At 72.1% G+C, this 57,041-nt stretch carries 56 protein-coding genes (2 of these 56 running past the window's edge); 51 read left to right on the forward strand and 5 right to left on the reverse strand.

Annotation, left to right across the window (positions count from 1 at the left end; translation table 11 throughout):
* Positions 1–531: the 3' portion of a hypothetical protein gene (locus tag ACILRH_RS05900; RefSeq protein WP_395691537.1), read on the forward strand. It extends 426 nt beyond the left edge of the window; only the last 531 of its 957 coding nucleotides appear in the window; the start codon falls outside the window, past its left edge; the stop codon is at positions 529–531.
* Here ACILRH_RS05900 and ACILRH_RS05905 read toward each other — a convergent pair.
* Complete coding sequence (locus tag ACILRH_RS05905) at positions 479–997, reverse strand: GNAT family N-acetyltransferase (protein ID WP_395691539.1); 519 nt, start codon at positions 995–997, stop codon at positions 479–481. The genes ACILRH_RS05900 and ACILRH_RS05905 overlap by 53 nt on opposite strands.
* Before the next feature lie 22 nt (positions 998–1,019).
* Between ACILRH_RS05905 and ACILRH_RS05910 the strand changes: the two genes are divergently transcribed.
* Both ACILRH_RS05910 and ACILRH_RS05915 read left to right on the forward strand, forming a co-directional pair.
* Positions 1,020–1,544: an HIT family protein gene (locus ACILRH_RS05910; RefSeq protein WP_395691540.1), complete on the forward strand. Its 525-nt coding sequence runs from the start codon at positions 1,020–1,022 to the stop codon at positions 1,542–1,544.
* Positions 1,541–2,314: an inositol monophosphatase family protein gene (locus tag ACILRH_RS05915; RefSeq protein WP_395691542.1), complete on the forward strand. Its 774-nt coding sequence runs from the start codon at positions 1,541–1,543 to the stop codon at positions 2,312–2,314. Before ACILRH_RS05910 ends, ACILRH_RS05915 begins: the two co-directional genes overlap by 4 nt.
* Before the next feature lie 53 nt (positions 2,315–2,367).
* Here the strand turns inward: ACILRH_RS05915 and xylA are convergent, their stop codons facing one another.
* A complete protein-coding gene (gene xylA, locus ACILRH_RS05920; RefSeq protein WP_395691544.1) occupies positions 2,368–3,534 on the reverse strand; it encodes a xylose isomerase in 1,167 nt (388 codons plus the stop codon).
* A 184-nt stretch (positions 3,535–3,718) separates the two neighbouring features.
* Between xylA and ACILRH_RS05925 the strand changes: the two genes are divergently transcribed.
* The 6 genes from ACILRH_RS05925 (at position 3,719) to pdxS (ending at position 9,703) form a co-directional block, all read left to right on the forward strand.
* Positions 3,719–4,819 (forward strand): sugar ABC transporter substrate-binding protein, encoded by a 1,101-nt coding sequence (locus ACILRH_RS05925; protein ID WP_395691546.1) that lies wholly within the window; start codon positions 3,719–3,721, stop codon positions 4,817–4,819.
* A 94-nt stretch (positions 4,820–4,913) separates the two neighbouring features.
* Complete coding sequence (locus ACILRH_RS05930; RefSeq protein ID WP_395691547.1) at positions 4,914–5,693, forward strand: ATP-binding cassette domain-containing protein; 780 nt, start codon at positions 4,914–4,916, stop codon at positions 5,691–5,693.
* A complete protein-coding gene (locus tag ACILRH_RS05935; protein WP_395691548.1) occupies positions 5,690–6,946 on the forward strand; it encodes a sugar ABC transporter permease in 1,257 nt (418 codons plus the stop codon). The genes ACILRH_RS05930 and ACILRH_RS05935 overlap by 4 nt, the downstream gene beginning before the upstream one ends.
* Before the next feature lie 11 nt (positions 6,947–6,957).
* On the forward strand, positions 6,958–8,145 hold the full coding sequence (locus tag ACILRH_RS05940) for an ROK family protein (protein ID WP_395691550.1): 1,188 nt from the start codon (positions 6,958–6,960) through the stop codon (positions 8,143–8,145).
* Between the two features lie 13 nt (positions 8,146–8,158).
* Complete coding sequence (gene pgsA / locus ACILRH_RS05945) at positions 8,159–8,779, forward strand: phosphatidylinositol phosphate synthase (RefSeq protein ID WP_395691552.1); 621 nt, start codon at positions 8,159–8,161, stop codon at positions 8,777–8,779.
* Positions 8,780–8,782: 3 nt separating this feature from the next.
* Positions 8,783–9,703, forward strand: a complete 921-nt coding sequence (gene pdxS, locus ACILRH_RS05950; protein ID WP_395691554.1) for a pyridoxal 5'-phosphate synthase lyase subunit PdxS — start codon at positions 8,783–8,785, stop codon at positions 9,701–9,703.
* Between the two features lie 3 nt (positions 9,704–9,706).
* Here the strand turns inward: pdxS and ACILRH_RS05955 are convergent, their stop codons facing one another.
* A complete protein-coding gene (locus tag ACILRH_RS05955) occupies positions 9,707–10,849 on the reverse strand; it encodes a serine hydrolase domain-containing protein (protein WP_395691556.1) in 1,143 nt (380 codons plus the stop codon).
* Between the two features lie 40 nt (positions 10,850–10,889).
* On the opposite strand from ACILRH_RS05955, the gene pdxT reads away from it, so the two are divergent.
* From pdxT to ACILRH_RS06005, 10 genes are all read left to right on the forward strand, one after another.
* Positions 10,890–11,486, forward strand: a complete 597-nt coding sequence (gene pdxT / locus ACILRH_RS05960) for a pyridoxal 5'-phosphate synthase glutaminase subunit PdxT (protein WP_395691558.1) — start codon at positions 10,890–10,892, stop codon at positions 11,484–11,486.
* A gap of 34 nt (positions 11,487–11,520) precedes the next feature.
* Positions 11,521–12,300, forward strand: a complete 780-nt coding sequence (locus ACILRH_RS05965; protein WP_395691559.1) for a YebC/PmpR family DNA-binding transcriptional regulator — start codon at positions 11,521–11,523, stop codon at positions 12,298–12,300.
* A gap of 262 nt (positions 12,301–12,562) precedes the next feature.
* Positions 12,563–13,084 carry a crossover junction endodeoxyribonuclease RuvC gene (ruvC, locus tag ACILRH_RS05970; protein ID WP_395691561.1) on the forward strand — a complete coding sequence of 174 codons (522 nt, stop codon included), beginning with the start codon at positions 12,563–12,565 and terminating at the stop codon, positions 13,082–13,084.
* Positions 13,081–13,680, forward strand: a complete 600-nt coding sequence (gene ruvA / locus ACILRH_RS05975; protein ID WP_395691562.1) for a Holliday junction branch migration protein RuvA — start codon at positions 13,081–13,083, stop codon at positions 13,678–13,680. Before ruvC ends, ruvA begins: the two co-directional genes overlap by 4 nt.
* Before the next feature lie 2 nt (positions 13,681–13,682).
* The gene (ruvB, locus tag ACILRH_RS05980) at positions 13,683–14,765 is read left to right on the forward strand and encodes a Holliday junction branch migration DNA helicase RuvB (RefSeq protein ID WP_395691563.1); all 1,083 of its coding nucleotides are present in this window, start codon (positions 13,683–13,685) and stop codon (positions 14,763–14,765) included.
* A gap of 106 nt (positions 14,766–14,871) precedes the next feature.
* Positions 14,872–15,192: a preprotein translocase subunit YajC gene (gene yajC, locus ACILRH_RS05985; RefSeq protein ID WP_395691564.1), complete on the forward strand. Its 321-nt coding sequence runs from the start codon at positions 14,872–14,874 to the stop codon at positions 15,190–15,192.
* A gap of 1 nt (position 15,193) precedes the next feature.
* Complete coding sequence (gene secD / locus ACILRH_RS05990; RefSeq protein WP_395691566.1) at positions 15,194–16,948, forward strand: protein translocase subunit SecD; 1,755 nt, start codon at positions 15,194–15,196, stop codon at positions 16,946–16,948.
* Positions 16,948–18,198, forward strand: a complete 1,251-nt coding sequence (secF, locus tag ACILRH_RS05995) for a protein translocase subunit SecF (RefSeq protein WP_395691568.1) — start codon at positions 16,948–16,950, stop codon at positions 18,196–18,198. The genes secD and secF overlap by 1 nt, the downstream gene beginning before the upstream one ends.
* Positions 18,199–18,220: 22 nt before the next feature.
* Positions 18,221–18,769, forward strand: coding sequence for an adenine phosphoribosyltransferase (locus tag ACILRH_RS06000; protein WP_395691569.1), 549 nt, complete (start codon positions 18,221–18,223; stop codon positions 18,767–18,769).
* A 108-nt stretch (positions 18,770–18,877) separates the two neighbouring features.
* Positions 18,878–21,109 carry a RelA/SpoT family protein gene (locus ACILRH_RS06005; RefSeq protein ID WP_395692078.1) on the forward strand — a complete coding sequence of 744 codons (2,232 nt, stop codon included), beginning with the start codon at positions 18,878–18,880 and terminating at the stop codon, positions 21,107–21,109.
* A gap of 151 nt (positions 21,110–21,260) precedes the next feature.
* Here ACILRH_RS06005 and ACILRH_RS06010 read toward each other — a convergent pair whose 3' ends face one another.
* Positions 21,261–22,487 carry a DUF349 domain-containing protein gene (locus tag ACILRH_RS06010; protein WP_395691570.1) on the reverse strand — a complete coding sequence of 409 codons (1,227 nt, stop codon included), beginning with the start codon at positions 22,485–22,487 and terminating at the stop codon, positions 21,261–21,263.
* 196 nt (positions 22,488–22,683) lie between these two features.
* Between ACILRH_RS06010 and ACILRH_RS06015 the strand changes: the two genes are divergently transcribed.
* From ACILRH_RS06015 to ACILRH_RS06155, 29 genes are all read left to right on the forward strand, one after another.
* Positions 22,684–24,153, forward strand: coding sequence for a trypsin-like peptidase domain-containing protein (locus tag ACILRH_RS06015; protein ID WP_395691571.1), 1,470 nt, complete (start codon positions 22,684–22,686; stop codon positions 24,151–24,153).
* Between the two features lie 82 nt (positions 24,154–24,235).
* Complete coding sequence (locus tag ACILRH_RS06020) at positions 24,236–24,958, forward strand: MBL fold metallo-hydrolase (RefSeq protein WP_395691572.1); 723 nt, start codon at positions 24,236–24,238, stop codon at positions 24,956–24,958.
* A 4-nt stretch (positions 24,959–24,962) separates the two neighbouring features.
* Complete coding sequence (hisS, locus tag ACILRH_RS06025; protein ID WP_395691574.1) at positions 24,963–26,327, forward strand: histidine--tRNA ligase; 1,365 nt, start codon at positions 24,963–24,965, stop codon at positions 26,325–26,327.
* A complete protein-coding gene (gene aspS, locus ACILRH_RS06030) occupies positions 26,324–28,096 on the forward strand; it encodes an aspartate--tRNA ligase (protein ID WP_395691575.1) in 1,773 nt (590 codons plus the stop codon). The genes hisS and aspS overlap by 4 nt, the downstream gene beginning before the upstream one ends.
* 191 nt (positions 28,097–28,287) lie before the next feature.
* Positions 28,288–29,298 carry an ABC transporter permease gene (locus tag ACILRH_RS06035; RefSeq protein WP_395691576.1) on the forward strand — a complete coding sequence of 337 codons (1,011 nt, stop codon included), beginning with the start codon at positions 28,288–28,290 and terminating at the stop codon, positions 29,296–29,298.
* 108 nt (positions 29,299–29,406) lie between these two features.
* On the forward strand, positions 29,407–31,155 hold the full coding sequence (locus ACILRH_RS06040) for an ABC transporter substrate-binding protein (RefSeq protein WP_395691577.1): 1,749 nt from the start codon (positions 29,407–29,409) through the stop codon (positions 31,153–31,155).
* 151 nt (positions 31,156–31,306) lie between these two features.
* Positions 31,307–32,323, forward strand: coding sequence for an ABC transporter permease (locus ACILRH_RS06045; RefSeq protein WP_395691578.1), 1,017 nt, complete (start codon positions 31,307–31,309; stop codon positions 32,321–32,323).
* Positions 32,324–32,332: 9 nt separating this feature from the next.
* Positions 32,333–33,379 carry an ABC transporter ATP-binding protein gene (locus ACILRH_RS06050; RefSeq protein WP_395691579.1) on the forward strand — a complete coding sequence of 349 codons (1,047 nt, stop codon included), beginning with the start codon at positions 32,333–32,335 and terminating at the stop codon, positions 33,377–33,379.
* Positions 33,376–34,686, forward strand: a complete 1,311-nt coding sequence (locus ACILRH_RS06055; RefSeq protein ID WP_395691581.1) for an ABC transporter ATP-binding protein — start codon at positions 33,376–33,378, stop codon at positions 34,684–34,686. The genes ACILRH_RS06050 and ACILRH_RS06055 overlap by 4 nt, the downstream gene beginning before the upstream one ends.
* Positions 34,687–34,709: 23 nt before the next feature.
* Positions 34,710–36,077, forward strand: a complete 1,368-nt coding sequence (locus ACILRH_RS06060; protein WP_395691583.1) for a replication-associated recombination protein A — start codon at positions 34,710–34,712, stop codon at positions 36,075–36,077.
* Positions 36,078–36,217: 140 nt separating this feature from the next.
* On the forward strand, positions 36,218–36,721 hold the full coding sequence (locus tag ACILRH_RS06065; RefSeq protein ID WP_395691585.1) for a hypothetical protein: 504 nt from the start codon (positions 36,218–36,220) through the stop codon (positions 36,719–36,721).
* Positions 36,718–37,047 (forward strand): DUF6167 family protein, encoded by a 330-nt coding sequence (locus ACILRH_RS06070; protein WP_395691587.1) that lies wholly within the window; start codon positions 36,718–36,720, stop codon positions 37,045–37,047. Before ACILRH_RS06065 ends, ACILRH_RS06070 begins: the two co-directional genes overlap by 4 nt.
* Positions 37,047–39,755, forward strand: coding sequence for an alanine--tRNA ligase (alaS, locus tag ACILRH_RS06075; protein WP_395691589.1), 2,709 nt, complete (start codon positions 37,047–37,049; stop codon positions 39,753–39,755). Before ACILRH_RS06070 ends, alaS begins: the two co-directional genes overlap by 1 nt.
* A 5-nt stretch (positions 39,756–39,760) precedes the next feature.
* Complete coding sequence (ruvX, locus tag ACILRH_RS06080; RefSeq protein WP_395691590.1) at positions 39,761–40,219, forward strand: Holliday junction resolvase RuvX; 459 nt, start codon at positions 39,761–39,763, stop codon at positions 40,217–40,219.
* On the forward strand, positions 40,216–41,415 hold the full coding sequence (gene mltG / locus ACILRH_RS06085) for an endolytic transglycosylase MltG (protein WP_395691592.1): 1,200 nt from the start codon (positions 40,216–40,218) through the stop codon (positions 41,413–41,415). The genes ruvX and mltG overlap by 4 nt, the downstream gene beginning before the upstream one ends.
* 12 nt (positions 41,416–41,427) lie before the next feature.
* On the forward strand, positions 41,428–42,243 hold the full coding sequence (locus tag ACILRH_RS06090; protein ID WP_395691593.1) for a shikimate dehydrogenase: 816 nt from the start codon (positions 41,428–41,430) through the stop codon (positions 42,241–42,243).
* On the forward strand, positions 42,240–42,953 hold the full coding sequence (locus tag ACILRH_RS06095; RefSeq protein WP_395691595.1) for a prepilin peptidase: 714 nt from the start codon (positions 42,240–42,242) through the stop codon (positions 42,951–42,953). Before ACILRH_RS06090 ends, ACILRH_RS06095 begins: the two co-directional genes overlap by 4 nt.
* Positions 42,954–42,993: 40 nt before the next feature.
* A complete protein-coding gene (gene aroC / locus ACILRH_RS06100; RefSeq protein ID WP_395691597.1) occupies positions 42,994–44,172 on the forward strand; it encodes a chorismate synthase in 1,179 nt (392 codons plus the stop codon).
* Positions 44,169–44,675 (forward strand): shikimate kinase, encoded by a 507-nt coding sequence (locus tag ACILRH_RS06105; protein ID WP_395691599.1) that lies wholly within the window; start codon positions 44,169–44,171, stop codon positions 44,673–44,675. The genes aroC and ACILRH_RS06105 overlap by 4 nt, the downstream gene beginning before the upstream one ends.
* Entirely contained in the window at positions 44,672–45,784 is a 1,113-nt protein-coding gene (aroB, locus tag ACILRH_RS06110) for a 3-dehydroquinate synthase (protein WP_395691600.1), read from the forward strand. Before ACILRH_RS06105 ends, aroB begins: the two co-directional genes overlap by 4 nt.
* Complete coding sequence (locus ACILRH_RS06115) at positions 45,781–46,227, forward strand: type II 3-dehydroquinate dehydratase (protein WP_395691602.1); 447 nt, start codon at positions 45,781–45,783, stop codon at positions 46,225–46,227. The genes aroB and ACILRH_RS06115 overlap by 4 nt, the downstream gene beginning before the upstream one ends.
* Positions 46,228–46,385: 158 nt before the next feature.
* Entirely contained in the window at positions 46,386–47,162 is a 777-nt protein-coding gene (locus ACILRH_RS06120) for an SIMPL domain-containing protein (RefSeq protein WP_395691604.1), read from the forward strand.
* Positions 47,163–47,303: 141 nt separating this feature from the next.
* On the forward strand, positions 47,304–47,867 hold the full coding sequence (gene efp, locus ACILRH_RS06125) for an elongation factor P (protein ID WP_395691605.1): 564 nt from the start codon (positions 47,304–47,306) through the stop codon (positions 47,865–47,867).
* Positions 47,868–47,874: 7 nt separating this feature from the next.
* Positions 47,875–48,282, forward strand: a complete 408-nt coding sequence (gene nusB, locus ACILRH_RS06130; RefSeq protein ID WP_395691607.1) for a transcription antitermination factor NusB — start codon at positions 47,875–47,877, stop codon at positions 48,280–48,282.
* A gap of 32 nt (positions 48,283–48,314) precedes the next feature.
* Positions 48,315–49,292, forward strand: coding sequence for a threonine/serine dehydratase (locus tag ACILRH_RS06135; RefSeq protein ID WP_395691608.1), 978 nt, complete (start codon positions 48,315–48,317; stop codon positions 49,290–49,292).
* Between the two features lie 48 nt (positions 49,293–49,340).
* Complete coding sequence (locus tag ACILRH_RS06140) at positions 49,341–50,735, forward strand: dihydrolipoyl dehydrogenase family protein (RefSeq protein WP_395691610.1); 1,395 nt, start codon at positions 49,341–49,343, stop codon at positions 50,733–50,735.
* Between the two features lies 1 nt (position 50,736).
* Complete coding sequence (locus ACILRH_RS06145; protein WP_395691612.1) at positions 50,737–51,585, forward strand: DUF1206 domain-containing protein; 849 nt, start codon at positions 50,737–50,739, stop codon at positions 51,583–51,585.
* Between the two features lie 142 nt (positions 51,586–51,727).
* Positions 51,728–53,050, forward strand: a complete 1,323-nt coding sequence (locus ACILRH_RS06150) for a dihydrolipoyl dehydrogenase family protein (protein ID WP_395691614.1) — start codon at positions 51,728–51,730, stop codon at positions 53,048–53,050.
* 72 nt (positions 53,051–53,122) lie between these two features.
* Positions 53,123–54,463 carry a MinD/ParA family protein gene (locus ACILRH_RS06155; RefSeq protein WP_395691616.1) on the forward strand — a complete coding sequence of 447 codons (1,341 nt, stop codon included), beginning with the start codon at positions 53,123–53,125 and terminating at the stop codon, positions 54,461–54,463.
* Positions 54,464–54,621: 158 nt separating this feature from the next.
* Here the strand turns inward: ACILRH_RS06155 and ACILRH_RS06160 are convergent, their stop codons facing one another.
* Entirely contained in the window at positions 54,622–55,026 is a 405-nt protein-coding gene (locus ACILRH_RS06160; protein ID WP_395691617.1) for a PPOX class F420-dependent oxidoreductase, read from the reverse strand.
* 71 nt (positions 55,027–55,097) lie between these two features.
* Between ACILRH_RS06160 and ACILRH_RS06165 the strand changes: the two genes are divergently transcribed.
* The 3 genes from ACILRH_RS06165 to ACILRH_RS06175 form a co-directional block, all read left to right on the forward strand.
* A complete protein-coding gene (locus ACILRH_RS06165) occupies positions 55,098–56,114 on the forward strand; it encodes an NADPH:quinone reductase (protein ID WP_395691619.1) in 1,017 nt (338 codons plus the stop codon).
* Positions 56,115–56,208: 94 nt separating this feature from the next.
* Positions 56,209–56,778, forward strand: coding sequence for a bifunctional pyr operon transcriptional regulator/uracil phosphoribosyltransferase PyrR (gene pyrR / locus ACILRH_RS06170; RefSeq protein WP_395691620.1), 570 nt, complete (start codon positions 56,209–56,211; stop codon positions 56,776–56,778).
* Positions 56,775–57,041, forward strand: partial view of an aspartate carbamoyltransferase catalytic subunit gene (locus tag ACILRH_RS06175; RefSeq protein WP_395691621.1) — the 5' end (the start) only. The gene runs 690 nt beyond the window's last position; only the first 267 of its 957 coding nucleotides appear in the window; its start codon is at positions 56,775–56,777; its stop codon lies off the right edge, out of view. Before pyrR ends, ACILRH_RS06175 begins: the two co-directional genes overlap by 4 nt.

The raw sequence follows: 57,041 nt of genomic DNA on the forward strand, positions 1-57,041 counted from the left end.
CTGCTGGCCGCGGCGTACGCCGTCGTCAGCCTGCCCGACCGGACGGCCGTCGCCGCGGACGGGTCGTCGGGGCCGTACGACGGCAGCACCCGGCTGGGCGCCCTCGCCAACGCCGGCTACCAACAGGCGCTCGCCAACGTGGTCACGATGCGGCGGGCCGGGCTCGCGACGCCCGTCGTCTGGGTGGACGTCGAGCCGGTGCCGGACTTCGACTGGAGCCCCGACGCCGAGGCCAACGGCGCCGTGGTCGAGGGCGCGGTGCGCGGCTACCGGTACGCCGGCTACCGGGTGGGGGTGTACTCCACCCCGGCCCTGTGGGCCGGTGTCCTCGGGGACCTCGCCCTCGGCCTGCCGGAGTGGCGCGCCGCCGGGCAGACCTCTCGCGACGAGGCCCGTCGCCGCTGCGCCGCCGACTGGTCGATCCAGGGCGGTGCCGGGGTGCTCGGTCAGTGGGTCGAGGCCGAGCGCGACCAGGACCTCACCTGTCCGGGGACGTCGGCCCGGATGGGGCACTGGTTCCAGCAGTACTGACCCGCTTCTCGTAGCGACGGCACGGGGAGACGAACCGCTCTCCGAGCGCCGTGACCTCGTAGGGCAGGTCGCCGGCATCGCGCCAGCCGCGTTTCTCGTAGAACCAGCGGGCCCGGGCGTTGCCGGTGACGACCGCGAGCCACGCGACGTCGTGCCCGGCCGCGGCCACCTGTTGCTCGGCGTGCCGGAGCAGCTCGGCGGCCAGCCCGCTGCCGTGGAGGTCCGGGTCGAGGAAGACCTGCTCGACCTCGTCGCCCACGACCATGGTGAAGCCGACCACCCGCCCGTCGACCTCGGCGACGGTGGTGTCGGCGACGCGGGCGGGCGTCCACTCGTGGAACGCCGCGAGGGTCCGGCCCGCGGTGAGCCCGTCGGGGACGTGACCGGGGTGGGACACGTGCCACCCGCGGTGCCAGATCTCGGCGACCGTCGCCATGTCGCCGGGGACGGCTGGTCGCAGGGCCATGCCACCACCCTAGGGTTGAGCCATGACCGACCCCGCGGGACGTGAGCGCGACGGCTTCGAGGGCTTCGACCGCCTGTGGACCCCGCACCGGATGGCGTACGTCGCCCCGGTGGCTCCGCTCGCGGACCAGGGCTGTCCCTTCTGCGCGATGGCGACGGTGCCGGTCGAGCAGAGCCTGGTCGTGCACCGCGGTGACACCTGCTTCGCGGTCCTCAACCTGCACCCCTACAACCCGGGCCACCTGATGGTGCTGCCGCACCGGCACGTCGCCGACCTCGAGGACCTCACCGACGCCGAGGCGGCCGAGCTGATGGCCACGACGCAGCAGGCCGTGCGGGTGCTGCGACGGGTCAGCGGGCCGCACGCCTTCAACGTGGGCCTGAACCTCGGTGGGGTCGCGGGCGGCTCGCTCTCCGAGCACCTGCACCAGCACGTCGTGCCCCGCTGGTCGGGGGACGCCAACTTCATCACCGTCCTCGGCGGCACCAAGACGCTGCCGCAGCTGCTCGCCGACACCCGCGCGCTGCTCGCGGAGGCCTGGGCGTGAGCGCCCGTGCGGGCGACGTCGAGCTGGCGACCCGGCTCGTCCGCGACGCCGGCACGCTCGCGCACCGGATGCGCACCGAGGGCCTGACGGCGCTCACCAAGACGTCGGTCTCGGACGTGGTGACGGCCGCCGACCACGCCGCCGAGCAGCTCGTCCTGGAGACCCTCGCCACCGAGCGTCCCGGCGACGGGGTGCTGGGGGAGGAGGGGGCCGCGCGCCCGAGCCGCTCCGGCCGGACCTGGGTCGTCGACCCCGTCGACGGCACCTACAACTTCGTGGCCGGCCTGGACTGGTGGTGCTCGGCGCTCGCGCTCACCGACGGTGACGACCTGGTCCTCGGCGCCGTCCACCATCCCGCGACCGGTCAGACCTTCGTCGGCGGGCCGGGCGTCCCGACGACGGTCGACGGCGTCGCGCTGCCACCGTTGGCGGACCGGCCGCTCGCGCAGGCCTGCGTCACCACCTACCTCCACCCGCCGTCGTACGGCGGCCCGGTCGGTGCCGCCTTCGACCGGATGGTCGGCGGCGCGGCGACGCTCCGGATGCTCGGCTCCGCGTCGATGGACGGCGCGGCGATCGCGCAGGGCCGCCTGCACGTGCGCTGCCAGCACTCGCTCCCGCCGTGGGACGAGCTCCCCTCGGCCGCGCTGATCCTCGGGGTCGGCGGCGCCGTGCGTCGCGTGGACGCCGCCGGTGTCACCTGGTCCGCCGCCGGTGCCCCGACCGCCGTCGCCGAGATCGAGGCCGCCCTGACGGGGGATAGTCCCTGACGTTCGAGTGGTCGCGCCGGCCGTTCGAGGACTCGAACGTCAGGGACTATCGCTCAGCGCACGCCGTACAGGTGCTCCAGCGCGAGCTGGTCGAGCCGCTCGAACCCCATGCCGCGGCGACCGGCCTCGTCGGGGTCGAAGGACTCCGCCCGCAGGTCGGCGAGAGACTCGCCGGGCGCCACGGTCGGCACCGCGAGCTGGTCGACCCGGGCGTCCCTGAGCGCCTGCTGGACCTCGGGGTCGGCGCGGAACGCCTGGACCTTGTCGCGCAGGATGAGGTAGTTGCGCATGCACGCGCGCGCCGACTCCCAGACTCCGTCGAGGTCCTCGGTGCGCGGCGGCTTGTAGTCGAAGTGCCGGGGCCCGTCGTAGCCGCCGTTCTCGACGATGTCGACGGTCCAGAAGGCTCCGCGCGCGTTGCCGGCGCCGAACCGGAGGTCCTGGTCGTAACGCGGCCCGGTCTGGCCGTTGAGGTCGATGTGGAACAGCTTGCCGTGCCACAGCGCCTGCGCGAGCCCGTGGGCGTAGTTGAGGGAGGCCATCTCCTCGTGGCCGACCTCGGGGTTGAGCCCGACGAGCTCGGAGTGCTCGAGCTCGTTGATGAACGCCAGCGCGTGGCCGACCGTCGGCAGCAGGATGTCGCCGCGCGGCTCGTTCGGCTTGGGCTCGATCGCGAACCGCAGGTCGTAGCCCTGCTCGACGACGTAGGACCCGAGCAGGTCGAAGGCCTCCTTGTAGCGCGACAGCGCCGTCTTCACGTCCTTGGCGGCCCCCGACTCCGCACCCTCCCGTCCGCCCCAGGCGACGAAGACCTGGGCGCCCAGCTCGGCCGCCAGGTCGACCTGGTCGGCCGCCTTGCGGATGGCGAACCGGCGCACGTCGCGGTCGTTGTTGGTGAAGCCGCCGTCGCGGAAGACCGGGTGGGAGAAGAGGTTGGTCGTCACCATCGGCACGACCAGGCCGGTCTCCTCGAGCGCCTTGCGGAGGGAGGCGAGGCGCTGCTCCTTCTCCGCGGCGCTGGCCTCGAAGGGGAACACGTCGTTGTCGTGGAACGTGATGCCGTAGGCACCGAGCTCGCTGAGCCGGTGGATCGCCTCTGCCGGGTCCAGCGGCGGGCGGATCGCGCCGCCGAAGACGTCCACGCCCTGCCACCCGACGGTCCACAGACCGAAGGAGAAGCGGTCGTCGCGGGTGGGGGAGTAGCTCGATGTCTCGGTCATCACACGTGCGCCTTCCGGAAGGAGTTCGTTCTCACATGCAACAAAACACGGGTCCATTGGCCCTTGCTAGGGCCAGGGGTCCTGAGTATGTTGTCGCCCACAACATACCCGGTGACGGTCGTCACAGACAGCGGTCGCTGCCGGTTCAAGCCATGGAGGTCGAGGAATGGTCAGCAAGAGGGGGATGCGACTCGCATCCTTGGTGGCGGCGGGCGCGCTGGCGTTCGGTGCCCTGGCTGCCTGTGGCAGCAGCGACAGCGGCGGCGGCAGCGAAGGCAGTAGCGGCAGCAGCAGCAGCGGCTCGGCGACGGGCAAGGTCGGCGTGATCCTGCCCGACTCGAAGTCGTCGGTCCGGTGGGAGACGCAGGACCGTCCGAACCTCCAGAAGGCGTTCGACGCGGCCGGCCTGGAGTCGATCATCCAGAACGCCGAGGGTTCTCCGGACACCTACGGTCAGCTCTGTGACCAGATGATCAGCGAGGGCGTCAAGGTCCTGATCGCCACCGACCTCGACCCGGACTCGGGCAAGGCCTGCATCGACAAGGCCAAGGCCGCCGGTGTGGCCGTCATCGACTACGACCGCCTCACGCTCGGCGGCGGCGCTGACTACTACGTGTCGTTCGACAACGTGAAGGTCGGCGAGCTGCAGGGCCAGGGCCTCATCGACTGCCTGCAGGGTCGGGGCGTCAAGAGCGGCAACATCGCCTTCATCGACGGTGCTGCGACCGACAACAACGCCACGCTGTTCAAGCAGGGCTACGAGCAGGTCATCAAGGACGACGGCAGCTACGACGTCGTCGCGGACCAGACCGGTAACTGGGACCCGGACACCGCGGGCAAGGTCTTCGACCAGATGTACGCCGCGCACCCGGACCTCGTCGGTCTCGTCACGGCGAACGACGGCATGGCCGGCGGCGTCATCGCCCGGCAGAAGGTCGCCGGCGTCGAGGGCAAGATCCCGGTGACCGGCCAGGACGCCACGGCCGAGGGCCTCGCCAACGTCCTGCAGGGCTACCAGTGCGGCACCGTCTTCAAGGACACCTCGCTCGAGGCGAAGGCGGCCTCCGACCTGGCGATCGCGATCATCAACGGTGACGACACCGCGGCGATCGCGACCGCGACGGTCAACGACTCCGAGCTCGGCAAGGACGTCCCGTCGGTGCTCGCCACCCCGGTGTGGGTCACGGCGGACCAGGTCCAGACCGTGGTCGACGCGGGCCAGGCCAACGCCGCGGACATCTGCAAGGGTATCGAGCAGCTGTGCAAGAAGTACGGAGTGAGCTGACCGCCTAGCGGTTGAGTGACACCACTCTGAATGCGGGGGCCCGTCCTGATGGGCGGGCCCCCGCTTCGCATCCGGACCCCTGGAAGGCAAGCACATGTCGTCTCAAGAGCCGCTGCTGGAGCTGCGCGGCGTCCACAAGGCATTCGGTCCCGTCGAGGTGCTCCGCGGCGTCGACCTGACCGTCCGGCCCGGCCGCGTGACCGCCCTGGTCGGCGACAACGGTGCCGGCAAGAGCACCCTGATCAAGGGGATCGCCGGCATCTACCCGTTCGACGAGGGCGAGTACACGTTCGAGGGCACTCCTGTGAACGTCAAGAACCCGCGCGACGCCAACGCACTCGGGATCGAGGTCGTCTACCAGGACCTCGCGCTGTGCGACAACCTCGACGTCGTCCACAACATGTACCTGGGCCGCGAGCTCACCAAGCGCGGCATGGTCGACCAGGACTCCATGGAGGCCCGCGCGCGGGAGACCCTCAATGGCCTGTCGGTGCGCACGCTGCAGTCGGTGCGGACGCACGTCGCCGCGCTCTCGGGTGGCCAGCGCCAGACGGTCGCCATCGCACGCGCCGTGCTGTGGAACTCCAAGGTCGTCATCCTCGACGAACCGACCGCCGCGCTCGGCGTGGCCCAGACCGAGCAGGTCCTGCTGCTCGTGCGCCGACTGGCCGACCGCGGTCTCGGCGTGATCCTGATCAGTCACAACCTGAACGACGTCTTCCAGGTCGCCGACGACATCGCCGTGCTCTACCTCGGCTCGATGGTCGCCACCGTGGACCGTGCGGACGTGACCCAGGGCCAGGTCGTCCAGCTGATCACCACCGGCACCTACGAGGGCCGCGAGGCGGCCGCCACGAACGGGGAGATCCGATGAGCACCACCACCGCGCCCGCCCCGGCGCCCGAGCACGAGGACCGGGCGACCCTGGGCAGCATCACCCGCGACTACCTCACCAAGGTCCGCGGCGGCGACGTCGGCTCGCTGCCGGCCATCCTCGGCCTGGTCGCACTCGTCGTCGCGTTCTCGATCCTCAAGCCCGAGACGTTCACCAAGGCGTTCAACTTCGGCAACCTGATCCAGCAGTCGTCCGGTGTCACCATCATCGCGATGGGACTGGTCTTCGTCCTCCTGCTGGGTGAGATCGACCTCTCGGCGGGCTACACCGCCGGAGCGGCCGCGGCCGTGGCATCGGTCCTCCTCACCAACCACGGCTGGCCGACCGCTGCGGCGGTCGTGGCCGGCCTCCTGACCGGCACGGTGATCGGCATGTTCATCGGGTCGCTCGTCTCGCGGCTCGGCATCCCGTCGTTCGTCGTGACGCTCGCGCTGTTCCTCGCCCTGCAGGGCGTGGTGCTGTCGCTCATCGGCGAGAAGGGGTCCGTCGACTCGGGTGACTGGATCGCGAAGCTCAACGCCGACAACCTCCCGGTCTGGCTGGGCTGGGTCCTCGCCGTCGTGCTGGTGGCGAGCTACGCCGGGTCGACGTTCGTCAGCAATCGGCGTCGGCGGGCCAACGGCCTGACCAGCCAGCCGACGCTGCTGTGGGCGATCAAGTCCGGCGGACTCGCGATCCTCACCTTCCTCGTCGTCTACTACCTGTCGATCGAGCGCAGCCCCAACCCGACGATCAAGTCGATCTCGGGCATCCCGATCGCGCTCGTCATGATCATCGGCCTCGCGCTGGTGCTGAGCGCGCTGCTGAGCCGGACCCGTTGGGGAGGTCACGTCTACGCGGTCGGCGGCAACGCCGAGGCGGCGCGACGAGCCGGCATCAACGTCAAGCTGGTGCAGCTGAGCTGCTTCATGATGTGCTCCACGGTCGCGGCGGTCGGCGGCCTGATGCTGGCGAGCTTCAGCGGCGGCGTGAACAACGTGACCGGCGGCAACCAGACGCTGCTGTTCGCCGTGGGTGCGGCCGTCATCGGAGGCACCAGCCTCTTCGGCGGCAAGGGACGCATCCTCGACGCCATCATCGGTGGCACGGTCGTGGCGACGATCCAGAACGGCATGGGCCTGCTCAACCAGCCCGCCAGCCGGCAGTACATCGTCACCGGCCTGGTGCTGCTCGTGGCGGCCAGCGTCGACGCCATCAGCCGCCGCAGGGCTGCCTCCACCGGACGAGTCTGACGGAGGCGGTCGTGCCCACCCCGACCGGCGTCGGCACCGAGGAGCTGCGCCGTGCGAACCTGCGCGCCATCCTCCAGACGGTGCACACGCACGGGCCGACGACGCGGGCCGAGCTCACCAAGCAGCTCGGGCTCAACCGCAGCACGATCGGTGCGCTCACCGCCGAGCTGCAGAGCCTGGGCCTGGTGTCGGAGGAGACCGCCTCGGTGGGCGGGCGCTCCGGGTCCGGGCGCCCGTCCCACCTCGTCGTCCCTCGCGAGGACAACGTCGTGGCGGCCGTCGACGTCGGCGTCGACCGGATCGCCGTGGCCCTGGTCGGGTTCGGCGGCGCGGTCCTCGAGCGGCGTACCCGCACCCACCAGCGCGGCGAGCACGACGTCGACCACGTGGTCGACGTGGTCGCGCAGATGGTCGAGGACGTCCTCGGCGCCCAGGACGGCCAGCGGTGCCTCGGGGTCGGGGTGTCGGTCCCCGGCGCCATCCGGGCCAAGGACGGCATGGTGCGCTTCGCGCCGAACCTGGGCTGGGTCGAGGAGCCGTTCACCGCGCTCCTGGAGAAGCAGCTCGGCCGGCCGGTGTCGACCGGCAACGACGCGAACCTCGGGGTGCTGGCCGAGCACCTCCGTGGCGCCGCCGTGGGGTACGCCGACGCGGTCTACCTCAGCGCCAGCGTCGGCATCGGTGGCGGCTTCCTGGTCGGGGGCCGGCCGCTCACCGGCGCGACCGGGTACGCCGGCGAGGTCGGCCACCTGCAGGTGGACAGCGTCGGGCCGGTCTGCCGGTGCGGCGCCGTCGGCTGCTGGGAGACCAAGGTCGGCGAGAACGTCCTGCTCCGTGCGGCCGGCCGCCTCTCCGGCGGCGGCCCGGACGCGGTCGCGGAGGTCATCGCGGCCGCGGCCGCGGGGGAGGAGCGGGCCGCGACCGCCGTCGCGGAGGTCGCCGACTGGTGCGGGGTCGGCATCCGGGCGATCATCAACCTCTTCAACCCGCAGGTCGTGGTCCTGGGCGGGTGCCTCGCCCAGGTGTGGCAGGCCTGCGGGCCCGAGGTGGACGCGGCGATGAGCCGCAGCACGATGATGACGCCGCGCGAGGACGTCGTCATCCGCTCGTCCGCGCTCGAGGGCGACTCACAGCTGCTGGGGGCCGCCGAGCTCGCGTTCGCCCCGGTCCTGGAGAACCCGCAGGCGGCGCTGCAGTAGCCTGCTGCCCGCCATGCTCGAACCACTGCGCGCCTTCTTCACCAAGGTCATCTCGCCGATCGCCAACCTGCTGATCCGGCTGGGGGTGAGCCCCGACGCCGTGACGCTGGTGGGCACCATCGGCGTGTGCGCCGGTGCCCTCGTGTTCTTCCCCCAGGGCAAGCTGCTGGTGGGGGCGCTGGTGATCACGGCGTTCGTCTTCAGCGACCTCATCGACGGGCACATGGCCCGCACGATCGGACGCACCGACAAGTTCGGCGCGTTCTGGGACTCCACGCTGGACCGGATCGCGGACGGCGCGATCTTCATCGGCCTCGCGCTCTACTTCGCGTGGGAGGACCCGGACAAGGTCGACCTGGTGCTCTGCCTGGTGTGCCTGCTCATGGGTGGGGTGACGTCGTACGCGCGTTCACGCGGCGAGACCCTGGGCTACTCGGTCAAGGTCGGCATCGCCGAGCGGGCCGACCGGCTCGTGCTGATCCTCGTCGCCGCCGGATTCAGCGAGATCTTCGACGCGCCGATCCTGCTGCCGATCGGCCTGTGGGCCCTCGCGATCGCCTCCACGATCACGGTGGTGCAGCGCGTGTGGGTGGTCCGGAAGCAGGCGATGGCCGAGGCCCGCACTACGATCTGAACCATGGCTGACAGCACCACACCCGAGGTCCCCACCACCCCCGCGACGACCGGCACGACCCGCGTGAAGCGGGGGATGGCCGAGATGCTCAAGGGGGGCGTGATCATGGACGTGGTCACGCCCGAGCAGGCGAAGATCGCCGAGGACGCCGGGGCGGTGGCCGTGATGGCCCTCGAGCGGGTCCCGGCCGACATCCGGGCCCAGGGCGGGGTGTCGCGGATGAGCGACCCGGACATGATCGACGGGATCATCGAGGCGGTCTCGATCCCGGTGATGGCCAAGGCCAGGATCGGGCACTTCGCCGAGGCGCAGGTGCTGCAGTCGCTCGGCGTGGACTACATCGACGAGTCCGAGGTGCTGACCCCGGCCGACTACGCCAACCACATCGACAAGTGGGCGTTCACGGTGCCGTTCGTGTGCGGTGCGACCAACCTGGGCGAGGCGCTGCGCCGGATCACCGAGGGCGCGGCGATGATCCGCTCCAAGGGCGAGGCCGGCACCGGCGACGTGTCCAACGCGGTCACCCACATGCGCACGATCCGCCAGGAGATCCGCCGGCTCGGGTCGCTGCCCGAGGACGAGCTGTTCGTCGCGGCGAAGGAGCTGGCGGCGCCGTACGACCTGGTCAAGGAGGTCGCCGAGCGCGGCAAGCTGCCGGTGGTGCTGTTCACCGCCGGTGGGATCGCGACCCCGGCGGACGCGGCGATGATGATGCAGCTGGGTGCCGAGGGCGTGTTCGTGGGCTCGGGCATCTTCAAGTCCGGCAACCCCGCCCAGCGTGCCGAGGCGATCGTCAAGGCGACCACGTTCTTCGACGACCCCGACGTGGTCGCCAAGGTCTCCCGCGGCCTGGGCGAGGCGATGGTCGGCATCAACGTCGAGGAGATCCCGCATCCGCACCGGCTCGCCGAGCGCGGCTGGTGACGATCAGCGGCGCAGCGCCCAGGTGACGACCCGGGCCGCGTCGTCGAAGCCGTAGGAGCTGCCGGCCGAGGCGGGGCCGAGGCGGACCACGATCGTCCGCGAGCCCGGGTCGACCATCCCGATCTGCCCGGCGAACCCGATGGCCGAGTAGAGCGTGCGCGGCGCACCGGGGACGAGCTGGCCGCGGTGCACCTCGAGCGGCTGGCCCTGCCGGTCGACGGCGTCGGTCGGACCGCGCAGGACGCCGGGCCGGTTGAGCCACCACAAGAAGCCGTACGCCGCGTTGAGCTTCGTCGACGACCGCCCGACCGACGCCCGGACGAAGGCCGGGTCGAGCAGCCGCTCGCCGTCGGGAGTGACGCCCCCGAGCAGGTAGAGCTGGTCGAAGCGGGCCAGGTCCAGGCAGGTGCTCTGGGCGTTGACGTAGGTGTTGGTCGAGAGACCGCTGGGGTCGCGCGTCATCCGGGTGTGGGTCATCCCCAGCGGGGCGAAGAGCCGGTCGGCCGCGAGCTGGTCGGTCGGCACGCCGGTCGCGGTGCTGATCACCCGGTCGAGGACCTGGATGGCGGCGTTGTTGTAGGCCCAGGCGCGACCGGGCCGGAACTGCTGGCGCAGGCCGACGGCGTACGACGAGCGGTCCCGCGCCTTGCTGAGCCGCACGTAGTCCGACGTCATCGACCAGTAGCGGCCGCTGTCGTTGCTGAGCAGGTCGCGCACGGTCACGCCGGCCGAGGGAGTGCCCCGCCACTGCGGCACGTAGCGCGAGACCCGGTCGTCCAGGCCCAGGTCGCCGTCGCGGACGGCGATGCCCACCAGGGCGCTGGTGAACGACTTGGTGACCGAGAACACCTCTCGCGGCGTGGTGCGCGGGGTGGCCCAGCTCCAGTCACCGACCAGCTTCCCGTCGCGGACCACGGCGAAGCACGAGCTGCCGTCCAGACGCGCGCCGTTGGCCAGGCGACGCAGCCGGTGCTCGTCGAAGCCGGCCGCGGCAGGCGTCGTGGTGGTCCAGCCGTCGACGGTCGTCGGCGGGTCTGCGGGGTCGGCGGACGCGGCTCTCGCGCCGGCCGAGGGCGTGGCGACGGTGACGCCCAGGGCCACGCAGGTCACCACGCTGGTCAGCACGGTCGTCAGGGCTCGGCGCACATTGAAGAGGATAGGTCGGTGCGGCCTAGGATGCCGCTTCGTGAGCACCACCATCGGCGTCCTCGCCGTCCAGGGCGACGTCCGGGAGCACCTGCGGGTCCTCGGCGGCCTCGGCGTGCGGGCGACCACCGTGCGGCGGCCGTCGGAGGTCGAGGCCTGCGACGGCCTGGTGGTCCCCGGTGGCGAGTCGACCACGATGGCGAAGCTGGCGCGGGCGTTCGACCTGCTCGAGCCGCTGCGCCAGCGGGTCAAGGAGGGGCTGCCCGTGTTCGGCACGTGCGCGGGCATGATCATGCTGGCCGACCGGGTCGAGGACGGCACCGCCGACCAGGAGACCATCGGCGGGCTCGACATCACCGTCCGGCGCAACGCCTTCGGCCGCCAGGTGGACTCGTTCGAGGAGGACCTCTCCTTCGAGGGTCTGGCCGAGCCCGTGCACGCCGTGTTCATCCGCGCCCCGTGGGTGGAGGCGGTGGGGTCGGAGGTCGAGGTGCTCGCCCGCGTCAACAGCGGTCCGGCCGCGGGTAGGATCGTGGCGGTCCGTCAGGGTCCGCTGATGGCGACGTCGTTCCATCCCGAGGTGGGCGGCGACCCCCGGGTCCACCGGCGGTTCGTGGACCTGGTCGAGGGTTCCTGACCCGATCGACCACCGAGGTGAATGAAGGAGACGCATGTCCGGCCACTCCAAGTGGGCGACCACCAAGCACAAGAAGGCCGTGATCGATGCCAAGCGCGGCAAGCTGTTCGCCAAGCTGATCAAGAACATCGAGATCGCGGCCAAGATGGGCGGCCCCGACCCGGCCGGCAACCCGACGCTCTACGACGCCATCCAGAAGGCGAAGAAGCAGTCGGTGCCCAACAAGAACATCGACTCGGCCGTCAAGCGTGGCGGCGGGCTCGACGGTGGCGGTGTCGACTACGAGACGATCATGTACGAGGCCTACGGCCCGCAGGGCGTCGCGCTGCTGGTGGAGTGCCTCACCGACAACCGCAACCGCGCCGCGATGGAGGTCCGCACCGCCGTGACCCGCAACGGCGGCACGATGGCCGACCCCGGCTCGGTCTCCCGGCTCTTCACCCGCAAGGGCGTCGTGGTCGTCGGGAAGAGCCAGGAGCGTGGCGGCAAGCCGTGGGAGGTCACCGAGGACGACGTCCTCGAGGCCACCCTCGACGCGGGCGCCGAGGACGTGACCGACCTCGGTGACAGCTTCGAGGTTCAGTCCGAGGCGTCCGACGTGGTCGCGGTCCGCACGGCCCTCCAGGCCGCCGGCATCGACTACGACTCCGCCGAGGTCCAGTTCGTCGCGACCATGGACATCCCGGTCGCCGAGGTGGACGTGGCCGGCAAGGTCTTCCGCCTCGTCGACGCCGTCGACGACCTCGACGACGTGCAGAACGTCTTCAGCAACGCCGACATCCCCGACGACGTCCTCGACTCCATCGACGCCTAGCGTGCGGCGGCGCCTCCGTCGGTCCCTAGCCGCCGCCGCAGCTTCATCATGGTCTGGTGGTGAACCTGCACTTCCCATGGCGGGCAGGCCGTGGGAAGTGCAGGTTCGCCTGCAGCCCGCGATGAACTTGCGACTGGTGCGGCGGGTCGCCCGGAGGCCCCCACCGGCGGCGGCCGGCGCGACGAAGGCGTGTCGCGCCGACGCACGGCCCACCGGGGCGGCTAGCGTGTCGTTACGAACACCTGTTCGGACGGAGGACTGCATGCGCGTGCTCGGGATCGACCCCGGCCTGACCCGGTGCGGCCTGGGCGTGGTCGAGGGCTCGGTCGGCCGGCCGCTGCACCTGGTCGACGTCAACGTGCTGCGCACGTCGTCCCACCTGCCCGTCCCGGAGCGCCTGGTGACGATCGAGCGCGGGATCGACGCATGGCTTGACGACTACCGTCCGGACGCGGTCGCGGTCGAGCGGGTCTTCGCCCGGTCCGACGTCAGCACCGTGATGGGCACCGCCCAGGCCAGCGGCATCGCGATGGTCTGTGCTGCGCGGCGCGGGCTCCCGATCGCCCTGCACACCCCGAGCGAGGTGAAGGCCGCGGTCTCCGGCAACGGGCGGGCGCAGAAGGCGCAGGTCGGTGCCATGGTGACGCGGATCCTGCGGCTCGACGCGGCACCGAAGCCGGCCGACGCCGCCGACGCGCTGGCCCTGGCCATCACCCACATCTGGCGCGGTGGCGCCCAGGCCCGCATCGACGCCGCGCTGGCGGCAGCGAGGAGCCCCCGATGATCGCGTTCGTCCGTGGCCGGGTCGCGGCCGTCACCTTGTCCAGCGCCGTGGTCGAGGTCGGCGGCGTCGGCCTCGAGGTGATGTGCACCCCCGGGACCCTCGCCACGCTGCGCACCGGCCGGGAGGCGACCCTGCCGACCAGCATGGTGGTCCGCGAGGACTCCCTGACGCTGTTCGGCTTCGCCGACGAGGACGAGAAGCAGACCTTCGAGCTGCTGCAGACCGCGTCCGGTGTGGGACCGAAGCTGGCCCAGGCGATGCTCGCCGTCCTCCCGCCCGACGACCTGCGACGCACGATCGCCGCCGACGACGTCAAGACGCTCACGCGGGTGCCCGGCATCGGCCAGAAGGGCGCCCAGCGGATCATCCTCGAGCTCAAGGACCGGGTCGGCGCCCCGGTCGGCGGTCGTACGCCGGCACCGGCCGCCGTCGCGCCCTGGCGCGACCAGGTCCACCAGGGCCTGGTCGGCCTGGGCTGGCCCGCCCGCGACGCCGACCGGGCAGTCGAGGCGGTCGCCGACCAGGCCGTCGGGGTCGAGCAGCCCGACGTCGCCGCGCTCCTGCGCGCGGCGCTGCGCACGCTGAGCAAGGCCTGATCGTGACGTTCCACGAGGAGGAGCTCGAGGAGGCCGAGGCGACCCACCTCCGCTCGATCACCGCCGCCGAGGCGGAGGGCGACGAGCGGGCGGTCGAGGCCGCGCTGCGGCCCCGGACCCTCGACGAGGTCGTCGGTCAGGTGCGCGTCCGCGACCAGCTGGGCCTGGTGCTCGAAGCGGCCCGCCGGCGCGGGCGGTCGCCCGACCACGTGCTGCTCTCCGGCCCGCCGGGCCTCGGCAAGACCACCCTGGCGATGATCATCGCCCAGGAGATGGGTGCGCCGCTGCGCCTGACCAGTGGGCCGGCGATCACCCACGCCGGCGACCTGGCCGCGATCCTGTCGGGGATGAACGAGGGCGACGTCCTCTTCGTCGACGAGATCCACCGGATGTCGCGGCCGGCCGAGGAGATGCTCTACATGGCGATGGAGGACTTCCGCGTCGACGTCGTCATCGGCAAGGGCCCCGGGGCGACCGCGATCCCGCTGGAGATCCCGCCGTTCACCCTCGTCGGGGCCACCACCCGCTCGGGCCTCCTCCCGGGCCCGCTGCGCGACCGCTTCGGCTTCACCGCGCACCTGGAGTTCTACGAGCCCGGTGAGCTCGACCTGATCGTGCAGCGGTCGGCCCGCCTGCTCGACGTGGACGTGCGTGCCGACGGCACGGCCGAGATCGCCTCCCGCTCCCGTGGCACCCCCCGCATCGCGAACCGGCTGCTGCGCCGGGTTCGCGACTACGCCCAGGTGCGCGCCGACGGCATCGTCACGCTCCCGGTCGCGCGCGCCGCGCTGGACCTCTACGAGGTCGACCAGCTCGGGCTCGATCGCCTCGACCGCGCGGTGATCGACGTGCTCTGCCGCCGCTTCGGGGGTGGCCCGGTGGGGCTGTCCACGCTGGCCGTGGCGGTCGGGGAGGAGCGGGAGACGGTGGAGGAGGTCGCCGAGCCGTTCCTGGTGCGCAACGGCTTCCTGGCCCGCACGCCGCGCGGTCGCGTCGCCACCGCGGCGGCATGGCAACACCTGCAGCTGGATCCGCCGGCGCTGCCCCTCCTGCCGGAGGGTGAGGCGACGCTCTTCGGCGAGTGACCCGGGCCACCCCGGATTCGCGGCCAGCGACACCCCCACGGTTAGACTGACCCGTCGACCGGTCCGCTCTGGACCGCACCATCCCGTCTGCTCGTGAGGTTGTTTCGTGCTTAGGTTGCTGCCGCTCGTCGGCATCGCCCTGCTCTTCTGGCTCTTCATCATCCGGCCGACGAGTCGGCGGCAGAGGGAACTGCGTGGCATGCAGGACTCGTTGTCGGTGCAGGACGGGGTCGTCCTCACCTCCGGGGTCTACGGAACCGTGACGGACCTGGCGGACGACCACCTCCTGCTGCGGATCGCCGACGGGGTCGAGATCAAGGTCGCCCGGGGCGCGATCGGCAGCGTGGTGAAGCCTGTCGACGAGCCGGACCCTGAGCTCGCGACGAACGACGAGCCCGGCACGCTCGCCGGCCCTGAGGAGAACTGAGATGGCACGCAAGACCGCCCGCCCGGGGCGCACCCTCGTGGTGTTCTTCGCGGTGGTGGCGCTCTCCTACGTCCTGGTTGCGGTCGGCGGCACCTGGAAGCCGGCGCTCGGCCTGGACCTCAAGGGCGGCACGCGGATCACCATGATCGCCTCGGGCAACCCGACGTCGGAGCAGCTCAACGAGGCCGCCAGCATCATCGACCAGCGCGTCAACGGCACCGGGGTCAGCGAGGCGGAGGTGACCACCCAGGGCAACAAGTACATCGTGGTCGAGATCCCCGGCGACACCTCCAACTCCCTGGTGGACACCGTGACCCGGGTCGCCCAGATGCGGTTCCGCACGGTCGCGTGCTCGAGCCTGAACCCGGGCGCCTGCGGCACGTCGGCGCCCACCCAGCTGCCCAGCGGCACCCCGTCGGGCAGCCCCGCGGCGCAGCCGTCGAGCAGCCCGTCGGCCCAGCCGTCCGCCAAGCCGTCCGCGAAGCCCTCGGGCAAGCAGTCCGGCAGCCCCAAGGGACGCCCGGCCTTCGCCGCGGCGCCGGCGGCGAAGCCGACGCCGACCCCGTCGGCCAAGCCGACGCCCACCCCCTCGCCGAGCACCTCCCCGTCCGCGTCGCCCTCGTCGTCCGGCTCCTCGGGCTCCTCCTCGAGCCAGGACCCGGCGAAGGCGGCGCTGGCCTTCGCGTCGAACCCTCCGCAGGAGGCGATCGACGCGTTCAACGCGTACACCTGCCCCGCGGACAAGCCGGTCACCGACGACGCCTCCACGTGGCTGGTGACCTGCGGCACCGGAGACGACGCCGCCACCAAGTACCTCCTCTCGCCCGCCGCGATCAAGGGCACCGACCTCGACAGCGCGAGCGCCGGCACCCCGTCCCAGACCTCGGTGCAGTGGATCGTGCAGCTCAAGATCGGCGGCGAGGGCAAGAAGGTCTTCGCCGACCTCTCCCAGGCGATGGTCGGGACGAACCAGCAGTTCGCGATCGTGCTGGACGGCCTGGTGATCTCCGCGCCGACGTTCGACGGGGTGATCACCAACGGTGACGCCCAGATCAGCGGCAACTTCACCGAGACCACGGCCAAGAGCCTCGCGACCAGCCTCAAGTACGGCGCCTTGCCGATCGCCTTCGAGAAGGGCGGCATCTCCGTCGAGCAGATCGGCGCCTCGCTCGCGGGCGACCAGCTCACCGCCGGGATCACCGCGGGCCTGCTCGGCCTGCTGCTGGTGATGATCTACTGCCTGCTCTACTACCGCGGTCTCGGCGTCGTCGTGGTCGCCTCGCTCGTCGTCGCCGGCGCGGTCACGTACTCGCTGGTGCTCCTGCTGGGTCACACGGCCGGCTTCACGCTCACCCTGCCCGGGATCGCGGGCCTGATCGTCGCGGTCGGCATCACGGCCGACTCCTTCATCGTCTACTTCGAGCGCATTCGTGACGAGATGCGCGACGGCAAGTCGATGCGGGTGGCGGTGCAGGCCGGCTGGAAGCGGGCACGGAACACCTGTCTGGCCGCGGACACCGTCTCGCTGCTCGCCGCCGTCGTCCTCTACATCTTCGCCGCCGGCGTGGTGAAGGGCTTCGCCTTCGCGCTGGGTCTGTCGACGCTGATCGACCTCGCGATCTTCTTCTGGTTCACCCACCCGATGGTCGGGCTGCTCTCGCGGTACCACTTCTTCAACAGCGGCCACAAGCTCTCGGGCCTCAGCGCCGAGACGCTGGGCGTGGACCGCATCGCCACCGCAGGAGGTCGCAGCTGATGGGCAAGTTCTCACGACTCGGCAACGACCTCTACACGGGTCGCAAGTCGATCGACTTCGTCGGGCGCAAGTGGCTCTGGTACGCCATCTCCGGCGTCATCGTCCTGCTCGCCGTCCTGGGCCTGTCGGTCAAGGGCCTCGACATGGGCATCGAGTTCGTCGGCGGTGCCGAGTACAAGGTCCGGGTGGCTCCCGGCGAGGCGACCCAGGACCTCGCCGACCAGGTACGCAGCAGCGTCGCGGACACCGGCATCCCAGCCGCCCAGCAGCCGATCGTCACGACCAGCGGCAGCGGCTCGTCGAACTCGATCATCGTCCAGGTCAAGCCGGTCACGACCGCCGAGAGCAAGCAGATCATCGGCGTCATCACTGACGAGACCGGCACGACCCAGGCGGACATCCAGACGACCGACATCGGGCCGAGCTGGGGCAAGGAGATCGCCAAGCGGTCGGCCATCGGCCTCGTGGTCTTCCTGGTCCTGGTCGTGCTCTTCATCTGGGCGTACTTCCGCGAGTGGAAGATGTCGGTCGCGGCACTCGTCGCGCTCGCTCACGACATCGTCATCACGATCGGCGTCTACGCGCTCTCCGGCTTCGAGGTCACCCCTGCGACGGTCACCGGCCTGCTCACCATCCTGGGCTTCTCGCTCTACGACACCGTCGTCGTCTTCGACAAGGTCCGTGAGAACACCAAGAACCTGCGCGAGAGCCGGCTCTCCTACAGCGAGGCCGCGAACCTCGCGGTCAACCAGACCCTGGTGCGCTCGATCAACACCTCGATCGTCGCGCTGATCCCGGTCGCCGCGATCCTCTACGTCGGCGCCGTGCAGCTCGGCGCGAGCACGCTGAAGGACCTCGCGCTCGCGCTGTTCGTCGGCATGATCGCCGGCGTCTACTCCTCGATCTTCATCGCGACCCCGCTGGTGGTGCAGCTCAAGGCCAACGAGACCGCCGTGCAGCAGGCCGAGCGCCGGGCGGTCCAGCGCCGCAAGCAGCTCGAGGCCGACCGGTACGCCGCGGTCCCGGTGTTCTCCGACGACATGCCGGTCCAGGACGAGCCCGGTGAGGACGACGACCTCGAGGACGCGCCGGTGTCCGGCGGCCCGGCCGTGGTGCGAGAGCCACGGCCGACCGAGGCGATGGGCCGCGGAAGGATCGCGCCGACGCCGACCCGGCCGGTGCAGGAGAGCCCCTCCGCAGGACGCCAGCAGCCGACCCGGCAGCCGAAGTCCAAGCGGGGCAGGAAGTGACTCCCGGCGATGACTCCCGGCGATGACTGAGCCCGGGCCGGGGCTGGACGGCGCGCTCGCCCTCATCGCCGACGTCCCCGACTTCCCGGAGCCCGGGATCCTCTTCAAGGACATCACTCCGCTGCTCGCCGACCACGGGGCGCTGCACGAGGTGGTGCTCGCCCTGGCGGCGCCGGCCCGGGGGGCCGACGGGGCCCCGATCGTCGACAAGGTCCTCGGCATGGAGTCGCGCGGCTTCATCCTCGGCGCACCGGTCGCGCTGGCCCTCGGTGTCGGGTTCGTGCCCGTCCGCAAGGCCGGCAAGCTCCCGCGCGAGACCTTCGCGGTCTCCTACGAGCTGGAGTACGGCGAGGCCACCCTCGAGCTGCACCGCGACTCGGTCCGGCCGGGTGAGCGGGTGCTGCTGGTCGACGACGTCCTCGCCACCGGTGGCACCGCCCGTGCCACGGTCGACCTGGTGGAGCGGTGTGGAGCCTCGGTCCACGGGGTGGCGGTGCTGATGGAGCTCGGCTTCCTGCCGGGTCGTGAGGCGCTGGGCGACGTGCCCGTCACCACCCTGCTGACCGTGTGACCCGGTCGCGGACCCGGCCGTAGACTGGGTGACGTGACCGAGGAGCGCACCGCCCCGCCAGACGAGCGGGAGCGCCGCGCCTCGGAGTCCCCGCCGTCGACCCGCAGCATGCGGGCCCGTCTGGCCCGGATGGGCACCCGCAGCCAGACGGCGAACCCGGTGCTCGAGCCGCTGTTCCGGTCGGTGCGCAACAGCCACCCCAAGGCCGACCTCGCGCTGCTGGAGCGCGCCTACCTCACCGCCGAGCGGATGCACGGCACCCAGACCCGCAAGAGCGGCGACCCGTACATCACCCACCCGCTCGCGGTCACCACGATCCTCGCCGACATCGGCATGACCGAGCCGACGCTGGCTGCGGCGCTGCTGCACGACACGGTCGAGGACACGCCGTACACCCTCGAGCAGGTCCGCCAGGACTTCGGCGACGAGATCGCCCGGTTGGTCGACGGCGTCACCAAGCTCGACAAGGTCAAGTACGGCGACTCGGCGCAGGCCGAGACGATCCGCAAGATGATCGTCGCGATGTCGCGCGACATCCGGGTGCTGGTGATCAAGCTCGCCGACCGCCTGCACAACATGCGGACGCTGCGCTACGTCCGCCCCGAGACCCAGGAGCGGGTCGCCCGGGAGACCCTCGACATCTACGCGCCGCTGGCCCACCGACTCGGCATGAACACGATCAAGTGGGAGCTGGAGGACCTGGCGTTCGCCACCCTGCACCCCAAGATCTACGACGAGATCGTCCGGATGGTCGCCGAGCGCGCGCCCTCGCGCGACCAGTTCCTGGCCGAGGTGATCGACCAGGTCGAGGCGGACCTGCGCGAGGCGAAGCTCAAGGCGAAGGTGACCGGTCGCCCGAAGCACTACTACTCGATCTACCAGAAGATGATCGTCGGCGGCCGCGACTTCTCCGACATCTACGACCTGGTCGGCATCCGGGTCCTGGTCGAGAACGACCGTGACTGCTACACCGTCCTCGGCATCCTGCACGCGCGGTGGAACCCGGTGCTCGGCCGGTTCAAGGACTACATCGCGATGCCGAAGTTCAACATGTACCAGTCGTTGCACACCACGGTGATCGGCCCGCAGGGCAAGCCGGTGGAGCTGCAGATCCGCACCTTCGCCCAGCACCGGCGGGCGGAGTACGGCGTCGCCGCGCACTGGAAGTACAAGGAGGACGGCCGTGCCGGTGTCGACACCGACCGGCCCGGCGACCTCGACGACATGACCTGGGTGCGGCAGCTCCTCGACTGGCAGAACGAGGTCGAGGACCCGGGGGAGTTCCTGGAGTCGCTGCGCTTCGAGATCAACCGCGCCGAGGTCTACGTGTTCACCCCGCGGGGCGACGTCATCGCGCTGCCCACGGGTGCGACGCCGGTCGACTTCGCGTACGCGGTCCACACCGAGGTCGGCCACCACACCATCGGCGCCCGGGTGAACGGCCGCCTGGTGCCGCTGGAGTCGGCGCTGGAGAACGGCGACGTGGTCGAGGTCTTCACCTCCAAGTCGCCGACCGCCGGCCCGTCACGCGACTGGCTGGCCTTCGTGAAGTCGCCGCGCGCGCGATCCAAGATCCGTCAGTGGTTCACCAAGGAGCGGCGCGAGGAGGCGATCGAGCAGGGCAAGGAGCAGATCGCCAAGCTGATGCGCAAGGAGGGGCTCCCGCTCAAGCGGGTGATGTCCCACGAGTCGCTGATGCTCGTCGCGGTGCACTTCAAGCTCGCCGACGTGTCCGCGCTCTATGCCGCCGTCGGCGAGGGCAACCTGTCCGCGCAGGCCGTCGTGCGGCGGGTCATCGACCTCCACGGCGGAGACGACGGGGCGCAGGAGGACCTCGCCGAGGCGGTCACGATCACCGGCCGCCGCAACCGGTCGAAGGTGCAGCCGGGCGGCGACGCCGGCGTCATCGTCAAGGGCGCGCCCGACGTGTGGGTCAAGCTCGCCAAGTGCTGCACGCCGGTGCCTCCGGACCCGATCCTCGGGTTCGTCACCAAGGGCGGCGGGGTGTCGGTGCACCGCAGGAACTGCACCAACGCCGCGAGCCTCGAGTCGCATCCCGAGCGCCTGATCGACGTCGAGTGGGCGCCGACCGGCCAGTCCAGCTTCCTGGTCAACATCCAGGTGGAGGCGCTCGACCGCGCCCGGCTCCTCTCCGACATCACGATGGCGCTCTCCGACGCCCACGTCGACATCCTCAGCGCCAACCTGTCGACCACCCGCGACCGGGTCGCCAAGAGTCGCTTCACCTTCGAGATGGCCGAGGCCAAGCACCTCGACACCGTCCTCAAGGCGGTCCGCTCGGTCCCCGGCGTCTTCGACGCCTACCGCGTCACCCAGTAGGGGCCGAGTCGGCGCCAGTGCAGACGCTGGGGGCGCCGAGTCGGCGCTTGTGCAGGGGTCGGTGTCCGGTCGCCCGCCGAGCAGTTGGTACGGCGCGGCAGTAGCGCCGACTCGCGTCCCTACGGCGCGGCCGTAGCGCCGACTCGGCCCGTCAGGAGTAGTCAGCGGCGGCGCGCTTGGCCATGTCGAGGAAGGAGCGGCGGGACTCGAGGTTCTCCTCGAGCTCGCGGACCTTCTTGTCGTTGCCGGCGCCGCGCGCCTGCTCCAGGTCGGTCTCGACCTGGGCGATGGCGGCCTCGAGCTTGCTGACCATGTCGTCCGCGCGGGCCGACTTCTCAGGGTCGGAGCGGCGCCACTGCTCCTCCTCGACACCCCGGATCTCCTGCTCGACCCGGCGCATCCGGCCCTCGAGGTCGCGCATCCGGTCCCGCGGGACCTTGCCGGCCGCGTCCCAGCGGTCGGCGATGTCGCGGAACGCCCGCTTGGTGGCCTCGAGGTCCTGCACCGGGAGCAGCGCCTCCGCCTCGACGAGGAGCTGCTCCTTGACCACGGCGTTGGCCGCGAACTCCTGGTCCTGCTCGGCGGCGGCCGCGTCGCGGGCACCGAAGAACGCGTCCTGGGCGCCGCGGAACCGCTTCCAGAGGGCGTCGTCGACGTCTCGCGGGGCGGGGCCGGCCGCCTTCCACTGCCGCATCAGGTCGCGGTACCGCCCCGCGGTCGGGCCCCAGTCGGTCGAGGTCGCGAGCGCCTCGGCCTCCGTGGCCAGCCGCTCCTTGACGGCGCGCGCCTGGTCGCGCTTCTCGTGCTGCTCGGCGAAGTGCGCCTTGCGGCGTCGGGTGTACGCCGTGCGCGCGCTCGAGAAGCGACGCCACAAGGCGTCGTCGGAGGCGCGGTCGATGCGGGGGAGCGCCTTCCACTCGTCGAGCAGCTCGCGCATCCGGTTGGCGCCGTTGCGCCAGTCGTTGCCCTCGGCGAGCGCCTCGGCCTCGGCGACCAGCTTCTCCTTGCCGGCACGCGCCTCCTCGGAGCGACGGGCGCGCTCGGCCTTGCGCTCCTCCCGCTGGGCGTCGAGGAGAGGGGTCAGCGCGTCCAGCCGGGTGGCGAGCGAGGCGAGGTCGCCGACCGCGTTGGCGTCGACCACCTGACCGCGGACGGTGCGCACCGACACGGCGGCCTCCTCGGGCGACATCACCCCCGAGCGGACCCGCCGCTCCAGCAGCTCGACCTCGAAGGCGAGGGCGTCGTACCGCTCGGTGAAGAACCTCAGCGCCTCCTCGGGGGTTCCCTCGGGGTACTGCCCGACGGAGCGCTCCCCGTCCGCGGTCTTCACGTAGACGGTGCCGTCGTCGTCGACGCGGCCCCAATCGTGGCTCGTCACTGCTTCGCTCCGCTCGCTCCAGGTCGTGGCACGCCCATGCTAGTCAGGCGGAGCCGGCCGGCTGTCGGGGCGACCGCACCCGGTGGGCCGCCCGGGTCCCGGGCCATCACCGGCTCGGGACCACAGACCCTGCCTGGGCACGCCTCGCGGCTCTAGGTTCGAAAGTGAGGACATCTCTGCGGCAGAGGGGGTCGTCATGCGCGATCGTCGTCGCAGCGCAGCCGTGGTCCTGGCTGCACTGGCGCTCATCGGGTGGACCGTCCTGGGTGCCGGAGGGGCCCGCGCCGACGGCTCGGCGTCGCCGGAGACTCCGCTGGAGCGCGTCAACGCACTGGTCCAGCCGAGCATCGTCTACCTCCAGCAGGACTGGGCGGCCTACGTCTACGACAAGGCCAACAAGCAGTACCTCAACGGCGGACAGCAGTTCCAGCTGTCCTTCCAGTGCACCGGATTCGTCGTCAACCCCGAGGGCTACATCGCCACGGCAGGACACTGCGTCGACCTCGACGAGGTCGCGCCCGCGTTCTTCCGGGCCGCGGCACAGTGGGCGATCGCGAACGACTACTACGTCGCGGACTCGCTCACCGTCGCCCAGATCCTCGCCTTCCAGGACTACCGCGTCGAGACCTACGACAAGGTCAACCGGGCCGACCTGACCATCCAGGTCGGCTGGGGTGCGGCGGCGTCGGGCATCCAGACAGCCGAGGTGCGCCGCGCCCGCGTGGTCGACAAGCTCGGCCCCGGCGAGGGCGACGTCGCCCTGCTCAAGGTGGAGGCCTCCGGGCTCAACGCCCTGCCCCTCTCGGACGAGGGGGCCGAGGTCGGCACCGACATCGTCTCGGTGGGCTACCCCGCCTCGGTCGACTCGGTGACCGATCCCGACCTCACCCCGAGCTTCAAGGACGGGTCGATCAGCTCGGTCAAGACCGTGCAGGGCGGCCTGCTCACCGTCTACGAGATCTCGGCCGCCGTGTCCGGTGGCATGAGCGGTGGCCCGACGGTCGACCTGGACGGACAGGTCATCGGGGTCAACAGCTTCGGGATCTCCGGTGAGCCGCAGCCGTTCAACTTCGTGCGCCCCGCCGACCAGCTCGCCGAGCTGTTGGCCGATGCCGGCGTCGACAACGAGGTGAGCGACACGACCACCGCGTACCGCGACGGCCTCCAGGCCTACTGGGACGGTGACAAGCAGGTCGCGGTCGACAAGTTGACGACCGTCGTCGGCGACCAGCCGAGCAACCAGCTGGCGACCGAGTACCTGCACAAGGCCCAGGCGCTCCCCGAGCCGGCCGAGGACTCGGGACCCGGTGTGCTGGTGCTGCTCCTCGTCATCGGTGGCGCGGTGGTCGTGGTGCTGGCCGCGGCCGGCGTGCTGACCCTGCTGCTGGTTCGTCGGCGTCGTCCGGGGACCCCGGTCCCGCCGCCGGTCCCGCCGATGGCGGAGCCCGGGTCCGTGGCGGTCGCGCCGCCGGCACCGGTGCCGGCCGGTCGGGGCGCCGCGCCCGCGCCCACCGTCCCGGCACCCACCGTCACCGCACCGCCCACGGCGCCGGCGCCGGCTGCACCCGCGCCCGCACCGCACGAGCACCACTTCTGCGCGCACTGCGGTGAGCCGATCGAGCACGACGCCCAGTTCTGCACCAACTGCGGGACCCACGTGGAGTAGCCGCCCGAGCACGGCGGCCCGGCGCAGCGGCGCCGCACGCACCCGTGCGACGCCGCCGCGTCGTGCTGGGTAGGCTGCCCGGGTGCTGATCGCCGGATTCCCCGCGGGGCCGTGGGGCACCAACTGCTACGTCGCCGCCACCGGTGCGGGCAGCGAGTGCGTGGTCCTCGACCCCGGCAAGGACGCGGCTGCAGGGGTGGCCGAGGTGGTCCGCGAGCACCGGCTCAAGCCGGTCGCCGTCCTCGTCACCCACGGCCACGTCGACCACATGTGGTGCGTTGCGCCGGTCGCCGGCACGTACGACGCCACGGCCTGGATCCACCCCGCCGACCGGCACCTCCTGGCGGACCCGATGTCCGGCCTGTCGCCCGAGACGAGCGCGATGCTGCTGGGCGGGCGCTACGAGTTCGCCGAGCCCGACGACGTGCGCGAGCTCGCCGACGGCCAGGAGCTCGAGGTCGCGGGCCTCCGCTTCGTCGTCGACCACGCGCCCGGGCACACGGCGGGGTCGGTGACCTTCCGGTCGCCGTACGAGCGCGAGGACGTGTCGGAGGTGATGTTCTCCGGCGACCTGCTCTTCGCGGGATCGATCGGCCGCACCGACCTGCCCGGCGGGGACCATCCGACGATGCTGCGCAGCCTGCGCGACAAGGTGCTGACCCTGCCCGACGACGTCGTGGTGCTGCCCGGTCACGGCGAGCAGACCTCGATCGGCCGCGAGCGCGCGACCAACCCGTTCCTGCTCGACCTGCAGTCCGCCGACCCGTCAGCGGGCGACGCGGGCCGCGTCACCCGAGGTCTGTGACTCCATGAGTGCCAAGCCCACCCCGCTCAGCGGGTTCCCCGAGCTGCTGCCTGCCGCCCGCGTCGTGGAGCGCGAGGTCGTCGCCTCGCTCTCGCGCACCTTCGAGCTGCACGGCTTCGCCAACATCGAGACGCGCGTCGTCGAGCCGCTGGACCGGCTCGCGAAGGGCGGCGAGATCGACAAGGAGATCTACGTCCTGCGGAGGCTGCAGGCCGGCGACGAGGAGGGCGACGCGGGCCTCGGCCTGCACTTCGACCTGACCGTCCCGTTCGCCCGCTACGTCCTTGAGCACGCCGGGCACCTGGAGTTCCCGTTCCGGCGCTTCCAGATCCAGCCGGCGTGGCGGGGGGAGCGGCCCCAGGAGGGCCGCTACCGGCAGTTCACCCAGGCCGACGTCGACATCGTCGGCAAGGACGTCCTGCCGTTCCACCACGACGTGGAGGTGATGCGGGTGATGGTCGAGGCGCTCGACGCGCTGCCGATCCCGCCGGTGAGCTTCCAGTTCAACAACCGCAAGCTGATCCAGGGCTTCTACCGCGGGCTCGGGCTCCCCGACCTGACCGCCGCCATCCGCACCATCGACAAGCTCGACAAGCTGGGCGACCGGGTCGCCGAGCTGCTGGTCGAGGACGCCGGGGCCACTCCCGAGCAGGCGCGGCGCTGCCTCGAGCTCGCGACGATCCGGGTGGCCGACACCTCCTTCGTGGAGCGGGTGCGCGCGCTCGGGGTCGAGGACGACCTGCTGGACGAGGGGCTCGCCGAGCTCGCCGCCGTCGTCGAGGGCTGCGCCGCCGGCGACCACCGGCACGTGACCGTCGAGGCCAACCTGCGCATCGCGCGGGGGCTCGACTACTACACCGGCACCGTCGTCGAGATCTTCATGGCGGGGTACGAGCGCCTGAAGTCGGTCGGCGGCGGTGGCCGGTACGACGCGCTGGCGAGCGACGGGCGCTCGACCTACCCCGGCGTCGGTGTCTCCTTCGGCGTGTCCCGGACGCTGATCCCGCTGCTGGCCGACGGCGTGCTCGCGGGCAGCCGACCGGTGCCCAGCGCGGTCCTGGTCGCCGTCACCGACGAGGAGAGCCGGTCGGCGAGCACGGCTGTGGCCGACGCCCTCCGAGCGCGCGGGATCCCGACCGAGGTGGCCGCCTCCGCTCAGAAGTTCGGCAAGCAGATCCGCTACGCCGAGCGGCGAGGCATCCCCTTCGTCTGGTTCCCCGGTCGCGACGGGGCCCAGGACGAGGTCAAGGACATCCGGTCCGGTGAGCAGGTCGCGGCCGATCCCGCTGCCTGGACGCCACCCGAGGAGGACCTGCGACCGCAGGTCCGCACGAGCCATGTCGTCGACGACGAGGAGCAGCACCCGTGATCCGCACCCACGACGCCGGCGCCCTGCGTGCCGAGCACGCCGGCCAGACCGTCACCCTCGCCGGGTGGGTCGCCAACCGGCGCGACCACGGCGGGGTCGCCTTCATCGACCTCCGCGAGGCCAGCGGCGTCGTCCAGGTGGTCATCCGCGACGAGCAGGTCGCCCACCACCTGCGGGCCGAGTACTGCCTCCGGGTGACCGGTGAGGTCACCCGGCGCAAGGAGGGCAACGAGAACCCGAACCTGGCCACCGGTGAGGTCGAGGTCGTCGCCAGCGAGGTCGAGGTGCTCAGTGCGGCCGCCCCGCTGCCGTTCCCCATCAGCGATCACGTGGACGTGGGGGAGGAGGCGCGGCTGCGCCACCGCTACCTCGACCTGCGCCGGTCGGGTCCCAACCGGGCGCTGCGGCTGCGCAGCAAGGTCAACAAGGCCGCGCGCGACGTGCTCGACGGGCACGGCTTCGTCGAGATCGAGACGCCGACGCTCACCCGGTCCACGCCCGAGGGTGCCCGCGACTTCCTGGTCCCTGCGCGCCTGCAGCCAGGGAGCTGGTACGCGCTCCCGCAGAGTCCCCAGCTGTTCAAGCAGCTGCTGATGGTCGCGGGCATGGAGCGGTACTTCCAGATCGCGCGCTGCTACCGCGACGAGGACTTCCGAGCCGACCGTCAGCCGGAGTTCACCCAGCTCGACATCGAGATGAGCTTCGTGGAGCAGGACGACGTCATCGCGGTGGCGGAGGAGGTCCTGGTCGCGCTGTGGCGCCTGATCGGCCACGAGATCGCCACGCCGCTGCCGCGGATGACCTACGCCGAGGCGATGGCCCGCTTCGGCTCCGACAAGCCCGACCTGCGGATGGGTCAGGAGCTGGTCGACTGCACGGAGTTCTTCGCCGAGACGCCGTTCCGGGTCTTCCAGGCGCCGTACGTCGGCGCCGTCGTCATGCCTGGGGGAGCGGGCCAGCCGCGCAAGCAGCTCGACGCGTGGCAGGAGTGGGCCAAGCAGCGGGGCGCCCGCGGCCTGGCCTACGCGCTGGTCCAGCCGGACGGTGAGCTGACCGGGCCGGTCGCCAAGAACATCTCCGACGCCGAGCGCGCCGGCCTGGCGGCCCACGTCGGCGCCGAGCCGGGGGACTGCATCTTCTTCGCCGCCGGGCCAGTCAAGACCAGCCGCGCGCTCCTCGGCGCTGCGCGGCTGGAGATCGGTCGCCGGTGCGGACTCCTCGACGAGTCCGCCTGGGCGTTCACCTGGATCGTCGACGCACCGCTGTTCGAGCCCGCGGACGAGGCCACCGCGGCCGGCGACGTGGCCGTCGGGAGCGGTGCGTGGACCGCGGTGCACCACGCGTTCACCTCCCCCCAGGACCTCGACACCTTCGACTCCGACCCGGGCAGCGCCGTGGCGTGGGCCTACGACATCGTCTGCAACGGCAACGAGATCGGGGGCGGGTCGATCCGTATCCACCGCGAGGACGTGCAGAAGCGGGTCTTCGAGGTGATGGGCATCGGCGAGGCCGAGGCGGAGGAGAAGTTCGGCTTCCTGCTGGAGGCGTTCAAGTACGGCGCACCGCCCCACGGCGGCATCGCGTTCGGCTGGGACCGGATCGTCGCGCTGCTGTCCGGCAGCGACTCGATCCGGGACGTCATCGCGTTCCCGAAGTCAGGTGGGGGCTTCGATCCGCTCACTGCGGCACCTGCGCCGATCACGCCCGAGCAGCGGAAGGAAGCCGGGGTGGACGCCGCTCCGGAGAAGGACGTCCCGTCGCAGGCCTGATCGCCCGGACGGTGGTTGCGGCACGATGACCCCCGGATAACAAGAAGATCTCGAGACCAGATCGTTACACGCAGATGACCCGATGAGGTGTGGGCGTCACATAGAGTCGCAGCGGTCGCCGGCCTTCCGGCAGCCGTGATCCGGCTCCCGCACGACCGACGGCCAAGCTCATCCGACACGACAGAGGTGCCATGTCTCTTCAGGCTTCGAACCTGGAAGTTGAACAGCTCCCGCCCGGGACGGACGCCACCGTCGCGGACCCCAGCAAGATCGCTGGACGGTCGCCGACGAAGCTCGCGATCGCCCGGTTCCGGCAGGACCGGCTCTCGATGGTGTCGTTCTGGATCGTCGTGGTCTACCTCCTCATCGGCATCTCGGCGCCGATCCTGGTCAAGACCGGCGTGCTCGACCCGTTCACGCTCCACCAGGAGCTGCTGAACTCCGACACCCTCCCCAAGGGCAGCTTCGGCGGCGTCAGCTGGTCCCACCCCCTCGGCGTGGAGCCGGGCACCGGCCGCGACGTGCTGTCCCGCCTCGTCTACGGGGTCACGTTCTCGCTGGCGATCGCGCTGGCGTCCACGATCATCGCCATCGGCCTCGGCACCGCGCTCGGCATCATCTCGGGCTTCAGCGGTGGCTGGACCGACTCGATCATCGGCCGGGCTGTCGACCTGACGCTGTCCTTCCCTCAGACCCTGATGCTGCTGGCCCTGTCCAGCCTGGGCGTCGCGTTCGTCGCCAAGTACCTGCCCGGCAACGACTCGGCCGCCCTGCCGAACGCGGTGTACGTGATCCTCGTGCTCGGCCTGTTCGGCTGGCCCGGCATCACCCGCATCATGCGTGGCCAGGTGCTCTCGATCCGCGAGCGCGAGTTCGTGGACGCGGCCGTCCTGGTCGGCGCGTCGCGCCGGCGGATCTACTTCAAGGAGATCCTCCCGAACCTGTGGGCCCCGCTGCTGGTCACGTTCACGCTCACCATGCCGCTCTACATCTCGGCCGAGGCGGCCCTGAGCTACCTCAGCGTCGGCATCAAGCCGCCGACCCCGACCCTCGGCAACATCCTCAAGGGCTCGGTCAACTACTCGCAGGCCGACTTCGGGTTCTTCTTCGGCCCGGCCTTCCTGATCATGCTGATCGTCGTCAGCTTCAACCTGCTCGGCGACGGGATCCGCGACGCCCTCGACCCCAAGTCGGCCCAGTAGCGCAGACCACGGTCGGATGCTCGTCCCCGTCCCCACCCCGATTTTCGGCGATACGGAGTCGCCGGAGGTGCCGCCGCTCCAGGCGCGACACACACTGAAGGAGAAGTAATGTTCAAGTATCGAAAGCGGTTGCTCGCCGGCACCGCCGCGATCGCGTTGGCGGCCGGGCTCGCCGCGTGCGGGGGGTCGGGGTCTGACTCCAACAGCCCCTCGGATGGCGAGTCGGCCGGCAAGGCCGGCGGCACGCTGCTGTACTACATCTACGCGCCGTACGAGCACGTGGACCCGCAGCGGACCTACGTCGGTGTCGAGCTGACCAACTTCCGCCGGACCGTGTACCGCAGCCTGGTCGCCTTCCCGATCTCCACCGACGTGGAGAAGGCGAACACGCCGGTCCCGGACCTCGCGACCGACACCGGCACCTCCTCCGAGGGCGGCAAGGTCTGGAAGTTCACGGTCAAGGACGGCGTGAAGTGGGAGGACGGCAAGCCCGTCACCTGTGAGGACTTCAAGTACGGCGCCTCGCGTGTCTTCGCGACCGACGTGATCACCGGTGGTCCGAACTACATCCTGACCTACCTGGACATCCCGACGGACAAGAAGACCGGCCTGCCGATCTACACCGGTCCGTACAACCACACCGACGCGGGCCAGGCCGCCTTCGACAAGGCGATCACCTGCGACGGCAACACCATCACGTACAACTTCAAGAAGCCGTGGCCGGACTTCCCGCTCGCCGTGGCCAGCCTGACGATGATGGACCCGTACCGCCAGGACAAGGACCAGGGCGCGAAGTCCAACTACCAGATCTTCTCCAACGGCCCCTACATGATCAAGGGCAACCAGTGGAACAAGAACAAGGGCGCGGCCTTCGTCCGTAACCCCAACTACGACGCGTCGACCGACTCGACCGACATCCGCATGGCGCTGCCGGACGAGATCGACTTCAACGTGGGTCAGACCACCGAGACGATCTACGACCGCCTGATCGCCGACAGCGGTGACGACCAGTACGCCGTCACCAGCCAGCGCGTCCCGCCGGCCTACTACAGCCAGATCACCGGCCCGGTCGCCGACCGCTCCGTGCTCGTGGCCTCGCCGTACGTCGACTACCTGGTGCCGAACTTCCGCCGGCTCACCGACCCGGCCGTCCGGCAGGCGCTCGCGATGGCAACGAACAAGACCGGGTGGATCACCGCGGGTGGTGGCGAGAAGGCCTACACCCCGGCCGACTCGATCGTGAACCCGCAGGTCGTCGGCTACAAGCCGAACCCGTCGTTCGCCGACATCCCGGAGGCCGGCGACGCTGCGGCCGCCAAGAAGATCCTCACCGACGCCGGCGTGAAGCTGCCGGTGCCGCTGAAGTTCACCTACCCGCAGTCCGACACCGCTGACAAGCAGGCCTCCGCGCTGAAGGAGACCTGGACCGACGCGGGCTTCGACGTCTCGCTCGACCCGCTGGGCGACACCTACTACGACGTCGTGCAGCAGCCCGACAAGGACAGCGACGTCATGTGGGCCGGCTGGGGTGCTGACTGGCCGTCGGCGATCACCGTGACCCCGCCGCTGTTCGACAGCCGCCCGAACCTGACCGCGGCCTCCGACGGCCAGGACTACGGCGCCTACAAGAGCGACGAGTTCAACGGTCTGGTGGACGAGGCCCAGTCGGCCAGCACGCTGGACGACCAGACCGCGGCCCTGCAGCAGGGTGACGAGGTGCTCGGCAAGGACACCGCGTACATCCCGCTGGAGATCGCGCAGTTCTACTTCCTCCGTGGCTCCAAGGTGACGGGTTACACCAACACCCCGGCCTCCTCGATGTACCCGGACCTCGGTCCGATCGGCGTCGAGAACTGACGGTGGACCAGAACCGCTAGACCTGGTCACAGCAACACTGCAGCACAGCAACACCCGCCGGGCGGTCGCTCACCGCGGCCGCCCGGCGACCGGGGGGGGGGGGGGGCCCCCTGCGGCCCTGCACTCCCATCCGACCCTCGAGGTGGTCCCGATGTTCGCCTACGTCGTGCGCCGGTTGTTCATCGGTGTGATCTTGCTGATGGTGATGTCCCTGGTGACGTTCATGCTCTTCTTCGCCTCACCGGTGGACCCGGCGCGGTACGCGTGCGGCAAGAACTGCTCGCCCGCGCTGAAGGAGCAGACCCGCAAGGCGCTGGGCTACGACCAGCCCGTGGTCACCCAGTGGACCAACTTCATGAAGGGCGTGGCCGCGGGTCGCCAGTACCCCGACGACCCGGAGATCGCCAAGAAGGCGCCCGAGCTGGTCGTCGACTGCACCGCACCCTGCTTCGGCTACTCCGTGGTCAACCAGCAGACCGTGGCGGAGGAGATGAAGGAGGCCTTCCCGGTCTCCTTGTCGCTCGCGCTGGTCGCGCTGGTGCTGTGGCTGACCGGAGGGGTGGTCTTCGGCGTCATCGCCGCGGTCAGAAAAGGCTCGTTCATGGATCGAGGTATCGTCGGCGCCTCATTGGTGTTCTATGCCTTCCCCACCTTCTTCATCGGCCTGTTCCTGCTGAAGTTCGTCGCCATCCAGTGGCAGTGGGTCCAAGTGCCGAGCTACACCCCGATCGCCGAGGGCGGCGTCGGCCCGTGGCTCTCGAACCTGTTCCTGCCCGCCCTGACGCTGGCGCTGGTCTACATGGCCGGCTACGTGCGGATGACCCGCGCCTTCGTGCTGGAGTCGATGAGCGAGGACTACGTGCGCACGGCGCGGGCCAAGGGCCTCAAGAGCCGTCGCGTGCTGGTCAAGCACAGCATGCGCGCCGCGCTCACCCCGCTCGTCACCCTCGTGGGCCTGGACTTCGCGGGCCTGATGGGCGGCGCGATCATCACCGAGACGGTCTTCAACTTCAACGGTCTGGGCAAGCTCGCCGTCGACGCCAACGCTGCCTACGACCTGCCGACGATCATCGGCCTGGTGCTCCTGCTGGGCGCCTTCGTGATCGTCGCCAACATCATCGTCGACGTCCTGTACGCCGTCATCGACCCGCGCGTACGCGTCGGCTGAGGAGGATAGTTGTCCAGCTTCCTGTCCGTCCGCGACCTGAAGGTCCACTTCCCGACGGCCGACGGCGTCGTGAAGGCGACCGACGGGCTCTCCTTCGACCTGGAGAAGGGCAAGACCCTCGGCATCGTGGGTGAGTCCGGCTCCGGCAAGTCGGTGTCGAGCTCGGCGATCCTCGGGCTGCACCGACGCACCAACGCGATCGTCAGCGGCGAGATCCTGCTCGACGGCGTCGACCTGCTCAAGGTCAGCGACGAGGAGATGCGCCGCCGCCGGGGCAAGGAGGTCTCCATGATCTTCCAGGACCCCCTCTCGGCGATGCACCCCTACTACACCGTCGGCAACCAGATCGGTGAGGCCTACCGGGTCCACCACGACGTGAGCAAGAAGGTCGCCAAGGCGCGTGCGGTCGAGATGCTCGACCGGGTCGGCATCCCGCAGCCCGACCGCCGGGTCGACGACTACCCGCACCAGTTCTCCGGTGGCATGCGTCAGCGCGCGATGATCGCGATGGGGCTGATCAACAACCCCAGCCTGCTGATCGCCGACGAGCCGACGACGGCCCTCGACGTGACCGTCCAGGCGCAGATCCTGGACCTGCTCGGCGACCTGCAGCGCGAGTTCCAGTCCGCGGTCATCATCATCACCCATGACCTCGGCGTCGTGGCGGAGATGGCCGACGACGTCCTGGTGATGTACGCCGGCCGCGCGGTCGAGTACGGCACCACCAAGGAGATCCTGACGCGCCCGGAGATGCCCTACACGTGGGGGCTGCTCTCCAGCGTGCCGGACGTGTCGGCCGACATCAACGCCGCACTGATCCCGATCCCGGGCAACCCGCCGAGCCTGCTGAGCCCGCCCACCGGCTGCCCGTTCCACCCCCGCTGCCAGTACCAGGACAAGGTCGACGGCGACCTGTGCAGCACCGTGCTGCCCGAGCTGCTGCCGGGGGCCCATCGGGAGGGGCACCTGAGCCGGTGCCACATCAAGGACCCCGATGCCGTGTTCATGAGAGAGGTCCTGCCGGAGATCGCGCCGGACCTGGTGGAGGAGCGATGAGCGACCACAACCCCGTCGGCTTCGGCGACCCCAACGAGGTGGGAGCACCCCGCTTCACCGGCGCGACCGGTGACCAGCTGGACCTCGCGAACGAGTTCCCGACCGACGACGCGGCGACCTACGTCGAGCCGGAGCACGCCAGTCCGGCCCTGGACGCGCCGGAGGACGGCAAGCCGATCCTGGAGGTCCGCGACCTGCGGATGTACTTCCCGGTGAAGTCGGCCGGGATCATCCGACGGACCGTCGGCCATGTGCAGGCCGTGGACGGGATATCGTTCCAGCTCCCCGCCGGTGGCTCGCTCGGGCTGGTCGGCGAGTCCGGGTGCGGCAAGTCGACCACGGGTCGCCTGATCACCCGGCTCTACCAGCCGACCGGCGGCTCGATCATGTTCGACGGCCACGACATCTCCAAGACCTCCGCGCGGGGGCTCAAGGGCCTGCGGCGCGAGATCCAGATGATCTTCCAGGACCCCTACACCTCGCTGAACCCGCGGCACACGGTGGGCGCGATCGTGGGCGCCCCGCTGCTCATCCACGGCGTCGTGCCCAAGGACAAGGTGCTGCCCCGGGTCCAGGAGCTGCTCGAGATCGTGGGTCTCAACCCCGAGCACTACAACCGCTACCCGCACGAGTTCTCCGGCGGTCAGCGCCAACGCATCGGCATCGCCCGGGCGCTGACCCTGCAGCCGAAGGTGCTGGTCGCCGACGAGCCGGTCTCGGCGCTGGACGTGTCGATCCAGGCCCAGGTCATCAACCTGCTCAAGGACGTGCAGAAGGAGTTCGGGATCGCCTTCTTGTTCGTCGCGCACGACCTGGCCGTGGTGCGGCACTTCTGCCCCGAGGTCGCGGTGATGTACCTCGGCAAGATCGTCGAGATCGGCGACCGGGAGACGCTCTACAACCGGCCCAACCACCCCTACACCCAGGCGCTGCTGTCCGCGGTGCCCGACGTCAAGCAGGCCGCCATCGGCGGTCGGCGCGAGCGGATCCGCCTGGAGGGCGACGTCCCCAGCCCGATCAACCCGCCGTCGGGCTGCCGGTTCCGCACGCGGTGCCCGTTGGCCCAGGAGATCTGCGCCCGGGTGGAGCCGCCGCTGCTGCAGATCGGCAAGCGGCACAAGGTCGCCTGCCACTTCGCCGGTGAGCTGGGTCGCCACCCGGACCGTCCGGTGACCGCATCGCTGCTCGGCGTCGACGACAGCGGGACGCCGAACCCCGGCGCGACGCCCAGCGAGTCCGTCGGCAACGAGCCCGGGTTCGCCGACACCTGGTTCGACCTCGAGCGCAAGACGATGGCGAGCGCGTAGGGGGCTGCTCCTACGCTGTGGGCGTGGACGAAGGACTCTTCGACGCCCCCGGTCCGGGCCCGGCTGGTCGGGCGCGGACCGGGGGCGGTTCGTTGACCGCCAACACGCATGCGTCCGCACCCCTGGCCGTGCGGATGCGGCCGCGGACGCTCGACGAGCTCGCCGGGCAGGAGCAGCTCCGGTCGCCGGGGTCGCCGCTGCGTCGGCTGGTCGAGGGTGACCAGCCGATGTCGCTGCTGCTCTGGGGGCCACCGGGGACCGGGAAGACGACGATCGCGTCGATCGTCAGCGGCCAGACCGACCGTCGCTTCGTCGAGGTGTCGGCGGTGTCGGCCGGGGTGAAGGAGGTGCGTGCCGCCATCGACGCGGCCCGCGCCGAGCTGGTCGGCAGCGGTCGGGAGACGGTGCTGTTCGTCGACGAGGTGCACCGCTTCAGCAAGGCCCAGCAGGACGCGCTGCTGCCCGGGGTCGAGAACCGGTGGGTCACCCTGATCGCGGCGACGACCGAGAACCCGTTCTTCAGCGTGATCTCGCCGCTGCTGTCGCGCAGCCTGCTGCTGCGCCTGGAGTCCCTCTCCGACGACGACGTGCGCGCGGTGCTCGACCAGGCGCTGGTCGACGAGCGCGGCCTCGGGGGCGCCGTCACCGTCGACGAGGAGGCGCTCGAGCACCTGGTCCGCCTCGCCGGCGGCGACGCGCGCCGGGGGCTGACCTACCTGGAGGCGGCCGCGGGAGCGGCGACGGCACAGGGCCTGGACGTCGTCGACCTCGCCACCGCCGAGACCGCCGTCGACCGGGCCGCCGTGCGCTACGACCGCCAGGGCGACCAGCACTACGACGTCGTGAGCGCGTTCATCAAGTCCGTCCGTGGCTCCGACGCCGACGCCGCCCTGCACTACCTGGCCCGGATGATCGAGGCGGGGGAGGACCCCCGCTTCATCGCGCGGCGGCTGATGATCCTGGCGTCGGAGGACGTCGGGCTGGCCGACCCGACGGCCCTCACGACGGCGGTCGCGGCCGCGCAGACCGTGCAGCTGATCGGGATGCCGGAGGCCCAGCTCACGCTCGCCCACGCCACCATCGCGCTGGCCGTCGCCCCGAAGTCGAACGCGGTCACCACGGCGATCGGCGCCGCGCTCACCGACGTCCGGGCCGGCCGGATCGGCCAGGTCCCGCCGCACCTGCGCGACGCCCACTACGCCGGGGCGAAGAAGGTCGGCCACGGCACCAGCTACACCTACAGCCACGACGAGCCGTTCGGCATCGCCGAGCAGCAGTACGCCCCCGACGTGGTGCTGGACCGGGAGTACTACCAGCCCACCACGCTCGGGGCGGAGGCCGCGATCAAGGAGCGCTGGGAGCGGGTGCGCCGGATCATCCGGGGCGGGTGAGCCGGGCGGGGTCTCCGCGCAACTGAACGCCCAGGTACCCGCTACCGGCGGGTAGGTAGTCGTCAGCGCGCAATTGCGCTCCCACGACGACCCCCGGCGGCGGCGCCCCCGCATCGGGGCCCGCGATAGGGTCGGGGACCATGCAGGACTGGACCGTGCCCGTGCTCGTCACCGCGCTCCCGGTGGCCGTGCTGGTGCTGGTCGTGGCCGCCGCGCGCTCGCGGTCGCGCACCCGGCGGGAGGTCGAGGCGGCCCGTGCAGAGACGGCCGCCCTGCAGGCCCAGCTCGACGAGCTCGAGCGTCGCGTGGGCCGCTCGGAGGAGCGGCGCGCCGCGGAGGCCGGCGACCCCGAGTTCCTCATCACCGACCTCGGTCGTGAGCCCGAGGAGGCCGCGCCGACGCCGCAGATCGGCGGGGCCCTGTTCACCGACATCGTGCTGCGCGAGACGGTGGTCAAGACGGCGTCGCTCGCCCACGGCGTACGCCGGGCGCTGGACCCCGAGACCCGCAACCGGATCCGCTTCGAGATGAGGCGCGAGGTCCGGCGGGCCCGCAAGCAGCGCCGCGTCGACACGCGGCAGGCGGTCCGCGAGTGGGAGGCCCGCCAGCGGGCCGGCCTCGACGAGGAGGGCTCGGCCGCATGAAGCGCGGGCTCTGGTTCGTCGCCGGGGCCGGGACCGCCGTCTACGTGATGGTCCGCGGCCGGCGCGCGGCGGAGGCGCTCACCGCCGACGGGCTCAAGGACCGGCTCGGCGCCCTCGAGGTCGGCGCCCGGATGTTCCGCGACGAGGTGGCCGCCGGGCGCGCCGAGAAGGAATCGGAGTTGCGCGAGAGGCTCGGGCTCGTGCCTCATGGGACACCGGAGCTGACCGGCGGCCGGCACCGTGCCGTCGGCCCCGCCGACACCACGCAGGACACCACGCAGGACACCACCCAGGACACCACCCAGGACGAGGAAGGCAGCATCTGATGGACACCGCGGAGATCCGCCGCCGGTTCGTGGCTCACTTCGAGTCGCACGGCCACACGGCGGTGCCCTCGGCCTCGCTGCTCCTCGACGACCCGAACCTGCTGTTCGTCAACGCCGGCATGGTGCCCTTCAAGCCCTACTTCCTGGGTCAGGAGGCCCCGCCGTACCTGCGGGCGACGAGCGTGCAGAAGTGCGTGCGCACCCCCGACATCGAGGACGTCGGCAAGACCACCCGGCACGGGACGTTCTTCGAGATGTGCGGCAACTTCTCCTTCGGCGACTACTTCAAGGAAGGCGCGATCCAGTACGCGTGGGAGCTGGTCACCAAGCCGGTCGTCGACGGCGGCTGGGGCCTGGAGGAGAGCCGGCTCTGGCCCAGCGTGTACGACGAGGACCCGGAGGCGGTCGCGCTCTGGAAGAAGGTCACCGGGCTGCCCGACGAGCGGATCCTGCGGCTGGGCAAGAAGGAGAACTACTGGTCCATGGGCGTGCCCGGTCCGGGTGGACCGTGCTCGGAGATCCTCTACGACCGCGGCCAGGCGTACGGTCCGGACTTCGACCCCGCGAGCCTCGGCCCCGACATGCCGGTCGAGCTCGAGGACCGGCTCCTGGAGATCTGGAACCTGGTCTTCATGCAGGACGAGCTGTCCGCGGTGCGGTCCAAGGCCGACTTCGACATCGCCGGCTCGCTGCCGAAGAAGAACATCGACACCGGCATGGGCCTGGAGCGGGTGGCGTTCCTGCTCCAGGGCGTCGAGAACATGTACGAGATCGACGTGATGTTCCCGGTCATCCAGCGCGCCGAGGCGCTCACCGGCCGCCGCTACGGTGCCGGCGGCGCGCAGGGCCACGAGGACGACGTGCGCTTCCGCGTGGTCGCCGACCACGTGCGCAGCTCGATGATGCTGATCGGGGACGGCGTCACGCCCGGCAACGAGGGCCGCGGCTACGTGCTGCGCCGCCTGCTGCGCCGCGCGGTGCGGTCGATGCGGCTGCTGGGGTACGACGACCCGGCGCTGCCCGAGCTGATGCCGATCAGCCGCGACAAGATGGGCGAGACCTATACCTCGCTGGTCACCGACTGGGAGCGCATCTCGACCGTCGCCTACGCCGAGGAGCACGCGTTCCGGCAGACCCTGCGGGCCGGCACGACCATCTTCGACCAGGCGACGTCGGAGGTGAAGCGCACCGGTGGCACCACGCTGTCGGGCGACAAGGCGTTCGCGCTGCACGACACCTACGGGTTCCCGATCGACCTGACCCTGGAGATGGCCGCCGAGCAGGGTCTGGTCGTGGACGAGGCGGGCTTCCGCCGGCTGATGGGCGAGCAGCGCCAGCGCGCGAAGGACGACGCCCGGGCGAAGAAGGGCCAGCACCGCGACGCGTCGGCCTACCGGCAGGTCGCGGACTCCCTGGGCCGCCCGGTCGAGTTCACCGGCTACGAGGTGACCGCCGACGAGGGCACGGTCCGCGGCCTCGTCGCGGCCGGGGGAGTCGTGCCGTCGGCCGGGCCCGGTGACGAGGTGGAGCTCGTGCTGGACCGGACCCCGTTCTACGCCGAGGGCGGTGGCCAGCTCGCGGACGAGGGCGTCATCGAGCTCGAGAACGGCGCCCGCCTGCAGGTCCACGACGTGCAGTCGCCGGTGTCGGGGCTGATCGTCCACCAGGCGACGGTGCTCGACGGCGAGGTCACGCCCGGTCTGGGCGCGCACGCGTCGGTCGACCTCGAACGACGCCGTTCGATCTCGCGTGCGCACACCGCGACCCACATGGTGCACAAGGCGTTCCGCGAGGCCCTCGGCGAGACCGCCACGCAGGCGGGCTCGGAGAACGCGCCGGGACGGTTCCGCTTCGACTTCTCCGCGACCGGGGCGGTCCCGGCGTCGGTGATGGCCGACGTCGAGGCGCGCGTCAACGACGTCGTCCTCGACGACCTCGCCGTCCATGCCGAGGTGATGAGCCAGCGCGAGGCGGTGGCGTCGGGCGCGATGGCGCTGTTCGGCGAGAAGTACGGCGACCGCGTGCGGGTCGTCTCGGTGGGCGACTGGGCTCGCGAGCTGTGCGGTGGCACCCACGCGGGCAGCTCGGGCAAGCTCGGCGTGATCAAGCTGCTCGGTGAGTCGTCGATCGGGTCCGGCGTCCGCCGGGTCGAGGCGCTGGTCGGCAGCGACGCGTACCGCTTCCTGGCGCGTGAGCACGTGCTGGTCAACCAGCTCTCCGACACCCTCAAGGTGCGGCCGGAGCAGCTGCCCGAGCGGGTGGGCGACATCCTCGAGAAGCTGCGCGCCGCCGAGAAGGAGATCGAGAAGGTCCGGGTGCAGCAGCTGCTCGCCGCGGCCGGTGAGCTGGCGGCCGGTGCGACCAAGGTGGGCCCGGTCAACCTGGTGGCGCACCGTGCGGACGGCGCCGGGGGCGGCGACGTCCGCACCCTCGCGCTCGACGTGCGCGGCCGGCTGCCCCAGGGCGAGCCCGGTGTCGCGGTGGTGATCGGCGCGGCCGACGGCAAGGTCTCGGTCGTGGCCGCGCTGAACGACGAGGCGCGGGCCCGGGGCCTGAGCGCGAACGAGCTGGTCCGCGCCGTCGGGCCGCTCGTGGGCGGCAAGGGCGGGGGCAAGGACGACGTCGCCCAGGGCGGCGGCACCGACGCCAGCCGGATCGACGAGGCGCTCGCCCTGGTCACCGCCGAGGTCGGCCGAGTGGGGGCCTGAGCGGCTTGCGTCCCGGCGTACGGCTGGGCATCGACCCCGGCGACGCCCGGATCGGCGTCGCCCGGAGCGACCCGACCGGCTTCCTCGCGACCCCGGTCGAGACGGTGCGCCGGGGCCGGGGTGACCTGGCTCGGATCGCGGCGATCGCGGTCGAGGAGGAGGCGGTCGAGCTGGTCGTCGGCCTCCCGCGCTCCCTCTCGGGCCGCGAGGGGCCGGCCGCCGCCAAGGCGCGCGAGTTCGCCGCCGCCCTGGCCCGCCGGGTCGCGCCGGTGCCGGTGCGGCTGGTCGACGAGCGCATGACCACGGTGTCGGCGGAGGCTATGCTGCGCGACCGGGGCCGCTCGGGGGCCAAGCGGCGGGCCGTCGTCGACCAGGCAGCGGCCGTCCTCATCCTCCAGCACGCGCTGGACGCAGAGCGCACCACGGGGAACCCACCGGGCGAGATCGTGGAGGAGACCACATGACCCAGGGCGAGTACGACCACCCGGTGCTCGGCCCCGACGACACCGACGAGTCCGCCTACGGGACCGAGCCGGATCCGGCGTACGAGCCTGGGCGCCGTCGCGGCCGCAAGCGCCGCAGCGTGCCGGGGTGCCTGGCCGCGCTCGTCGCGCTCGCCGTGATCGTCGGCGGCTTCTACTTCGCCGTGACCTGGGGGATCGGCAAGATCGGCGACCAGTTCTCCTCCGCGGCCGACTACGACGGGCCCGGCCAGGGCAAGGTCACCTTCCAGGTGCACTCGGGCGACACCGCCACCGAGATCGGCCGCAACCTGAAGGCCGCGGGCGTGGTGGCCTCGGTCGACGCGTTCATCGACGCCGCCAACGCCAACCCGGAGTCGTCGAGCATCCAGGCCGGCTACTTCCCGCTGAAGAAGCAGATGAAGGCCTCCGACGTCGTCGACGTCCTGGTGGACCCGTCGAACATGGTCAAGGACACCGTCACCGTGCCCGAGGGCCTGCGGGTCGTGGACATCGTGAAGATCCTCGCCGCGAAGACGAAGTACTCCCAGGCGGACTTCGAGAAGGTGCTGAAGAAGCCGCAGCAGCTCGGGCTGCCGGAGTACGCCGGCGGCAACCCCGAGGGCTACCTGTTCCCGGCCACCTACGACTTCGGGCCGGACGCGACGCCGGCATCGATGCTCACCGACATGGTCGACCGCTGGCGGCAGGCCGCGGAGGACGCGGACCTCGAGCAGGCCGCGGCCGACCTGGGCTACACGCCGCAGGAGCTGATGACCGTCGCCAGCCTGGTGCAGGCGGAGGGCCGCGGCGACGACATGCCGAAGATCGCCCGGGTCATCTACAACCGGCTCGAGATCGACCCCAACCCGAGCGCGGGGTTCCTGCAGGTGGACGCGACGGTCAACTACGCCCTCGACCGTCCGACCGTGGCCGTGCTGACCCAGGACGAGATCGACTCGGTGGCGGACTCGCCGTACAACACCTACAAGCAGAAGGGTCTGCCCCCGACCCCGATCGAGGCGCCGGGCGACGAGGCCATCCAGGCGGCCGCTCACCCGGCGGACGGGCCGTGGTTCTTCTACGTCACGACGAACCTGCGCACGGGCGAGACGAAGTTCACCGACTCCTACGACGAGTTCCTGACGTTCAAGGACGAGCTGAAGCAGTACTGCGAGACGCAGTCCGACCGCTGCTGACCCGACCGTCCGATGCGCTGCGCCGTCCTGGGCGACCCGATCGCCCACTCGCTCTCGCCCGTCCTGCACCGGGCCGGCTACGCCGCGCTCGGCCTGGACTGGACCTATGACGCCCTCCGCGTCGGCGAGGACGCCCTCGCCGAGGTGGTGGCCGGGCTCGGGGCCGAGTGGCGCGGGCTGTCGCTGACCATGCCGCTCAAGCGTCGGGCCCTCGCGCTGGCGCCCACCGTGTCCGACCGGGCTCGGCTCACCGGGGCCGCCAACACGCTGCTGCTCGAGGGCGGCTCGGCGGTGCTCGCCGACAACACCGACCTGCCGGGCGCGGTCGCGGCGGTGCGGGAGCGGTACGACGGTCCGGTGCGCGCCGGGACGGTGCTCGGGGGTGGGGCGACCGCCGCGTCGACGGGCCTCGCGCTCTGCGACCTGGGCGCGACGTCGGTGCGGCTGCTGGCGCGCGCCCCCGAGCGGGCCGCGGACACCGTCGCCGCGATCGCCGCCCACCCCTCCCGCCCGCGGGTCGAGGTGCTGCCCCTGGACGCCGAGGTCGTGGGGGAGGTCGTGGTCTCCACCGTCCCGGCCGCCGCCCAGGACGAGCGGCTGGTCGCCCGGTGCGCGGACGTTCCGGTGGTCTTCGAGGTGCGCTACGAGCCGTGGCCGACGCCGCTGGCCGCCTCGGTCGGGTCCGACCGGGTCCTGGTCGGCGGCCTGGACCTGCTCGTCCACCAGGCGGTGCTCCAGTTCGAGCTGTTCACCGGCGCCGTTGCGCCGCTGGCGGCGATGCGCGCGGCCGGCGAGAGCGAGCTCGCGCGGCGGCGGGCGACCGGGTGAGCGTCGACCCGGCCGCGGTCGCGCTGGGCGCGGTCGCCTGCGGCGCGGCCGGGCTGCTCGTGCCGGCCCTGGTCCGCCGGATCCCCGAGCACGCATCCGGTGGCAAGGACGACTCCGTGCCGTCGTACGCCGCTGTCGCGGCCGAGCCCCGGCTGCCGGTCGTGGCGGGGGTGACGAGCGCGACCGCCGGGGCGCTGGTCGGCGCCGGCGTCGGCCTCGCCTGGCCGCTGCTCTACCTGCTGCCCCTGGTGCCGCTGGGGGTGGCGCTCGCGGTCGTCGACCTGCGCACCCGGCTGCTGCCGACGGCGGTGGTCTGGCCGACCTTCGCGATGGTCGCGGTGCTCACCGCCGCCACCGCCTGGCTGGCCGGCGACGCGGACGCGTTGCTGCGCGGGTGGGCCGGCGCCGCGCTCGTCTTCGCCGTCTTCTACGCCCTGTGGTGGATCCACCCGCCGGGGATGGGGTTCGGCGACGTCCGGCTGTCGGCCGTCCTCGGCCTGGCGCTGGGCTACCTGGGCTGGCCCGAGCTGCTGGTGGGTGTCTACGGCGCGTTCCTCGCCTTCGCCCTGCCCGGGCTGGTCGTGGCGCTCCTCCGGCGCGACCGGACGGTCCTGCGGGTGGCCTACCCGTTCGGGCCGTTCCTGCTCGCCGGGGCGCTGGCGGGGGTCGTCGTCGGCGAGCCCGTCTGGTCGCGTCTCGTCGGGGGGTGAGGGTGCGAGCGGTCCGCAGGCCGCATGGAACACTGACGCCATGCTGCGCTGGCTGACCGCGGGTGAGTCCCACGGCCCCTCCCTGGTCGCGATCCTTGAGGGCCTCCCGGCCCACGTGCGGGTCACGACCGACGACATCTCCGACGCGCTGGCACGGCGCCGGCTGGGCTACGGCCGTGGCGCCCGGATGAAGTTCGAGCAGGACGAGGTCACCCTCGTCGGCGGCGTGCGCCACGGCGAGACCCAGGGCGGGCCGGTCGCCATCGAGGTCGCCAACACCGAGTGGCCCAAGTGGGAGACGGTGATGGCCGCCGACCCGGTCGACCCGGCAGAGCTCGCGTCGCAGGCGCGCAACGCGCCGCTGACCCGGCCGCGCCCCGGGCACGCCGACCTGGTCGGCATGCAGAAGTACGACTTCGACGAGGCCCGGCCGGTGCTCGAGCGCGCCTCGGCCCGCGAGACCGCGGCCCGCGTCGCCCTCGGGCGGGTCGCCTCCAACTTCCTCGAGCAGGCCGTCGGCGCCCGCGTCGTCTCCCACGTCATCGAGCTCGGCGGCGTACGGGCCCCTGCCGGCGTGTGGCCGCAGCCCGAGGACGTGGCCCGGCTCGACGAGGACCCGGTGCGCTGCCTGGACGCCGACACCAGCACGCTCATGGTCGAGCGCATCGACCAGGCCCACCGCGACGGCGACACCCTCGGCGGCGTCGTCGAGGTCGTCGTCCACGGCCTGCCGCCGGGCCTGGGCTCCCACGTGCACTGGGACCGCCGCATCGACGCGCGGCTCGCCGGCGCCCTGATGGGCATCCAGGCGATCAAGGGCGTGGAGGTCGGCGACGGGTTCGAGACCGCGGCGACCCCCGGCTCTCGCGCGCACGACGAGATCGTGCCGACCGAGGACGGTCTCCGGCGTACCAGCGGGCGGTCCGGCGGGACCGAGGGCGGGATGACCACCGGCGAGGTCCTGCGCGTCCGCGCGGCGATGAAGCCGATCGCCACCGTGCCGCGGGCCCTGCGCACCGTCGACGTGACCACCGGTGAGGAGGCGGTCGCCCACCACCAGCGCTCGGACGTGTGCGCCGTGCCGGCCGCGGGCATCGTGGCCGAGGCGATGGTGGCCCTGGTCCTCGCGGACGCCGTGCTGGAGAAGTTCGGCGGCGACTCGGTCGGCGAGACCCGCCGCAACGCCGAGGCCTACCTCGGATCGCTGCGCTACCGATGATCGTGCTCATCGGCCCGATGGGCGCGGGCAAGACCACGGTCGGCGGCCTGGTCGCCGCGCGCCTCGGCACCTCGGTCCGCGACACCGACCAGGACGTCGAGGCCGCGCAGGGACGCACGATCTCCGAGATCTTCGTCGACGACGGCGAGGAGACCTTCCGCGCGCTGGAGCGGGCGGCCGTCGCCGAGGCGCTGGCCACCCACGACGGCGTCCTGTCGCTCGGCGGGGGAGCGGTGCTCGACCCCGGCACCCGCGACCTGCTGGCGGGCCACGACGTCGTGTTCCTGCGGGTCGGCCTCTCCGACGCCGTCAAGCGGGTCGGCCTCGGCTCGGCGCGCCCGCTGCTGCTCGGGAACGTACGCGGCCGGATCAAGGCCCTGCTCGACGAGCGCACCCCGGTCTACGAGTCGGTCGCCACGCTGGTCGTGGACACCGACGGCCGCACCCCGGAGGATGTCGCCGAGGAGATCGTCTCGGCCCTGGCGAGGAAGGACGGATCGTGACCGCGAGGAGGGCGAGGGAGACGGTCCTGCGGGTCGAGGGGGCGTCGCCGTACGACGTCGTGGTCGGTCACGACCTCGCCGACCGGCTCCCGCAGCTGCTCGGTGTCGGCGTGCAGCGCGTCGCCGTGGTCTTCTCCGACGAGCTCGCCGAGCTGGTCAACCCCGTGCTCGACTCGCTGGCGGCCGCCTACGACGTGATGGTGCTGCCCGTGCCCGACGGCGAGCGGGCGAAGAAGGCGGCCGTCGCGGCCTCGTGCTGGGAGGCCCTCGGGGAGGCCGGGTTCACCCGGTCCGACGCCATCGTCACCTTCGGCGGTGGCGCGACCACCGACCTGGGCGGCTTCGTCGCGGCGACCTGGCTGCGCGGCGTCAAGGTCGTGCACGTCCCGACCACCCTCCTGGCGATGGTGGACGCGGCGGTGGGCGGCAAGACGGGCATCAACACCCGCAGCGGCAAGAACCTGGTCGGCTCGTTCCACGAGCCCGCCGGAGTCGTCTGCGACCTGACGCTGCTGGACTCGCTGCCGCGCGCCGAGCTGGTCGCGGGCCTGGGCGAGGTCCTCAAGTGCGGCTTCATCGCCGACCCGGCGATCCTCGACCTGGTCGAGAGCCACGACGCCGCCGCGATCACCCCCGACTCCTCGGTGCTGCGCCAGCTCGTCGAGCGGGCCGTGCGCGTCAAGGTCGAGGTGGTCGCCGCCGACCTGCGCGAGACCGGGGGCGTCGAGGGCCACCCGGGCCGGGAGGTCCTCAACTACGGGCACACGCTCGCGCACGCGATCGAGCGCACCGAGGACTACCGCATCCGGCACGGCGAGGCCGTCGCGATCGGGTGCGTCTACGTCGCCGAGCTCGCCGCCCGGGCCGGGACGCTGGGCCCCGACGTGGTGGCGCGCCACCACGAGGCGTTCGCGCGGGTCGGGCTGCCCACGTCGTACGACCGGGCGAGCTTCGACCAGCTGCACGCCGCGATGCGGATCGACAAGAAGGCCCGGGGATCCCAGCTGCGCTTCGTCGTGCTGGCCGACCTGGCGGTGCCCACCGTCCTCGCCGGCCCCTCGGAGGTCGACCTGCGCGACGCCTACGCCGCGATCGGCGGTCCGCGGTGACGGGGGCGACCCGGGTCCTGGTCCTCAACGGTCCGAACCTGGGACGGCTCGGCCGGCGCCAGCCCGAGATCTACGGGCACACGACCCACGCCGAGCTCGTCGAGCTGTGCCGGGCCTGGGGCGCCGAGCTCGGCCTGGAGGTCGAGGTGCGGCAGACCAACCACGAGGGCGAGCTGCTCGACTGGCTGAACGCGGCCGCGGACGACGGCGACCCGGTCGTGCTCAACGCCGCCGCCTGGACGCACTACTCGTGGGCGGTCTTCGACGCGTGCGCCCAGCTGACGGCCCCGCTGGTCGAGGTCCACCTCTCCGACCCCAGCCAGCGGCCCGAGGAGTTCCGGCACACCTCGGTCGTCACCCCCCACGCCGTGGAGGTCATCGCCGGCCACGGCGTCGACGGCTACCGCCTCGCCCTGGAGACCCTCGCCCGCCACCCCCGTTGAGTTGAGGGTTCTGACCACTCGAGTCGAGGGTTCTGACCCACCGGTCGGCGACAACCCTCAACTCAACGGGTGCCAACCCTCAACTCAACGGGTGCCAACCCTCAACTCGACGGAACCGGGGGAGCGGCGGAGCCGTCCGAGTCCCCATGAACGGGAACGTGACCCTCAGCGTCCGCAGCCTGCTCCTCGCCGCGCTGGTCGCGCTGGCGCTGGTGGTGGCCTACCTGCTCGGCGGCGACGGCGGCGGTACGCCGGCACAGGCGGCCGGTCCGGGCGAGCCCGGCGACGCTGCGCAGATCCGCCAGCTGACGATGACCGGCACCGGCGAGGCAACGGCCGTGCCCGACCAGATGTCCTTCTCCGTCGCAGTGACGCAGACCCGGCCTGACCTCGGCGCGGCGATGGACGCCGCCAGCGCCTCGATGGGCACGGTCCTGGCCGCGCTGGCCGCGCACGACGTCGCCCGGTCGGACGTGCAGACGACCGGGCTCTCCATGACGCCGGTCTACGACTACCACCCCTACGACCCGCCGACGATCACCGGCTACCGGGTCACCCAGCGCGCGAGCGTGCTGGTGCGTGACCTGCGCAGCGGCGGGCGGGCCGTGGCCGCGGTCGTCGCGGCCGGCGGCGACGCCGCCCGGGTGTCCGGTCTGCGGCTGCTCGTCGGCGACCCGGACGCCGCGACGGCCCGGGCGCGGGACGCGGCGGTCGCCGAGGCCACGGCCAAGGCGAAGCAGTACGCCGAGGCAGCGGGTCAGTCGCTCGGCGACGTGCTGCTGGTCCGCGAGGTGCACGCCCGCCCACTGCCGACGCCGGCCTACCCCCAGGCCGCCGGCCGGGTCGCGGAGGACGCCGCGCTCGCCGCCCTGCCGGTCCGCGCCGGCAAGGAGCAGACCTCGGTGACCGTGCAGATCGAGTGGGCGCTGCAGTAGACCTGGACCGGGTGGTGCGGGACCAGTGATTCGGGACCAGTGATTCGGGACCAGCGGCGGCCGCCCGATAGACTCGCGCGCTGGCGCCCGGAGCCCGGACGCCCACCGACCCCACCGACGTACGAAGGCTGACACGCGCGCATGGCAACGACGAACGACCTCAAGAACGGCATGGTCCTCAACATCGACGGTCAGCTCTGGGCCGTGGTGGAGTTCCAGCACGTCAAGCCCGGCAAGGGCCCGGCCTTCGTGCGGACCAAGCTGAAGAACGTCGAGTCCAACAAGACCGTCGACAAGACCTTCAACGCCGGCACCAAGGTCGAGACCGCCACGGTCGACCGCCGCACCATGCAGTACCTCTACAACGACGGCAGCTCCTACGTCTTCATGGACGTCCAGAGCTACGAGCAGCTCGAGGTCGCCCCCGAGATCGTCGGCAACGCCCGCAACTTCCTGCTGGAGAACCAGGACGTCATCGTCGCCACCAACGAGGGCCGGGTGCTCTTCATCGAGCTGCCCGCCTCCGTCGAGCTGCAGATCACCTTCACCGAGCCCGGGCTCGCCGGTGACAGCGCCACCGGCCGCACCAAGCCGGCCACGCTGGAGACCGGACACGAGATCCAGGTCCCGCTGTTCATCAACCAGGGCGAGAAGGTCAAGGTCGACACCCGCGACTCGTCCTACCTCGGCCGCGTGAAGTCCTGATCGCCTGATGGCCGCTCGTTCCAAGGCCCGCAAGCGGGCGCTGGACATCCTCTACGCCTCCGAGCTGCGCGGTGAGTCGCCGGTCGAGGCGCTCGACCGGGCGATCGCGGACGGCGAGGGCCCGACCAACGACTACACCGCGGTGCTGGTGCGGGGGGTCGCGGAGCACCGCGACCGCATCGACGAGGTGCTGACGACGTACGCCGAGGGCTGGACGCTGCAGCGGATGCCGGCCGTCGACCGCAACGTGCTGCGCCTCGGCGTCTGGGAGTTGCTCTACGCCACCGACGTGCCCGGCCCGGTCGCGGTCTCCGAGGCGATGGCACTGGTGACCGAGCTCTCGACCGACGAGTCGCCGCAGTTCGTCAACGGGGTGCTCGGCAGTGTCCTGCGCAACAAGGCGTCGCTGGTCTGAACGGCGAGCCGGCCGCGCCCCACCCGGCCCGGGTGGCGCTGGACGACGTCCGGGAGGCGGCGGACCGGGTGCGCGGCTGGGTCCGCCGGACGCCGCTGATGGACCTGGCCCCCGGCGACGACCGGCTCCCCGGGGTCGCCGTGCTCAAGCTCGAGACCACCCAGCACACCGGCAGCTTCAAGGCCCGCGGCGCGTTCAACCGGATCCTGGCCGCGCGGGCCCGCGGCGAGCTCGATCCCGCCGTCGGGGTCGTCGCCGCCTCGGGCGGCAACGCCGGCCTGGCCCACGCGTACGCCGCCGCCCGGCTCGGCGTCCCGGCCACCGTCTTCGTGCCGCGGACCGCTCCGCGCACCAAGGTCGCTCGCCTCGAGTCGTACGGCGCCTCGGTGATCGCCGTCGGCACCGAGTACGCCGAGGCGTACGACGCGGCGGTCGCGCACGTCGAGCGCACGACGGCGGTCTTCTGCCACGCCTACGACCAGCCCGAGGTCGTGGCCGGGGCCGGGACCCTGGGCCTGGAGCTCCTCGACCAGTGCGAGACGGTCGGCCCGGTCGACACCGTGGTCGTCGCGGTCGGCGGCGGTGGGCTCGTCGGCGGCGTCGCGGCCGCCCTGGAGGGCCGGGCGTCGGTCGTCGGGGTCGAGCCGGTCGGGGCAGCGACCCTGCACACGGCGCTGGCCCGGGGCGCACCCGTCGACGTGCCGGTCGCAGGCGTCGCCGCCGACTCGCTCGGGGCGCGCCGGGTCGGTGCGATCGCGTGGGAGGTCGTGCGGCGCACGGGCGTGCGCAGCGTGCTGGTCGACGACGCCGACATCGTCGCGGCGCGCCGCGAGCTGTGGCAGCGCTACCGCCTGGTCGTCGAGCACGGCGCCGCCGCGGCGGTGGCCGCCCTCACCAGCGGGACCTACCGGCCCGAGCCCGGCGAGCGGGTGGCCCTGGTCCTCTGCGGGGCCAACACCGACGTCGCGGACCTGGCCGCGCCCGCCCCGGGCACCGACCCGCCGTCCTGACGTCCGCGGCGGGGCTCCCGGTTGCGCGAGTCGGTCATGCTGTCGGACATGACAGCGGACATGACAGCGCGCGAGGTGGACCTGGTCGTCATCGGCACCGGACCCGGCGGCGAGGCGCTCGCCACCGGCGCGGCGAAGGCCGGGCTGGAGGTGGTGGCCGTCGACAAGCACCTGGTCGGGGGCGAGTGTCCCTATTACGGCTGCATCCCCACCAAGATGATGGTCCGCGGCAGCGACGTCGTCGCCGAGGTACGTCGGGCGGGCGCGGTCGCCGGCGAGGCGACGATCGCGCCGACCTGGTCGGTGGTCGCGCAGCGGGTCGACGAGCAGGCGACCGCCGGCTGGGACGACACGGTCGCCGTCGACCGGCTGCGGGACGCCGGGGCGACCGTGCACCACGGGGTCGGCCGGCTGGCCGGCCCCGGACGGGTCACGGTCGAGACCGCCGAGGGGGAGACGGTGACCTACACCGCCCGGCGCGGGGTGGTGGTCAACCCCGGCACCCGGCCGGCCGTCCCGCCGGTCGAGGGGCTGGCGGACACGCCGTACTGGACCAACCGCGACGCCGTCCGTGTCACCGACCTGCCGGCGTCGCTGGTCGTCCTGGGCGGCGGCCCGATCGGCTGCGAGCTCGCGCAGGTCTTCTCGCGGTTCGGGGTGCGGGTGACGGTCGTCGAGCACGCCGACCGGCTCGCGGCGGTCGACGAGCCCGAGGCGTCGGCGCTGCTGGCGGAGGTGTTCGCCCATGAGGGGATCCGGGTCCTGACCGGGGTCGGCCTCCAGCGGGCGGCGTACGCCGACGGCGCCTTCACCCTCGGCCTGGACACCGGCGAGGAGCTGGTGGCCGACAAGCTGCTGGTCGCGACCGGGCGGGTCCCCAACCTCGACGACCTCGGCCTGGAGACCGTCGGGCTCGACCCGACCGCCCGCACGATCGCCGTCGACGAGCACCTCCGGGCGGGCGAGCGGCTCTGGGCGATCGGCGACGTCACCGGCCACGGGGCGTTCACGCACGTGTCGATGTACCAGTCGGCGGTGGCGCTGCGCGACGTGCTCGGCCAGGACGGCGCCCCGGCGCAGTACCACGCGGTGCCCCACGTGACCTTCACCGATCCCGAGATCGGCGGGGTCGGCCTCACCGAGCGGCAGGCGCGCGACGCGGGCCTGCGGGTGCGGGTCGGGCTGACCCGGCTCGAGGAGTCGTCGCGTGGTTTCACCCACGGTGCGGGTGGGCATGGACTGATCAAGGTCGTCGAGGACGCCGACCGCGGTGTGCTGGTGGGTGCATCAGCCGTGGGGCCCGCGGGCGGGGAGATCCTCGGCTTCCTGGCCGTCGCGGTCCACGCGGAGGTCCCGGTCCAGACCCTGAAGACGATGATCTTCGCCTACCCCACCTTCCACCGCGCCATCGAGACGGCGTTGGGAGACCTCGAATCGAGCTGACATGACGACCAGCCCAGGCAATCTCACCGACCAGGCCCGCCAGGCGGGCGAGCAGGCACACCACAGCACCTGGATGGACCGGGCCGCCCGCATCGGGCTGGTCGCCTACGCGGTCATCTACCTCCTGGTCGGCTGGCTGTGCGTCCAGCTGGCGTTCGGCGACCACGAGGGTCGTCCGTCGAGCCAGGGTGCGATGCGCGAGCTGCTGCAGCAGCCCTTCGGGGAGGTGCTCGTGTGGGTCGTCGTGGTCGGCATGGTCTTCCTGGTCGTCTGGAAGGGCCTGGAGGCCGCCGTCGGCCACCGCGACGAGCGCGACGACGGCAAGCGCACCCGCAAGCGGGTGATGTCGGCCTTCAAGGCGGTGCTGTACGCCGCGGTCGCCATCAGCGGGTTCGGCATCGTCACGCACTCCAGCGGGAGCGGCGGCAAGGGCGGCAGCTCGACGACCACCTGGACCGCCACGGTGATGGGCTGGCCCGGCGGCCAGCTGCTCATCGGGGCGGTCGGCCTGGCGATCATCGGCTACGGCGGCTTCCAGGTCTGGACGGCCTGGACCGAGAAGTTCGCCGAGAAGCTGGACGCCGAGGGCCGCAGCGGCCGGAGCGGCCGCGCCTACCTCGCCTTCGGCAAGGCCGGCTACACCGCCAAGGGCATCGCCATCGGGCTGGTCGGCGCGCTGTTCGTCTACGCGGCGGTCACCCACGACGCCAAGAAGAGCGGCGGCCTCGACGAGGCACTGCTGACCGTCCTGCAGCAGCCGTTCGGTCCGGTGCTGCTCGGCCTGATCGGTGCCGGGCTGGCCTGCTACGGGCTGTTCACACTCGCCCGGGCCCGCCACCTGTCGCAGTGACCGCATCGGGCCGTCCGCCGGTGCCGGGTCCGGCGGGGTGGATGAATCCCCGGCTGACCGGGGATTCATCCGGGGTTGTCAGGCTCTGCCTGACGTTGTCAGGGGTTGCAACGGCCGACAACGTCCAGAAGAGCCTGACCGGGTGCGGCCGTTGGTGATCGAGACCGACGTCGTCGTCCTGGGCCTCGGGGCCGGTGGCGAGCACGCCGCCCACCGGCTCGCCGAGGCCGGGGTGGACGTGGTCGGCGTCGAGCGGGAGCTGGTGGGCGGCGAGTGCCCGTTCTGGGGCTGCACGCCCTCCAAGCTGCTCGTGCACGCCGCGCAGACGGGCCAGGGCTGGGCGCGCGCGGCGGAGCGGATCCGCGAGGCCAACCACGGCTGGAGCGACCACACCCACGCGGGGCCGCTCGAGGAGGCCGGCGTGCGGCTGCTGAGGGGCCACGGCCGGCTGCTCGGTCCCGGTCGGGTGGAGGTCGCCACCGACGCCGGCGACGTGAGCGTCGCCGCGCGCCGCGGCATCCTGCTCGGCACCGGCACCGCGCCCGCGGTGCCGGTGGTCGAGGGGCTGGCCGGCACGCCGTACTGGACCAACCGCGACGTGGTCCGCCAGCGCGAGGCGCCCGCGTCGCTGCTCGTCCTCGGCGGTGGGGCGATCGGCTGTGAGCTCGCCCAGGCGGCGGCCCGGCTGGGCAGCCGGGTGACCCTGGTCGAGGTCTCCGACCGGTTGCTCGCGGCCGAGGAGCCGGAGGCGAGCGAGGTCGTCGCCGAGGCGCTCGCGGCCGCCGGCGTCGCGGTGCACGTGGGGGCGGAGGTCGCCCGGGTCACCCACGACGGCCGCTTCACGCTCGCGGTCGGCGAGGAGCGGCTCGAGGCCGACCACCTGCTGGTCGCGACCGGCCGCCGGTCGAACCTGTCCGGGCTCGGCCTCGAATCGGTCGGGATCGACCCCGACGCCGACCACGTGCCGACCGACGAACGGATGCGCGCCGCCGAGCGGCTCTGGGCCGTCGGCGACATCACCGGGCACGGCGACTACACCCACCTCGCGCTGTCGCAGGCGAAGGTCGCGGTCCGCGACCTGCTCGGTCGCGACGGGCCGTGGGCCGACCACCACGCCGTCAGCCGGGTGACGTTCACCGACCCCGAGGTCGGCGCCGTCGGCCGCACCGAGCAGCAGGCCCGGGCCGCCGGGGTGCACGTCGCCGTCGGTCGCGCCGACGTCCCCCGCTCGAGTCGCGGCTGGATCGCCGAGGCCGCGGGGGTGGTCAAGCTGGTCGCCGACGCCGACCGGCAGGTGCTCGTGGGTGGGACCGTCGTGGCGCCGTACGGCGGGGAGGTCGTCGGCCTGCTCGCGCTGGCCGTGCACGCCGAGGTCCCGCTCGCGACCCTGCGCGGGATGCACTTCGCCTACCCCACGTTCCACCGGGCGGTGGCGGCCGCGCTCGACGACCTCGCCCGCGGGTGAGCGGCGTGTGAGTCCCGGGCGATCGGGGAAGGACCTGCTGAGCACACGACGGACTTCTCGAGGGAGACATCGATGTCGCACGACGCATGGAGCTCGGCCGGCTCACGGCACGACGGTGAGGACGTCGACGACACCAGCAGCCGGCTCTACGAGCCGGAGGACCTGACGGCGTACGCCGCCCGACGCGACGCCCGGTCCGTGGGCGGCTCCGGCGCCCGTCCCGACCCGCTGACGGACCCGCTGGGCGGCCCACCCGCCGAGCCGGCCCCGGCCGCGCCGACTCCCGAGCCCGCGAGGCCACCTGCGCCCGGTGACATCGGCCTCGGGCCGATGCCGACGCAGCCCCCGCCGGCGTACCGCCCGGCTGCCCCCGACCCGGCCGCCGCTCCCGCGCCCGTCGCGCCCCCGGCGGCGCCGGCGGGCCGCGAGCAGCCGGAGGAGCAGCCGGCGGCCCCGGCCGAGGGCGAGGTGCGCCGCTTCATGACGGCGACCGACTTCCTCGACCGACGCGACGCCGAGCAGGGCCACGGCCCCGCCACGTGGGGCTGGCGGGGTGCGGTCCGCCGGTGGACCGGGGGCCTGGTCAACCCGTCGATGGGCCCGGCGGAGCGTGCCCACGAGGACGACCGCCGGGCGATCCAGCGGGACTTCGACGGCCCCCGCACGATCGCCTTCATCAACCCCAAGGGCGGCGCGGCGAAGACCACCGGTGTGCTCGCGGCCGGCTACACGTTCGGCACGGTCCGCGGCGGCGGTGTGGTCGCCTGGGACAACAACGAGACGCGGGGCACGCTGGGCATCCGCGGCACCCGGAGCACCCACCGCAACACCACGCGCGAGCTGCTGGAGGACCTCGGCCGGTTCAGCGACGTCTACCAGTCGCGGATCGGCGACCTGGGCGCCTTCGTGCGCTCGCAGGGCGACGCGCACTTCGACGTCCTGGCCTCCGACGAGCGCCCGGACGTGACGGGCACCATCCGGGCCGAGGACTTCGACGCCGTCCACAAGCTGCTCGAGCGTTTCTACCGGATCATCCTGGTCGACACCGGTAACAACATGCGGGCCGAGAACTGGCTGGCCGCGGCCGGCGCCGCCGACCTGCTCGTGGTCACGTCGACGGTGCGCGAGGACACCGGCTACAGCGGGCTGTGGATGCTTGACGCCCTGCAGGACGCGGGCTACCAGAACCTGAAGTACAAGGCCGTCACCGTGCTCTCCGACCCCTCGGCGCAGGTCGACGACAAGCTCGCCGCCGACCTGGTCGAGGTCTACCAGCAGCGCACCCGGGCGGTGTACCGCGTGCCCTACGACCCGGCCCTGGTGGCCGGCTCGGTCGTCCCCTACGCCCAGCTCTCCCAGGACACCCGCCGCCAGTGGCTCACCGCCTGCGCTGGCATGGCGGCGGCGCTGTAGGCGCGGCGCCGTCCCCTGGGCTGCGCCGGGACGTCATCCGGTCTGGTTGCCGGTGCGACCACGTCGGATGACGTCTGGGGGGCTGCGTGGGGAGGTCATCCGGTCTGGCTGCCGGTGCGACCACCTCGTATGACGTCCCCGGGCGGGCGGCGCGAGGGTCAGCGCTTCGCGGTGCCCCAGCCGTGCCAGCGGTCGACGGCCATCCAGGCAGAGACCCGAGCGCTGTCGCGGACCGGGTAGGGCTGGTCGCGGTAGTGCTGGCTGAGCCGGTCGATGTCGGCGAGCCCCTCGTCGTCGTACATCTCCTCGACCTGCCCGACGAGCGAGACGTGGGTGTACCAGCCGGCCTCGTCGAGCACGGTCAGCGAGACGCGCGGGTCGCGGCGCAGGTGCCGGAGCCGGACCCGGCTGTGGTCCATGTTGAGCAGCACCCGGTCGCCCTCGAGCAGGTACCAGGTCGCGACCGACACCGGTGCACCGTCGGAGCGCAGGGTCGTGACCACCGCCGGGTTGGGCTTGGCCAGCAGGTCACGCACGTGGTCGGGGAACGGGAGCGTGGGCATGGAACCTCCTGTGCGACGGTTACCCCGAACCTAGCCGTTGCACCGGACACCGAGCCCTGAGGAGATCACCCGTGCGCGCAGTCGTCTACCGCGAGACCGGACCGTCGTCGGTGCTGGAGGTGGTCGACCGCGACCTCCCCGAGCCGGGGCCGGGGGAGGTGCGGGTGCGGCTGGTCCGCGCCGGGGTCAACCCGACCGACTGGAAGTTCCGCGCCGGGATGATGAGCGGGCACGACGAGGTCACGCCCGGCCAGGACGGCGCCGGGTACGTCGACGCGGTCGGTCCGGAGGTCGACGGGTTCGCCGTCGGTGACCGGGTGTGGCTGGTGCTCGCCCAGCACGGGCGGCCCCACGGCACCGCCGCCGAGCAGACCGTTCAGCCGGTCGAGAAGGTCGTCCACCTGCCCGACGGCGCCGGCTTCGACCTCGGGGCGAGCGCCGGGGTGCCCGCGGTGACCGCCCACCGGGCGCTCACCGCGTCCGAGCAGGGGCCGGTCCGGCTCGGGCCCGGCGCCCTCGCCGGCCGCACCGTGCTCGTCGCGGGCGGAGCGGGCGCGGTGGGCAACGCCGCGATCCAGCTGGCCCGCTGGTCGGGCGCGACCGTGATCAGCACCGTGAGCAGCCCCGAGAAGGCAGCGCTCGCCGCCGCCGCCGGTGCCCACCACACGATCGACTACCGCTCGGCCGACGTCGTCGCCGAGGTGAGGGCGCTGTGCCCCGGGGGCGTCGACATCGCAGTCGAGGTGGCGCCGGCGGACAACATCGGCATCGACCTCGAGGTCGTGAAGGTGCACGGCCTGGTGTCGATCTACGCCAACAACGGCGGGGACGAGATGTCGGTGCCGCTGCGGGCGGCGTTCTCCAAGAACCTGCGCTTCCAGTTCCTCATCCTCTACACCCTCGACCCCGCGCTGGTCCGTGCCGCGACCGAGGACGTCAGCGCGGCGATGGCCGCGGGTGCCCTGCGGGTCGGGGAGGACGCGGGCCTGCCGCTGCATCACTTCGCGCTGGAGCAGACCGCGGCGGCCCACGACGCGGTGGAGGCCGGCGCGGTCGGCAAGGTGCTGCTGGACATCGCCGACGCCTGACGGTGGGTCGCGCGGCCGGCTGAGGTAGGGTCGCCCACGAACCGACATCCTTTAACGAGCCGTCCTGTGAGGCGGAGAAGGAGGTCCGAGACACGTGCCTGCGCACCCTCTCGACACCGAACGCGTCGTCCTCGACGAGCGCGACATCTCCCGGGCACTGACCCGCATCTCGCACGAGATCCTCGAGCGCAACAAGGGCGCCGCCGATCTCGTCCTCCTCGGCATCCCCAGCCGTGGCGTGCCGCTGGCACGACGGATCGCCGAGCGGATCGCCGCCGTCGAGGGTGACGACGTGCCCGTCGGCTCGCTCGACGTGACGATGTACCGCGACGACCTGCGCCTCAAGCCAGCCCGGGCGCTGCTGCCCACCGAGATCCCGCCGAGCGGCATCGACGGCCGCACCGTCGTCCTGGTCGACGACGTGCTCTTCTCGGGCCGGACGATCCGGGCGGCCCTGGACGCTCTCAACGACATCGGCCGGCCGCAGGCCGTGCAGCTGGCGGTGCTGGTGGACCGCGGCCACCGCGAGCTGCCGATCCGCGCCGACTTCGTCGGCAAGAACCTGCCCACCTCGCTGGTCGAGCGGGTGCGGGTGACCCTGGCCGGCATCGACGACCACGACGCCGTGACGATCCAGGGCGTCGGGGACGGAGGAGACCGGTGAAGCGGCACCTGCTCAGCGCGGCCGACCTGAGCCGCGAGGACGCCGAGCTCGTCCTCACCACCGCCGCGGAGCTGCGCGAGCTCGCCGACCGGCCGATCAAGAAGCTGCCGGCGCTCCGTGGCCGCACCGTGGTGAACCTGTTCTTCGAGGACTCCACCCGCACCCGGATCTCGTTCGAGGCGGCGGCCAAGCGGCTGAGCGCGGACGTCATCAACTTCGCGGCCAAGGGCTCGAGCCTGTCCAAGGGCGAGAGCCTCAAGGAC

This window comes from Nocardioides sp. (genome assembly GCF_044226765.1).
Taxonomy (GTDB): Bacteria; Actinomycetota; Actinomycetes; order Propionibacteriales; family Nocardioidaceae; genus Nocardioides.

Excerpts from the sequence above, each read along its gene's own strand:
- ACILRH_RS05905 (WP_395691539.1), bottom strand. The coding sequence starts at position 997 with ATGGCCCTGCGACCAGCCGTCCCCGGCGACATGGCGACGGTCGCCGAG.
- ACILRH_RS05910 (WP_395691540.1), top strand. The coding sequence starts at position 1,020 with ATGACCGACCCCGCGGGACGTGAGCGCGACGGCTTCGAGGGCTTCGAC.
- xylA (WP_395691544.1), bottom strand. The coding sequence starts at position 3,534 with ATGACCGAGACATCGAGCTACTCCCCCACCCGCGACGACCGCTTCTCC.
- ACILRH_RS05925 (WP_395691546.1), top strand. The coding sequence starts at position 3,719 with ATGCGACTCGCATCCTTGGTGGCGGCGGGCGCGCTGGCGTTCGGTGCC.
- ACILRH_RS05930 (WP_395691547.1), top strand. The coding sequence starts at position 4,914 with ATGTCGTCTCAAGAGCCGCTGCTGGAGCTGCGCGGCGTCCACAAGGCA.
- ACILRH_RS05935 (WP_395691548.1), top strand. The coding sequence starts at position 5,690 with ATGAGCACCACCACCGCGCCCGCCCCGGCGCCCGAGCACGAGGACCGG.
- pgsA (WP_395691552.1), top strand. The coding sequence starts at position 8,159 with ATGCTCGAACCACTGCGCGCCTTCTTCACCAAGGTCATCTCGCCGATC.
- pdxS (WP_395691554.1), top strand. The coding sequence starts at position 8,783 with ATGGCTGACAGCACCACACCCGAGGTCCCCACCACCCCCGCGACGACC.
- ACILRH_RS05965 (WP_395691559.1), top strand. The coding sequence starts at position 11,521 with ATGTCCGGCCACTCCAAGTGGGCGACCACCAAGCACAAGAAGGCCGTG.
- ruvC (WP_395691561.1), top strand. The coding sequence starts at position 12,563 with ATGCGCGTGCTCGGGATCGACCCCGGCCTGACCCGGTGCGGCCTGGGC.
- ruvA (WP_395691562.1), top strand. The coding sequence starts at position 13,081 with ATGATCGCGTTCGTCCGTGGCCGGGTCGCGGCCGTCACCTTGTCCAGC.
- secD (WP_395691566.1), top strand. The coding sequence starts at position 15,194 with ATGGCACGCAAGACCGCCCGCCCGGGGCGCACCCTCGTGGTGTTCTTC.
- secF (WP_395691568.1), top strand. The coding sequence starts at position 16,948 with ATGGGCAAGTTCTCACGACTCGGCAACGACCTCTACACGGGTCGCAAG.
- ACILRH_RS06000 (WP_395691569.1), top strand. The coding sequence starts at position 18,221 with ATGACTGAGCCCGGGCCGGGGCTGGACGGCGCGCTCGCCCTCATCGCC.
- ACILRH_RS06005 (WP_395692078.1), top strand. The coding sequence starts at position 18,878 with ATGCGGGCCCGTCTGGCCCGGATGGGCACCCGCAGCCAGACGGCGAAC.
- ACILRH_RS06015 (WP_395691571.1), top strand. The coding sequence starts at position 22,684 with ATGCGCGATCGTCGTCGCAGCGCAGCCGTGGTCCTGGCTGCACTGGCG.
- hisS (WP_395691574.1), top strand. The coding sequence starts at position 24,963 with ATGAGTGCCAAGCCCACCCCGCTCAGCGGGTTCCCCGAGCTGCTGCCT.
- ACILRH_RS06035 (WP_395691576.1), top strand. The coding sequence starts at position 28,288 with ATGTCTCTTCAGGCTTCGAACCTGGAAGTTGAACAGCTCCCGCCCGGG.
- ACILRH_RS06040 (WP_395691577.1), top strand. The coding sequence starts at position 29,407 with ATGTTCAAGTATCGAAAGCGGTTGCTCGCCGGCACCGCCGCGATCGCG.
- ACILRH_RS06045 (WP_395691578.1), top strand. The coding sequence starts at position 31,307 with ATGTTCGCCTACGTCGTGCGCCGGTTGTTCATCGGTGTGATCTTGCTG.
- ACILRH_RS06055 (WP_395691581.1), top strand. The coding sequence starts at position 33,376 with ATGAGCGACCACAACCCCGTCGGCTTCGGCGACCCCAACGAGGTGGGA.
- ACILRH_RS06065 (WP_395691585.1), top strand. The coding sequence starts at position 36,218 with ATGCAGGACTGGACCGTGCCCGTGCTCGTCACCGCGCTCCCGGTGGCC.
- ACILRH_RS06070 (WP_395691587.1), top strand. The coding sequence starts at position 36,718 with ATGAAGCGCGGGCTCTGGTTCGTCGCCGGGGCCGGGACCGCCGTCTAC.
- alaS (WP_395691589.1), top strand. The coding sequence starts at position 37,047 with ATGGACACCGCGGAGATCCGCCGCCGGTTCGTGGCTCACTTCGAGTCG.
- mltG (WP_395691592.1), top strand. The coding sequence starts at position 40,216 with ATGACCCAGGGCGAGTACGACCACCCGGTGCTCGGCCCCGACGACACC.
- ACILRH_RS06090 (WP_395691593.1), top strand. The coding sequence starts at position 41,428 with ATGCGCTGCGCCGTCCTGGGCGACCCGATCGCCCACTCGCTCTCGCCC.
- aroC (WP_395691597.1), top strand. The coding sequence starts at position 42,994 with ATGCTGCGCTGGCTGACCGCGGGTGAGTCCCACGGCCCCTCCCTGGTC.
- ACILRH_RS06105 (WP_395691599.1), top strand. The coding sequence starts at position 44,169 with ATGATCGTGCTCATCGGCCCGATGGGCGCGGGCAAGACCACGGTCGGC.
- efp (WP_395691605.1), top strand. The coding sequence starts at position 47,304 with ATGGCAACGACGAACGACCTCAAGAACGGCATGGTCCTCAACATCGAC.
- nusB (WP_395691607.1), top strand. The coding sequence starts at position 47,875 with ATGGCCGCTCGTTCCAAGGCCCGCAAGCGGGCGCTGGACATCCTCTAC.
- ACILRH_RS06140 (WP_395691610.1), top strand. The coding sequence starts at position 49,341 with ATGACAGCGGACATGACAGCGCGCGAGGTGGACCTGGTCGTCATCGGC.
- ACILRH_RS06145 (WP_395691612.1), top strand. The coding sequence starts at position 50,737 with ATGACGACCAGCCCAGGCAATCTCACCGACCAGGCCCGCCAGGCGGGC.
- ACILRH_RS06155 (WP_395691616.1), top strand. The coding sequence starts at position 53,123 with ATGTCGCACGACGCATGGAGCTCGGCCGGCTCACGGCACGACGGTGAG.
- ACILRH_RS06160 (WP_395691617.1), bottom strand. The coding sequence starts at position 55,026 with ATGCCCACGCTCCCGTTCCCCGACCACGTGCGTGACCTGCTGGCCAAG.